Below are 55,844 nucleotides of genomic sequence, written 5' to 3'. Positions count from 1 at the left end.
CGACCTGCCGGGGCCGTTGGCTCCGCCGGGTCGGCGCATGCGGCATCCACGCCGTTCGCCGGGTCCTGTCCGGCATGCCCCGTCTGCGGGGCTGGCCTATCGCTTCCAATCTCTCCGGACCCAGCGCAGCATGGGCCCTTTTTGCCGCAGCGGCGGCTCCCGGTTCCCAGAACAAGCATCATGGAAATTGCCATTCTTTTTGCGCTGATCCTGCTCAATGGCGTCTTCGCCATGTCCGAGATCGCGCTGGTGACGGCGCGCAAGGCTCGCCTGCAAAAACTCATAGACGAGGGGGACGCCGGCGCCGCCGCAGCCGCCCAGCTGGGGGCCGACCCCACGCGTTTCCTGTCCACCATCCAGATCGGCATCACCTCCATCGGCGTGCTCAACGGTATCGTCGGCGAGGCCGCGCTGGCCGCTCCCCTGGCCGAGTGGCTGCAGCGCCTGGGCGTGCCCTCGCCCTATGGCGGCTACACGGCCACGGCGCTGGTGGTGGTGCTGATCACCTACTTCTCCATCGTCGTCGGCGAGCTGGTGCCCAAGCGCATCGGCCAGACCTACCCAGAGACCTTTGCGCGCCTGATCGCACGCCCAGTCAACTGGCTGGCCCATCTGACCAAGCCCTTCGTGGTGCTGCTGTCCGTGTCCACCCATGCGCTGCTGCGCCTGCTGGGCGTCAAGGAAAACAGCGGCAGCGCCGTCACGGAGGAAGAGATCCACGCCATGCTGGCCGAAGGCACGACGGCCGGCGTCATCGAATCGCACGAGCACACCATGGTGCGCAACGTGTTCCGCCTTGACGACCGCCAGATCGGCTCGCTGATGGTGCCGCGCAGCGACGTGGTCTGCCTGGATGCCGATGCGCCATTCGAGGACAACCTGCGCGTGATCGAGCAGTCCGACCATGCGCGCTTTCCCGTGGTGCGCGGCGGCATGGACTCCATCATCGGCGTGCTCAACGCGCGCCAGTGGCTGTCGCGCGCGCTGCAGGGCAAGGATCAGGGCCTGACCGACCAGCCCATGCAGACCGCGCTCTATGTGCCCGAGACCATCACCGGCATGGAGCTGCTGGAGAGCTTTCGGCTGTCCGACGTGCACATGGCCTTCGTGATCGACGAGTACGGCGAGGTCCAGGGCATCGTCACCCTGCAGGACCTGGTGGAGGCCATCACGGGCGAATTCCAGCCCCGCGATCCGCGCAACTCCTGGGCGCTGCAGCGCGAGGACGGCAGCTGGCTGCTGGACGGCCACATCCCCGTGCCCGAGCTCAAGGACCGGCTGGAGCTGGCCACCGTGCCCGAGGAGGAGCGCGGCCGCTACCACACGCTGGCCGGCATGGTCATGCTGCTCACGGGCCGGCTGCCGCGTGTCACCGACACCGTGCAATGGGAAGGCTGGCGCTTCGAGGTGGTGGACATGGACGGCAAGGCCATCGACAAGGTGCTGGCCATGCGCGTGGACGTGTCGCTGCAGGTGCCCGGCGACGAAGACGCAGGAGCAGCCCATGCACCGCGTTGAACGACGGGCCCCGCGCTGCGCCTGGAAACTGCTGGCATGCGCGGCGGCCGTGGTCTTCATGGCCGCCTGCCTGGACGGCGTGCAGGGCTATCCGCAGCAGCAGGCGCCCATCATCAGCCCCTACGACATGACGCAGGAGCAGCGGCTTGCCGAAATGAACGCCATGGGCGCGGCCGGCCATGCCGACCACCGCTGGACCTACGAACTGCGCCCCGGCTGCGTGCTGCGCGTGGACCTGGACGGCCCGCAAGGCCCGCGCCCTTCCCTCGATATCGCCCTGCTGGGCAGCGTGGTGGCCGTCACGGCCCAGCGTGAACGCGGCAGTTTCCGCGTGGAGCTGCAGCCCGGCGACGGCCTGCAGTCGGCACGGTCCCTGGTGCTGGAAAGCACCAAATGGGCCGACGCCAGCTGGACCCAGCTGCTGCTGCGCCTGATGCAAAAGGGTTGCATGGAAATGCAGGGCCGCCCGCACGGCAGGACCGCCAGCCGGCACTGAGAGGCAGCGCACAACGGCACGGATCGGCATGCATCGGCAGGGACCGGCAGGGACCGGCAGGCCAGGCAAGCGTGGCTTGCCCGGTCCCGCAAATGTGAGGGGCGGAAACGACAAGCGGCACCGAAGTGCCGCCGGGTAGGGCGCAGGGTCCCGGGCCAGGGCAGATCGCCGGCTTACTTGGCCAGCGTCAGCGTGCCCTTCATCAGCGCGGAATGGCCGGGGAAGGAGCAAAAGTAGCTGTAGGCCTCGCCCGCCTTCAGGGCGGCGGTGGAGAAGGTCACGGAGTCGGTCTCGCCGCCGCCGATCACCTTGGTGTGGGCGATCACGCGGGCGTCCTTGTCCTTCACGAAGTCCTTGGCGGCGCCGGCGGCGATGCCGTCATTGGCCACGGGCTGCAGGTCGGCCGTCTTGCTCAGTACCCAGTTGTGGCCCATGGCCGTCTTGGGCAGCTTGCCCACGTGCTTGAGCTTGACCGTGAACTGCTTGCAGCTGGCGGGCACGCTGATGGTGGGCTTGTTGAACTGCATGGCGTCATTGCCTTCGATCTCGACGGCGCAGTCGGCGGCCAGCACAGGTGCGGCGACGGCAGTCATTGCGAGGGCCAAGAGGACGGGTTTCCATTGCATTGCCATTGTTTTCTCCTTGAAAAGCGGGTGAGGTGGCTGGCATCCGGTGGCCATGGACCGGCAGGCGGTCTGTCGCCATGGATGCTTTGTATGGCTGCCTCCAGCATAGACAGGATGGGGGAGGACGGGTTGATTTGAATCAAGTCAAAACAGTTCGAAGACCTGCGCTCCAAGCATGCGGTATGGCGTCACGCCGGCACGGTATGCGCGGTGGCTGTCGCCCGGAATCACTTGCCGTCCGTCGTCTTTTGGCGACGGGCAACCCCACAGCTCGCATGCCTCTACTCACCTCAGTCACATTTGGGTACGATTGCGGAACATAGAGGGGGTTTATGAGAGTGATGGTTTTCATAGGCGCTGTCATTGGCGCCATCTTTCTGCTGACGGCGTTCTTCGTCGACAGCTCCCAGCAACAGACGGCGCTGGCGGGCATGGCCTGTGCCAGCGTCCTCATTCCGTACGTGCTGTTCAGGCTGCACTCGATCGCCGTCGAGCAGGACAAGCTCGATCAGATCCTGCAGCTGATGCGAAAGTCCGGCAGCCAGCCCGAAGGGGTGGCTCCGGGCGGCGAGGGGTCCCGTGAGCCGGGTGGCCCCTCGGCGCCCAGGTCCTGGATGTCCTGAGGCGCGGGGCGGCAGCCAAGGCAGGTCTGGCAGGCCAGGCAGGTCCTGCAGGCCTCAGGCGAACTGCACGACCACGCGCCGGTTGGTGCGGCTTTTCTTCTCGATCTTGGTGACGGCCACCGTGCCGATCTCGGCCGTGCTGCGCACATGCGTGCCGCCGCAGGGCTGGCGGTCCAGGCCGGCGATGTCGATGATGCGGATCGTCGCCGTGCCGCCCGGGGGCGCCGCGCCTGCGGTGCGTACCAGGTCGGGCTGGGCGGCCAATTGCTCGGGCGTGATGCGGTCCACGTTCACGGCATGGCTGGCGGCGATCAGGGCGTTCAGGCGCTCCGTCAGATCGGCCTTGTCCAGCGTGGATTCAGGCAGGTCGAAATCCAGGCGTGCCGAGTCCGGCGAGATGCTGCAGCCCGTCACGGGCACGGGCACCAGCACGCCCAGCAGGTGCAGGCAGGTGTGCAGGCGCATCAGACGGTGGCGCCTGTCCCAGTCGATGGCTACCTGCACGCGCTCGCCGACCTGGGGCGGCGCATCGGTCTGCAGCACATGCAGGATGCGCTGGCGGTCATCGGCATAGACGGTGTCGATGACCGCCAGGCTGCGTCCGTCGGCCAGGATCAGCGTGCCGGTGTCTCCGGCCTGGCCGCCGCTGCGGGCATAGCAGACCGTGGCATCCAACTCGATGCCTTCGGGGCTGACCGCGATCACGGTGGCTTCGCAGCGGTCCAGGTAGGCGTCGTCGTCAAAGAGCTTGTGCGTCTGGGACAGGGGCATGGGCATGGGGTGTCTCCGGGGTCATGTCGCGGTCCATGGTATCGGCGGCATGGCGGGGCCGGGCAGTACGCCTGGGCGAAAAGTCCCCAGTACAGTCCATTGCCCGCAGCGGTGGCAGTCGGCTGCTTGACAGCCTGTCAAGTGCCCGGGTCCGCGACCTGACAAGATCGGCGCCCGCGCCGCGCGCGTGCCGCTGAACAATGGCGCATTCCTTGCCGACGGCGCTACAGATTTTTCCGAAGCTGACGACATACGCAGGGCATGAATCTGTGAGTTTTCCGAGGAACTGTCCGAATGGATCAAGAACCTTTGCGTCCATCCCGTGCAGGCTCCACCCCCGTCTCCATCCCGGCAGGCCCCGGTTTGCGGCTGCCCACATTGTTCATCTCCTCATCTTTATGAGCACTACCGATCTTCACGCAGCTTCCCTGAGCGATCTCTATGACCGGCTGGACGAAGGCCTCAGCGAAGAGGCCTTTGCCGCCGAACTTGATGCCCGGCTTCATGACGGGCGGGCCGATGAGGTGCAGGTTTTCCTGCGTGATTGCGAGGAGCGCTGCCTTTACATGCTGGGGCGCCTGAACAGCAGCGAATCGCCCTGGACACATGACGGTGAGCGCTGGCTGGCCCTGGCACGGCTCACGGTGCCGCGCGGCCATGCGCCGGCAGGGCTCAGCGAGAAGCTGACCAATGCCAAGGTGGCCGCCGAAGTGCGCGTGATGGCCGAGCAATGGCTGGCCCATGCCCGCAGCGCGGATCTGCCGGTCTTCAAAGGCATAGGCATGGTGCTGGGCAACCTGGTGCCCTGGCTCTGCTATCCAGGCATGCCCTACGAGGAAGTGACGGCCACGCTGGACTGGACGCTGGCCCTGCGCAAGGAAGGTGAGTACAAGCCCGACACCGAGTACCACGCGCCCTGGAAGCGGCTGATCGCCCAGCTGAACGATGCCGACCTGCAGCGCTACGCCGCCGTGGGCGGCAAGCTGTTCGCCGATGTGATAGTGCACTACCGCGAAGAGCGCCAACCCAAGCAGCCCAAGGGGCAGGGCTGGAAGTCCTGGATGGGCTTCTTTGCCGCGCATCCCGAGCTGTATGACCAGACCTACATAGGCGATCCGGACCTGATAGAGCAGCGCTGGGCCAGCGCAGATGCCCCACGGCGTGAGGAACTGGCGGGCACCCTGATGGGCCAATTGGGCCATGCCCAGGGCGGGGAGCGTACCCGTGCGCTGCAGCTGCTGGACCGCCTGGTGGCCGAGGATCCCGCGCCCTTTGCCAGGCAGCTGCGTGAGAACGGCGGCTATCGGATCAGCCTGGCGCTGGCCATGCATGTCATGAAGCAGGACGATGCCGCCTTGCTGCCCCTGCTGCTGCCGGCCATGGCCCAGCGCTGCGACCGCGAGGACGAGCTGCGCCGCTACCGCAGCGCGATCCGCGAACTGGTGACCCGCCGCCCGGCCGATCTGGCCGAGGTGCCTGTCAAGGACCTGGTCAATGTGCTGCCCGCGTTCGACACCGCCAGCCTGAAGGCCACGCTGCCCACCCTGACCCCGCTCATCGCAGGCAGCAGCGCCAAGGGCCTGCGCGCCGCCATGGCCGGCCTGGCCGCCCATATTCCGCTGGCCAGCTTGGTGGATGCCGGCTGGCTGAACAAGCCGCCCAAGAACCTGCTGCTGACCTGCCGCGACGTGCTGCTGGCCCACCCCGACCCCGCCGTCGGTCCCTTGCTGGCGCAGTTGCTGGCCGGCGGCAAGCTGGATGCGGCCTCGGCCAGCAGCGTGCAGCAGCGGCTGAACCAATTGGGCCTGACCGGGCAGGGCGCCTCGGCATCGGAAGAAAGCCAGGCGGATGCCGCATCGCCAGCGTCTGCCGCTGGCGGCGTGGACCTGGAAGCCCAGATCGCCTCCATCAAGCGCCTGAGCGCGGCCATCAAGCCCTTCGACACGCCCGAGCTGCTGGCGCTGTGCGCGCCGCTGTCCGAGCACGCGGCCCGCGTGCTGCTGCACGTATCCGCCATTGCCGAAGGCGGCCTGCCGCCGCTGGCCGGCGAGCTGCTGGCGCGCATTCCGGCCGACAACCGTGCCCGCCTAGCGCTGGCCCTGGTGCAGCAATGGATTGCTTGCGAGGGCGAACCCAAGCAGCGCTGGGCGCTCAGGCTGCTGCCCGGCCATGCCGATGACCGCGTGGTCGATGCGCTGGTGGCCGCCGTCCAGGCCTGGAACCGCCCGCGCCTGCAGCGCGCGGCCGCCGCTGTCGAGCATCTGGGCGAGGTGGACAGCCTCTACGCTCTGCTGCGCGTGCAGGAGATCTCCGAATCGCGCTCGCTCAAGGACCAGGTGCAGCGCACGGCGCGCAGCGCCCTGCGTGCCGCCGCTGCCCGCCGCAAGATGAGCGTGCCCGAGCTCTTCGACGAGCTGACCCCCGACTTCGGCCTGGGCCAGGGCCTGACGGTCACGGTCGGGCCGCACAGCTACCGCGTGGAGCTGCAGGGCGATCTGAGCCTGCGCGTCATCAACGACAGGAACAAGGCCAGCAAGACCATTCCTGCGGTCAAGGACGAGGCGCTCAAGCCCGAATGGGAGGCCGCCACCGCGCAGCTCAAGACCCTGTCCACCAGCCTCAAGACCGTGGTCAAGCAACAGGCGCCGCGCATGCTGGCGGCCCTGGTCAGCGGCAAGCGCTGGCCGCTGGATCGCTGGCAGCGGCTGTTCGTGGCCCACCCGCTGCTGCGCATCGTTGGGCGCAGCCTGATCTGGCGCGCAGAGGATGCGCCGGGCCTGGCGCGCACCAGCTTCCGCCTGGCCGAGGACTTCTCGCTGGTCGATGTGGAGGATGAAACCGTGACCCTGCCCGCTGGCTGCAGCATCAGCCTCTGGCACCCGGCCACGGCCCAGCCCGGCGAGCGCGAGGCCTGGCAGGCCTACATGGCCGACTATGAGCTGGAGCCCCTGGTCGACCAGCTGGGCGCCTGCGCCGAGCAGCCCGCGCCAAGCCAGTTCAGGAACGGCATGCTGCTGCCGCCCGCGCCGATCACGCTGGCGCAGGAGCAGCTCGGCGCCATGCTCAAGAAGTTCGGCTACCGGCCCGGCCCCGTGGGCGATGGCCCCAGCATCAACGAGCATGTGTGGCGCCTGCCCGCGCTGGAGCTGAGCCTGGAGCTGTCGCACGGCTATTTCCCGCCCTACCTGGACCTGGGCCTGCCCGTGGCCGTGGAAGGCCTGCGCGTGCACGACCTGAGCAAGGGTTACGGGGCCAGCGCCGACCCGGCGCGGCTGCCCAAGCCGCTGCTGGCCACGCTGCAAGGCCAGTGGCTGGCCCTGGCGGCCAAGGCGGCTGCCTGAGCCCTTGTCTTTGTGAACCTTTGCTCCCTTGAAACGTTGGCCGGCCGACCGCCCATCACCGAAGACTCCACAGACCATGAGCAACAACGAGACAGCAGCGCTTCCCCTGCAGGCTTTGTACGAACTGCACACGGCCGCGCCGGCCGGGCGCGAGGGCATGCCGGCCTTTGCCGCCGAACTGGCAAAGCGCCTGGCCCAGGGGCGCGATGCCGAGGTGGCGGACTTCCTGCGCGACAGCAGCAGCCTGTGCCAGGAGCGGCTGCACCAGTTGCCCGGCGAGCATGCGCCCTGGCAGCGCGACCACGCGCTGTGGCTGGCGCTGGCACGCATCAGCCTTCCGCTGGGACAGTTCTATGGAGGCAACCCGGGCGTGCCCCGGCGCAGTGCCGAGCTGACCGCAGAGCTGACGGCACTGGCCCGCGCCTGGCTGGATGACTGGGGCAGCCGCAGCCACCAGCCCTGGAGACTGCGCGATGGCTACGACCTCGTGCTCAGGCAGGTGTTTGGCGTGCTGGGCCATGAAGGCATGTCCAGTGCCGAGATCACCGCCCTGCTGCGCTGGGCGCGGGAACTGAGCGCAAAGGCCGGCATTGCGCCCGGCGCGCAGTACTACTGCCAGTGGCAGCACCTGCTGCACCAGCTGCCCGAGCCCGAACTGCTGGCCATGGCCATCGAGGACGGCGGCGGCCAGCTCAGCCGCGACATCGTCCAACGCCAGCTGCCGCTGCAGCGCACGCGGCCTGCAGCGCAGCGCTGGGCGCTGTGGCGGGATTTTTTTGCGCAATTCCCCGCCGTGCTTGACCAGCTGCGCCTGCCCGAGCCCGTGCTGATCGCATCGCGCTGGGAGACGGCCGATGCCGCGCGCCGCGACCTGCTGGCCCAGGACCTGTTCAAGGCCTTGTGCTTTGCCTCGGACGATGACTGGCCGCATGACCGTGCCCTGGTGGAGCGCATGCTGCAGACCGACGCTGCGCCCCTGGCCGCCTGGTTCAAGCAACTGGGCCACCTGGCGATCAATCCCGCCGTGGCGCAGCGGCTGTGGGAAGCCCGGTGGCCGGCCCTGCTGCCGCTGCTATTGCCGGCCTGCGCAGACGGCTGCAAGCACGAATCCGACCGCGCCGGCTACGCCCCGGTGGCCGAAACCTTGCTTGCCGATCGCCCTGGCGACCTGGCCCGGCTGGCCGCCGGCCCGCTCACGCACCTGCTGCCCGCGCTGCGCGTGGACACGCTGCAGCGGCTGCTGCCGCAACTGGGCAAGGCCGCCTCCGGCAGTGCCTCCAAGGGTTTGCGTGCGGCGCTGGCACAGGCGCTGTCTGCCTTGCCCGTGGATGCGCCCCAGGCCGCCGGCTGGCTGGCCAAGCCCAACAAGAATCTGGTGCTGGCCTACCGCGATGTGCTGGTGGCCCATCCTGATCCGGCGTCTGGCAGCCTGCTGTCGGCACTGCTGTCGGGTGGATTGCTGGACGTGGCCGAGCAAGGCCCGGTGCAGGCGCGACTGAAGGATCTGGGTGCCGCAGCCCCGGTTGCGGACGCAGCCGGGTCACCTGGCGGCGAGGCCATGCCAGCGGGCAGCGATGCCGGCTCCCTGGCAGAGCTTGAAGCCCAGGCCGCCAGCCTGCAGCGCCTGTCGCCCGCCATTGCCGCGCTGGACCAGCCGGCGCTGCTGGACCTGCTCGCGCCCCTGTCGGCCCAGGCCGCGCGCGCGCTGCTGCACCTGGCGGCCACCAGCCCGCAGGAGCTGCCTGCGCTGGCCCACCAGCTGCTGGCCCAGGCCGGCGCGGAGAACCGTGCGCGGTTGGCCCTGGCTCTGGTCCAGCACTGGGTGGCTGCCGATGGCGCGCCCGAATCGCGCTGGGTGCTCAAGCTGCTGCCCGGCGCGGCGGACGACCGCATCGTCGATGTGCTGTCCTCGGCCGCCCTGGCCTGGCACAAGACGCGCAAGGAGCGCGCCGTGGTCGCGCTGCAGCAGCTGGGCCGGCTCGACACGGTCTATGCCCTGTCCTGCGTGCAGGCCCTGGCCACCGGCAAGACCCTCAAGCCCAGCGTGCTGGCCGCCGCGCAGGCCGTGCTGGCCGAGGCCGCCACGCGGCGCGGCATGGCGCTGGCCGACCTCGGCGACGAGCTGACCCCGGACTTCGACCTGGGCCGGGGCGTGCAATTGCAGGTGGGCGCGCAGACCTATGACGTGCTGCTGCAGGGCGACCTGTCGCTGCGCCTGCGCACACCGGCCGGCAAGCTGGCGCGCAGCCTGCCGGCCCTGGCCGACGAGGGCCTGCGCACGGAGTGGGAGGCGGCCGCCGCGCGGCTCAAGACGCTGTCCAAGGGCATCAAGGCCGTGCTGCAGCAGCAGGCGCCGCGCCTGCAGTCCTGCCTGATGCTGGGCCGGCACTGGCCGCTGGCCACCTGGCGCAGCCTCTTCCTGGAACACCCGCTGCTGCGCGTGGTGGCACAGGGCCTGGTCTGGCGGGTGGAGCCCGCGGCCGGCCAGCCGTTCAGCCTGCGCATTGCCGAGGACCTGTCCCTGGTCGATGCCGACAGCGACGCGGTGCAACTGCCGGCCGAGGGCCGCATCGCCCTGTGGCACCCCGCGCAGGCCACCGAGCAGGAGCGTGCGCAGTGGCGCGAATGCCTGGCCGACTACGGCCTCAAGGCCCTGGTCGAGCAGGTCGATGCGCCCGCCGACCTGCCGCTGGCCAGCCAGTGGCAGCCGGAACTGCTGCAGCCCCTGGCACCGATACGGCTCACGCAGCAGGCGCTGGACGGCCTGGCAGGGCCATGGCGCTTTCATGCCGGCCCCGTGTGCGATGGCCCCGGCATCTACCTGCACCTGCGGGACTTTGCCGTGCAGCGCTGGCGCGTGGAACTGCTGCACAGCGCGGCCATGCCGTACTACGAGCCCGGCCATGAGATCGACATCGAAGGCTTTGCCCTGCGCGACATGGCCGCCGACCGCCTGCTGCCCCCGGCCGAATGGCCGCTGCCGCTGCAGGCATCGCTGTGCGCCATGCTCCAGGCCCTGGCCTCGCGCGCTGCGGGCGCGGTAGCCGCAGCAGGTGCAGCCCAGGTTTGACTCCCTCCAGAACCCCTGAATCCATGAACTCTTCGACCCTAGAACACACCGACCAGGCCACGCTGGAGGAACTGAGCGCCTCGCTGCCACCGGTCGAACTGGTCCAGGTGCTGGCCAGCCGCATGCGCGCGGGCCGGCATGACGAAGTGGGCGCCTTCACGCGCAAGGCTTTCGACGACTATTCCAGCCCCATCCGCGCCCTGGGCAACTTCGATCTGCCCTGGACCCATGACCATGACCTGTGGCTGGCCTTCGCGCGGCAGACCATCCCCTTCGGGCGCAGGATCGACGGCAGCCTGGACGGCGACATTCCACGCCACAGCCCCGAGCTTGCGGCCGAGTTCGAGCAGATGGCGCGCGCCAGCCTGGCCCGTCCACCTGCGCCGGACGGCGACAACGACTACCGTGAAATCCGCATCCTGGACATGTTCGGCTGGCTCTGGTACCCGGGCATCAGCCGCGAACGGGTGATGCAGCTGCTGGACTGGGCCGTAGAGCTGAACGTCCAGTCCGGCGGCAGGTATGACAGAGCCGACTGGAAGCTGCTGCTGGGCAGCCTGGACGACCAGGACCTGATGGAGCTGGCCGAGCGCGGCGGCGCGCTCTATGCCGACATCCGCGATGTCTACATGAAGCGGCACAGCGACGTTCCGCACCCGCAGCGCTGCGCGCCCTGGTACGACTTCTACCGCCGCCATCCCGACTGGTTCGACGACAAGCCCATCAACGAAGACCCGGGCCTGATCGCGCTGCGCTGGGACCTGGGCGCCGATGCCCAGCGGCGGCTGGAACTGGTCAACCTGCTGCTGGGCAGGGCGGACCGCGAGCCGGCTGATTACTTCATCCCCATTTTCGACCGCCTGGTGCGGGAGGATGCCGCGCCCTTCATCGCCTGGATCGAAGGATGGCAGCCCAAATACCACTTCGATGCGGTGGTCGCCCGGCAGATCTGGACGGCACGCTACCCGGAGCTTTTGCCCCATCTGCTGCGCTGCATATTGCAGGTATCGCGGATCGAGCCCTTCATCGGACTGCTCAACCAGATGCTGACCGAGCAGCCCGACTACCTGCGCGAGATTCCCACCGTGCGCCTGGCCCCGCTGCTGGCGCAACTGGACCCGGCCATGCTGCATGCCCGGCTGCCTCTGCTGGGCGAACTGCTGGCTGCCAGCAGCTCGCGGGCGCTGCGCGAAGCGGTGGCGCGCTTCATGCAGGGACTGGATGCGCAGGCCGTAGGCGCTGTCTTCGAGTCCAACGCCTGGCTGCAGCGGCGCGAGAAGGCGATGCAGCTGGCCTGCCGCGACATCCTGCTGGTCCACCCCGATCCCGGGGTCGCGCCGCTGCTGCAGGCGCTGCTGCGCACGGGCCTGGACCTGGGCTCCGAAAGCATGGTCGAGGGCCGGCTGCTGGCCCTGGGTGTGCCAGTGCCGGGTGCTTTGACCGTGGCGCAGGGGGAGGGGGGCAGGGTGCCGCTTGACGCACTGGAGGCCCGCGTGGCGCGCTTCAAGCGCTTTTCCAGCAGCATCAAGGCCTATGACCAGCCAGAGACCCTGGCCCTGTTCGCGCCGCTGTCCGGGCATGCGGCCCGCATCGTGCTGCATCTGGTGGCCACGGCCGAGGAAGAGCTGCCGCCGCTGGTGGAGCAGGTGCTGGCCCATGTGCCGGCCGAAAGCCGCGCCCAGCTGTCCCTGCACCTGGTCAATGCCTGGGTGGCCCTGGAGGGCGAGCCCAAGGCGCGCTGGGCGCTGCGACTGGCCAACGGCCATGTCGACGACCGCCTGGTGCAGACCCTGGTGGCCGCCGTGAAGGCCTGGGGCTGGAGCAAGAAGCTGCGCGCCATCATCGCCGTGGAGCAGCTCGGTGCGCTGGACACGCTGTACGCGCTGTCCCAGGTCCAGACCCTGTCCACCTCGCGCAAGCTCAAGGACCTGGTGATTGCGGCAGCGCATGACGCGCTGGAGGCAGCCGCCCAGCGGCGCGGCCTGAGCCTGATCGAGCTGTATGACGAGCTGACGCCCGATTTCGGCCTGGGCGGCGAAGGCCTGGTGCTGGAGGTGGGCCCGCAGCGCTACCGCCTGCAGCTGCAGGGCGACCTGAGCCTGCGCGTGGTGAGCGACAAGGGCAAGGCCTCCAAGACCCTGCCTGCGCTCAAGGACGAATCGCTGCGCCTTCAGTGGAATGCGGCACAGGCCGAATTCAAGACCGTTGCCGCTGGCGTCAAGGCCATCGCCAGGCAGCAGGCGCCGCGCATGGGTACCGCCTTCATGACGGGACAGCGCTGGTCCGTCCCGCGCTGGCGCCGCCTGTTCCTGCAGCATCCCCTGCTGCGCATCATGGGCCGCACCCTGATCTGGCGGCTGGAGCAGGGCGCCAGCTTTCGCATTGCCGAGGACTTTTCCCTGCTCGATGCCGCAGACGATGCCGTGGAGCTGCCCGACGATGCGCAGGTGCTGCTCTGGCATCCGGTCGATGCCGCAGCGGGCGAGGTTGAGGCCTGGCGCACCTGCCTGGCCGACTACGAGCTGCAGCCGCTGATCGACCAGCTGGGCGCAGGCGCACAACTGCCCGACGCCAGCCAGTGGAAGAACCATGCCCTGCACCCTGCCGGCCCGCTGCAGATACGCCAGGGCGCGCTGTCCGGCCTGTTGGCCAAGTGGAACTACCGCCCTGGCCCCGTGGAAGACGGCCCCGGCATCTACGAGCACAGGCTGGACCTGGCGGGCCCGCAGCTGTACATCGAGCTTCACCACGGGCGCTACATGCCGTTCATGGAACTGGACCACCGCGTGGACATCGCCCATGCCGTGGTCTATGACAGCAGCCACCGCGGCGAGGATGGCCGCTGGCCCCGGCTTCAGCCGCAGCAGTGGCCGCGCGCGCTGCAGGCCACGCTGATGGCGCAGTTCGCGGCCATCGCCGCCAAATCGGCCAGCACCAAAGAGAGCGACTGATGGCCACCAAACGCATGGCAGCGCCCGCCCCGGAACCTGCCGCCCAGCGGCTGCCGGCCGAGATGGCCCACGCCCAGGAACTTGCGGCCCTGCAGGCCGCCGACCAGGGCCCGCGCCCCGACGGCTGGCGCCTGAGCCCGCGCTCCGTTCGGCGCTTCATCCTGGGCGGCCCGGCCCCGGATGGCGGCGGCCCCGAGATCGCCCGCAAGATCCACGGCAACGATGCCCTGGTCGAGCGCGCCATCGTCACCCTGGCCGGCCAGCGCGGCCTGATGCTGGTGGGCGAGCCGGGCACGGCCAAGTCCCTGCTGTCCGAGCTGCTGGCCGCCGCCATCAGCGGCGACAGCAAGCTCACCGTGCAGGGCGGTGCCGGCGTGGTGGAGGAGCAGATCCGCTATGGCTGGAACTACGCCCTGCTGCTGCGCGACGGCCCCGGCCCCGAGGCCCTGGTGCCCGGCCCGCTGCACCGCGCCATGGGCGAAGGGCGGCTGCTGCGCTTCGAGGAGATCACGCGCTGCTCCACCGAAGTGCAGGACTGCATGGTGCCCGTGCTCTCCGACCGGCTGCTGCAGATTCCCGAACTCAAGCACGAGCAGCCCTGGCTGCTGGCACGGCCGGGCTTCAATGTGATTGCCACGGCCAACCTGCGCGATCGCGGCGTCAACGAGATGTCGGCCGCGCTCAAGCGCCGCTTCAACTTCGAGACCATGCGCCCGCTCGAAGGCGTGGCCGCGCAGGCCGCATTGATAGGGCAGGAGGTGGGCCGCGCACTGGCGCAGCAGCGCATCGGCACCACCGTCGCGCCCGATGTGCTGGCCCTGCTGGCCACGGCCTTCCAGGAGCTGCGCAGCGGCAGCGTGGAGGGCACGGCCGTGGAGCGGCCGGGCACCGTGCTGTCCACGGCCGAGGCCATCGACGTGGCCTTCAACGCCGCCTGCCAGTGCTGGTACTTCGGGCAGGAGCGCGTGGGTCCGGCCCACCTGGCGCGCCACCTGCTGGGCACGGTGATCAAGGACGACGACGAGGACCGCCGCCGCTTCGCCGAATACCTGCGCGTGGTGGCACGCCAGCGTGCAGGGCAGCCGGCTTGGCAGGACTTTGTCGCAGGCGGCCGTGAGCACTGACGCTGCCGCGTGGCTGGCGCCGCTGCCGCAGCTGCGCCTGGTGCCCGTGCGCCACCACAGCCCGCGCTGCGCCCATCACCTGCGCGCGCTGATGCGCGAGTTCAAGCCCACCCACGTGCTGATCGAAGGCCCGGGCGAACTCGATGCCCTGCTGCCTGCGCTGCAGCACGCCCAGGCGCGTCCGCCGCTGGCGGCCTACCTGCATGCGACCGTGGCAGGCGGCGATGGCGCACATGAAACGAATGGCTCGAATGGCGCGAATGGCGCTTTGGAGGACGACTGGCGCTGCCGCTGCTATGTGCCCTTTGCGGCCTTCTCTCCTGAATGGGTGGCCCTGCGCGAGGCGGTGCGGCTGCGCAGCCATGTGCGCTTCATCGACCTGCCCTATGCGGCGCGGCTTGCTCAGGCCGCGCAGCTGGACTACTTCGCCTGCGCGCCCGAACCCCTGCTGGCCGACGAACCCTCGCGGCGCGCGCCCGACGTGCTGGCCGGCCTCATCCAGGCCGGCGGCTGCCGAGACTTCGACGAATGGTGGGACCGGCATTACGAATCGGGCAATGAGGACGCCTCGCCCCAGGCGTACTTTGCCGGCGTGCTGGCCTTCAGCCAGCTGCTGCGCGAGCGGGACGAGGCAGCGGGCGGCGCGGGCCCTGATGCCGAAGACAGGGCTCGCGAGGCCCACATGGCCGCCCAGGTCCGCAAGGCCCTGGCCGAAGGCGGGCGCTGCCTGGTGGTCTGCGGCGGCTTTCATGTGGCGGGCATCGTGGCTGGGATCACCGCTGGCCTGTCGGCGCCCGAGCGTCCGGCTGCGGCCGGTCAGCCCATCGATGTGGGCGTGCATCTCATCCCCTACACGCTGCAGCGGCTGGAGCGTGCCAGCGGCTACGCGGCCGGCATGCCCATGCCCGGCTACTACCAGGGCGTTTGGCAGGCGCTGGAGCAGGGCGCCTCGCAACCCGATGCCCAGGCCTGGCCCGAGATGGCGGCACGCACCGTGAACGGCCTGCGTGCCCGGGGCCTGCCCGCCAGCCTGCCCGACGCGGCAGAGGCCGTGCGCCTGGCCCATGGCCTGGCTGCACTGCGCGCCTGCCACGGCGGCCGGGCCGAGCTGCTGGAAGCGCTGGACAGCGCCGTGTTCAAGGAGCATGCCCAGGCCCTGCGTCCGCAGCCTATGGTGCAGCAGACCGGGCAGCAGACCGGGCAGCAGACTGGTCGATGGCTGCTGGACGCCGACGACTACGGCCAGCTGCCACCCAACGCGCCGGCCGCCCCGCTGCTGGTCGATGTACAGGCCTTCTGCCTGCGCCACCGCCTGCCCGTGCGGCCTGCCGCACCCGTGCGCAAGGAGCTGGACATCTACCGCAGCGCCCGTCACCGCCGCCTGTCGCAGGGACTGCACCGGCTGCGCTACCTGGGCGTGCCCTATGCGCAATGCCTGGCGGGACCGGACTTTGTGGCGGGCACCGGCCTGGCGCGCGTGCGCGAGGTCTGGACGCTGGGCTGGCAGGTCGAGACCACGGTGGCACTCACCGAGGCCATGCGCCACGGCTCCAGCCTGCAAGAGGCCGCTGTCCACCGCGTGCTGGAGCGGCTGTCGCAGACCGCCGATACCGAGCCGGCGCAGCGCGTGCTGGAAGTGCTGGTCATGGGCCTGGACGGCATTGCCCAGCAGGTGCTGGACACCGTGCAGGCCTGGATGGAGCGCAGCCACGACGCCCTGGCCCTGGCCCGCGCCACCGGCTGCCTGGCCCTTGCCTACGAGGCCCGCCATGCGCTGGGCGGCGTGGGCCTGGCGCGCCTGCTGCCGCTGCTGCGGCGCTGCTTTGCCCAGGCTTGCCTGCGCCTGCCCTGGCTGGGCGAGGGCGATGCCGTCCAGCAGGTGCAGGCCCTGGATGCCCTGGCCGATCTGCACGGCATGGTCTGCCGCGCCGTGCCCTGGGCCGACGCCGGCCTGTTCCACGATGCCTGTGCCGCCTTGCATGAGGCAGGCGCCGACAGCACGCCCGCGCGCGTGCGCGGCGCCACCGCCGGCATCCTGAGCATGGCCGGCCGCTGGCAGATTGCGCAGACCGATGCCGCCCTGCGCGCCATGCTGGGCCTGGCGCAGGTCGATGCTGCCGCCATGGGCGAGTACCTGCAGGGCTTTGTGCGCGTGGCCAAGGGCTGGCTGCTCAGTCATCCGCCGCTGCTGCGCCTGCTCAGCGACGGCATTGCGCACTGGCCGCAAGACGCCTTCCTGGCCGGCCTGCCCGCCTTGCGGCTGGCCTTTGCCCAGCTGACCCGCGCCGAACTGCGGCAGCTGGCCGGGCGGCTGGCCGGTTTGTCGGGCGCGGCAACGCCACCTGGCGCAACCACGCTGGGCCCGGTGCACCTGCCATCGGACCAGGCCCTGGCGCACAGCCGCGCCTTGGCGGCCCAGGTGGGCCGGCTGCTGCAACCCTGGGGACTGTCATGAGCCGGGAAGATCCGCCAATGCACGAACTGCCAATGCACGAGCCGCCAATGCAGGAACAGGCAATCGATGCCGCCACCCTGCGGCGCTGGCGCCTCATCCTCGGGCCCGAGGCGGCCCAGCCCCTGGCTGCGGCGCAGCCGCTCGATGACGCCGATGCGCGCCGCGACGCGGCACTGGACTATCTCTACCAGCGCGAGCACCGCCTGCGCGAGCAGCCCGACGGTGCAGGCACCGACGCCTGGCAGGGCACGGGCGGGCTGTCCGCGCGCCAGGGCGGCAGCGGCGTGCCCGAGCCCCAGGCCGTGCACTGGCTGGGCGAGGTGCGCGACCTGTTCCCGCGCAGCGCCGTGGAAACGCTGCAGCGCGATGCGCTGTCGCGCTACGGGCTGCACGGCCTGCTCGGCGACCCCCAGGTACTGGCCCAGGCCACGCCCAGCATTGAATTGGTGGCCGCGCTGATGGCCGTGCGCGCCAGCCTGCCCGTGCAGGTGCTGGACGAGGCCCGGCGGCTGGTGGCACGCGTGGTGGCGGATCTGCAGGCACGGCTTTCCTCGCGCGTGCGCTCGGCCTTCGGGCGGCGGCGCAGGCGCCGCAGTAGCCGGGGCCAGGGGCAGATGGCCGACCTGGACTGGCCGCGCACCCTGCGCCACAACCTGCGCCACTACCAGCGCGAGGAGCAGGTGCTGGTGCTGGAGCGCCTGTTCTTCAGGGAGAACGAGGCGCAGCGCCTGACCTGGGACCTGTGGCTGCTGGTGGACCAGAGCGGCTCCATGTACGAATCCGTCATCCACAGCGCCGTGATGGGCAGCATCTTCGCGCGCGTGCGCGCCCTGCGCACCCATGTGCTGCTGTTCGCCGACGAGGTGGCCGATGTCACCGGCCAGTTGCATGCGCCCGAAGAACTGCTGCTGGGCGCGCAACTGGGCGGAGGCACGAATATCGGTGCCGCCCTGGCGCATGCGGCCGGGCAGCTGGCCGCGCCGCGCCGCAGCGTGGTCGTGCTGATCACCGATCTCTACGAAGGCCATGACGAGGCCCGCGTCATCGCCGAGACCGAGCGGCTGATCGCCAGCGGCGCGCGCGTGCTGGTGCTGGCCGCCCTGGATCGCCGCGCCCATCCCGACTACGACCGGGACCTGGCTGCGCAACTGGTGGAACGCGGTGCGCAGATCGGCGCCATGACGCCCGACCATCTGGTGGACTGGCTGGCCTGTGCCATGCAGGGAGGGCGATCCTCATGATGCAGGAATGGCTGCGCACCCTGGACGATGACGCCATTGCCGACTGGGCCAACAAGGGCCTGCTCAAGCGCGGCGCAAAGGCCCTGGCGACATTGGATGAGGCGGCCTGGGAGCTGGATGCCAGCCATGCCCGGGCCGATATCGAAGGCCATGTCCAGACCCTGGCCGGCGCGGGCTTTGCCACGCTGCAATGCAGCTGCCCGGCGTATGGACCCTGCCACCATCTGTGCGCCTTGCTGCTGGGCCTGCGCGCGCGCCTGGCCAGCGGAGGGGCGGCCGATGAGGCAGCACAGGCCCCTATCGCGCCATGGCTGGAGGGCGATGCCGAGGCCGTGGCGCGGGCCTTCGGCAGCGCTGCCCAGCGCAAGGCCCTGCGCTGGATGGCACAGGGTTTCGAGGCCGTGCTGGAAGAGACGCCGGCCGCGCTGGTCGGTGAACTCTCCAATCCCGACGAAGTGACCGTGCGCCTGCCGCGTGCTGGCGGCCTGGCGGCGGCCAGTTGCAGCTGCAAGGCCGCCACCTGCGCGCACCGCGCCCTGGTGGCATTGCAGGCCCGGCGCGCAGCGGGCGCACCCATGCCCGAGCTGCCTGCGCATGCGCTGGAAGCCGGCGCACTGCAGCGTCTGGCGCAGGTGAGGCTCTGGCTGACCGGCTGGGTGCTGCAGGGCCGTGCCGGCATGAGCCCGGCCTTCCTCGACCAGGGCGAGGCACTGTCCACCGAACTGCGCCAGGCCGACCTGGCGCGCCCCGCCAGCGTGCTCAACCTGCTGGTGCGCGCCTTGCGCGACGAGCGCGCGGGCCGTGCCGGCGCGGCCGAGCGCGTGGCTCCCCTGCTGGCCGCGCTGTGGATGCTGCTGCGCGGCCTGGCCCAGCAACCCCTGCCTCGGCCTCTGCAGGAGCTGGCTGGCGTGCATAGGCGCAGCTACCGGCGCGTGCAAGGCCTGTGTCTGCATGCCGTGGCGGCCGAGCTGTGGCTGGCGCGCGGAGGGCAGCGCGGTTTTTCGGTGCACTTGCAGGATGCGGCCAGCGGCCGGTTCCTGACCTGGTCGGCATCGCGCGCTGAGGGCTTTGATCCGCAATGGGAGCCTGCCCAGGCGCTGGAATCGGAAACCCTGGGCGGCCTCACGGCAAGGCAGCTGCTGCAAGGTCCTCATGTGCTGGTGGACGGCTGGGTCAGCGACGACGGCCGCCTTTCGGCGCGGGATGCCACCCGGCTGGTGGCGGCCCAGGCGGCCGGCCCCTTGCCGGGGGCCGACGACCCCCAGGTCCTGCTGCGCCGCCATCTGCAGGAGCTGCATGCCGACCCCTGGCGCCAGCAGCCGCCCCTTTGGGCGCGATGGAAGGTGAGCGGCAGCGGCCTGCCGCAGACTGACCTGCTGCTGCAGCGCTGGACGATGGAGCTGCAACCGCAGCTGCCAACCTCCGGCCCCGTCATATGCCTGGCCGGTGATCTGCACGGCATGCAGGGCAGGGCGGGCGAGGCCCTGCGCCGGGAGCTGGCGTGCGGCCGGGTGCTGCAGGAGGTCTTTGGCCGCGTGGAATTCGTGGCCGGGCGATTGCAGATGGCCGTGGCATCGGTGCGCTGGCGGGACAGTACGGACTGGCACCATCCCAGCACGGCCTGGAAGCCGCCGCCAGCGCAGGGCAGCAGGGAGAAACAGCCATGAGCACGGCACCGAACGAAAACGCCGAGGCGCCGCTGCGCCATTGGCTGGCACAGGGCCAGGTCTGGCTGGCCGATATGCAGGCCGCAGGCCTGGTGGGTGCCGGCGCACCGCTGCTGGCCGCAGGCCGGGCCTGGGCCGATCAGGCCGCACTGCTGGGCTGGTCCGCCCTGGCACGGCAGATGGACGGCGTGCTGGACCCACAGCTCGCGCCGGTGGAGCGCGCGGCCGCCCTGCTCGATATCGCGGTCTGGGTCATGACCGCGCAGCGGCTGCAGGCCGGTGCGGATCAGTCCTTGCCCTGAAAAAAGCCATTGAGCTCGGCGCCCGGCGTGGCCTGGGCGAACGCGTCGAAGCGCCCCGTCTCGGCAATGGAGCGCGCCGCATGCAGAAAGCCGCCCCAGGCTGCGCGCGCCAGTGCGCCGCCCACGCTGATGCGGCGCACGCCCATGGCCTCGGCATCCTGCAGGCTCCATTCGCTGGCCCCTCCGATCAGCAGATTCACCGGCTTGGGTGCCACGGCCGCCACCACGGAACGGATCTGCTCGGCGCTGCGGATGCCGGGTGCGTACAGGCAGTCCGCGCCGGCCTCGGCATAGGCCTTGAGCCGGGCAATGGTGTCGTCGAGATCGGGCCGGCCCACGAAGAAATTCTCCGCACGCCCGACCAGCAAGGTGCTGCCGCCTGCCTCGTCGATGGCAGCGCGGGCGGCGCGCAGCCGGGCCACGGCGTCCTCGATGCTGCGCAAGGGGTTGGCCGCATCGCCTGTCGAATCCTCGATGGACAGCCCTGCCACGCCGGTGTCCAAGGCCATGCGAACGCTCTCTGCCACCTCCTGCGGACCCAGGCCGAAGCCGCTTTCAAAGTCCGCGTTCACGGGCAGGTCGGTGGCCGCGACCAGGGTGCGCAGATGCGCCAGGGTCATGTCGCGCGAGATGGCGCCATCGGGCCGGCCCAGCGACCATGCATGGCCCGAGCTGGTGCTGGCCAGCGCCTTGAAGCCCAGGCCCTGCAGCATGCGGGCGCTGCCGGCGTCCCATGGATTGGGCAGTACAAAGCAGCCCTGGCGGTGCAGGGCCCGGAAGCTGGCACGTTTTTGTTCGGTGGTAGGGGTCATGGAACACTCCGTTTTGACTCTTGAGAAACTCAAGCATCGATTCTCCAAGGCCTGTGAACGCTATCCACCGCCACAGGCTGAATGGCTGCTGGACCTGCCGAGGCACCAACTTCTGCGCATCTTCCTGCATCACTGCCTGGGTTGCATCTTGACGGGCTACCGTTCGTCAGTTTGATTCGCCCCAGCACACATTGCGTTACGATGCCGCGGCTCTCAAATGAAAGCCGTCCTGGATGAGTGTGTCGCAACGCCTTGGCTGCTATCGGAGGGACGGCTTCACCACGGCATTCTTTTGCCCAGATCATTCGACATGCAGACTCCGACCTCAGCCCTGCCGAGCACCACCTTCACCACCGAGCAGTGCCTGGAGGCGGACAGGTTCGACGCTTGGCGCAGCGGCATCTCTGTACTGTTCGATGTGACCCCGCTGGAACGCGGTACGGTGCGCGGTGGCTTCCACGCTTCGGTAGATGCAGTCCACTTGGGTCAATTGCTTTTGGGAGACCTGCGCTTCGGTGCACAGCGCTTCTCGCGCGGACATGCACGCGCGGCCCATGACGGGCTGGACCACTATCTGGTGCAGTGGTACCGGGGAGGCGGCTTCACAGGGCGCTGTGACGATGGTCACGAGCTGACGGTGCAAGCAGGTGATGTGGTCTTCTTCGACATGGCTCGCTGCCAGCATACCGTTGCGGACGACTCCCATGTGCTCTCGTTGATCGTGCCCCGCAGCCTTGGCGACCAGGCAATGGGTGCATCGAGTTCAGGCTTGCACGGAACCGTGTTGACCGGCAGCAGCATCTTCGCCGGGCTATTGGCAGATCATCTTTGCGCTCTGCAGCGACGCCTGCCTTCCATCGGCCTGGAGCAGGCTGACGACATAGTGCATGCCACTACCCAGATGCTGGCAGCCTGCCTGCGCCCCAGTCTACGGACGGTGGCCGAGGCTCGGACTGAATTGCAGGCAGCAATGCTGGACCGTATCAAGCGCCATATCGCACGAAACCTGGCCGCTCCCCTCTCGCCCGAGCTGCTTTGCCGGTGCTTCGGCATCTCACGTCACCGGCTCTACCACCTTTTCGAACCTTTGGGGGGTGTGATGCGCTATGTGCAGCAGCGACGGTTGCAAGAGGCCTTCCATGCCCTGTCAAACCCTGCCTACCGACGCCTGCGTGTCGCCGAGGTGGCCGCACGCCTGGGCTTTGCCAGTGAGGCCCACTTCAGCCGCGCATTCCGGGCCAAATTCGGCCACACACCCAGCGACATACGCGCCATGGCGAATTCCACACGCGCGGCATGCATCAAACCTCCTTCCGGGACCACTCCCGCCACCGTGGAGTATGCGGACTGGCTGCTTGGGCTCATGGCCTGAGTGCCGGATGGATGGTCTTGCCCCAGGCTGACGCTCAGTCGAAAACGTCAGGGGCTTCTGCATGCAGGATGCTCTAATAGGGCGGCCGCAAGCCACGGCCTGGCTTGTTTCCGAAGACCCACTCCCTTTTCGCATATGCATCTTCTGCAGCGTTGTAGCTTTGTCTTTGCCTGTCTTGCCCTGCCGGCATTCGTTCACGCCGCAGACTTCGACAAGAAAAACTGCACCTACAAAGGCATCCGCCTCTACGGCAAGGTCCAGCTCGTGCAGTCCTTCCCCGACATCAAGGTCCAGGCAACCAGTTCTTTCCCGGACCTCAAGGTCAAGGTGGTGAACTCCTCCGCAGACCGTTGCGGAGAGTGGCAGATCGTCACCTCTTTCCCTGACTTCAAGGTCCAGATGGTCAACTCCTTCCCGGACCTGAAAGTCGAGATGGGCAGTTCATCGCCTGGCGTGCGATAGCGCCCCGGCGCCGCTGCGGCGGCGCCTGCTCCTCAGTCCAGAGATTGGCCCGCGCGCGCAAATGAAGAGTGCGCGAGGAAAGCTGGAGCGGGCGATGGGAATCGAACCCACGTCATGAGCTTGGGAAGCTCAGGTCCTGCCATTGAACGACGCCCGCCTTGGTTGAGCCATTGTCGAATCATGCATTTCTTCGCTAGATGCTTGTTTTCTTGAGAGTTTCACGGCGCGTTTGCCGCAAAACCTCAACTTGGCACCCAGCGAAATCTATCTGCACCTGCAACCTTGGCGTAGGTTCGGGCGTAGGTTTTTGCCTCCTACGTCGCTGGCAATAGAACCTGCGCCATGACTCTGGGTGAGATTCTAGTGCTATTCGATTCGCGGTCTGCAAAGCAGCTTCAGCCAGGCTCGCACCTGCTCGTGAAGGGGTGCGATGAATTGCGATAGGTCACCTCCCAATCGCACAAAACACGGGCCTACTGCTACAAACAGCTCTGCTGGCCTGATGAAGTAGGTGAGGCTCGGGCACTGGCCCGAGATAGCGCTTTGCAGAGGCTGTCTCAGTTCAGGGAGACAAGCGCGGGGGTAGCGCAGGAGTTGATCCGGTCACTGCCCGTCGCAAGGCAGCACTGGCCAAACATGGTCCTGCCGTATCGTCTAAGGTGCGTGCGCTGCTGGAGGGTTTCCGCGATCACCTTGCGCGGAGCGCTCTGGCGCGAATGCTGGGCGAGGTACCAGAGCTTGCCTGGACAGTGCCGCGTGACGTGACCTGTGGCCAAGCTTACGACGTACTCGATAAGCGACGAGACCCTCCCACGGCGGCCAAGCAGCTGCGGGCACAGCTGGGGCAGGCGTGGGACTGGGGCTCGATGCAGGAAAGATCGGTAGGGAGGCGCCGAACTGTTGGCGTAGCCTTCTCAAACGCCAGCTGTGTTCCAAGGGGAAAACCGCCGGGGGGAAGCATGTGGGGTTTCGGCGCCGGGTGCTGTCCCAGGCGGAACCGCGCAAGCTCCTGTCGTGTCCCCGGACGGATATGTCGCAGAGCGCGCTGGATGGCCAGCCCACTGACGTGCATGGTGGCCCGATAGGTTCCGCCCGGCTGTTTGTCATAGACGTTAGTGGCGATGGGTTAGGGTTTCGTGGTCACGATGCCGGTCCTTTCTGCTGCCGCAAGGGCTTGTGGCCGGTCATTTCGAGGTTTCCTTTCTGAGAGGGGCAGTCGCCGAAGGGCAGGGCATCGTCGCGGTGGTGGTCTTTGGGCAACTACCAATGCACAAGCTCATGCTAGAAGGCCTGAGTCCGGTGCAGTACCGAAATCAGGCCTTGAGCCGCTAACTTCCAACCGTCCAACTTCATGGGGTCAGTTCAAAGCGGGCTTCGTCGTTTCAATGGTGCACTTGACAAAGCTGTAGGGTGCAAGCGCGCTGCTAGGCTTCCGACGGATTCCTGGGCTGGCTACACTTTTCTTTCCACAGAGAAGGGAAGTCATGGGCACAGATATCTACGTTTCGACGCTGACCGCCGATTTGGAGCAGCAGTTCATCGACGCGGTCGGACAGAGCCGCAAACTGCACGCTCCATGGGTTTCGCCGCCCAGCACGGCACAGGAGTTCCAGGGCTACCTGGCTCGCGTGCAGGAGCCGTCGGGTGCGGCATTTGTGATCTGGGAGTGGCGCAGCGATGGTTTTGCCGGGGTCGTGCAGATCACGAACATCCTGATGGACCCGTTCCGCTCTGCCCATATCGACTTCTTTGCATTCTCGGGCTTCGAAGGGAAGGGCCTGATGAAGGAGGGCCTCGCGCATGTCGTGAAGCAGGTCTTCAGGACTTCGAAGCTGCATCGGCTGGAAGCCAACATTCAGCCTGAGAACAAGGCAGCCATAGCACTGGTGAAGTCCTGTGGTTTCAAGTTGGAGGGGTTGTCGCCCGCATTCATGAAGGTCGGTGGTCGCTGGCGAGATCACGAACGCTGGGCGCTGTTGTCCGCGTAGTCGCTGCCGGATCCGTCAGCGCCTGGGGGTTCTCCATGAACTGGTCTCGCAAAGGACGCAGCACCTTGTCATCCTGGGAAGTGACGAGACGTCGAAGAAGGTGAAGCACACCGAGGTGCAGACAAGCCCTACCAGCGGGCTTGTTCTTGCCTGACGTCTCCCCCGAAAACAGCTGGACAGCGTCCGGAACTACAGGGGCGAGATCTGCGGCGCGACAAACGCAAAAAAGCCGCATAGGTGCTGAGATGACAGGCGAAGGCGCTCGTTACAATGGAACTCCATGGTTTACTGCACTCTCACCACTACCACCTCCACGACCGCTTCCTGCGGACCGTGTGAAGTGCCGTGAGTCCCAGTTGAACCACTTCCCAGGCCCGCCAGCGATGGACCGGGCCCTTTTTTTTTGCCCTTGCGTCGCCGGCACCACGCAAGGAGTTGTATTCATGTTTGCTCTGCTAGTCCTCGATGTTCAGGTCGGCCTGGTCCGAGGCCCTGAACCCATGTGGCGCTGCACCGAGGTGCTGGACACCATCAACACCTTGATGGCACAGGCCCGCCGTGCGGGAGCGCCAATTTTTCTGGCTCGTCACATCGGTCCCGTGGGAACGCCCATTGGCCCAGGCAGCCCACTGACCCAACTCGCACCCGAACTGCAACTGGACGGCAGTGAGGTTGTGTTCGAAAAACACCGCCCAAGCGCCTTTGCAGGCACCGATCTGTTGCAGCAGCTTCAAGCACGCAACGTGACCGGCCTGGTCATCACCGGCATGAAGACTCAGTACTGCGTGGACACCAATTGCCGGGTCGCTCGCGATCTGGGCCTTGATGCCGTCCTTATTGCGGATGGGCATACTTGTGCCGACACCCCCCAGCTTGCAGCGCAGAAAATTGTGGAACACCACAACGCGACGCTGGCAGGGGCATTTTGCGCGGTCATGCCCGCAAACGCCTGGGATTTCTCGGCACCGGTTCACACCTGATCTGCGGAGTCCGCCCATATTGAGGCACACGCGAGCGATTGCAGCGCCATTTGTCTTTCAGACCACCGGGCCATGGGCCAATGCCGACGGCCTGGTCCTGCCTTGCGCTGATTCCCTGACCTGTGCTTGTCCGACAAGGGCGTGCCTGGGCGGCACCCATGCTTGAGGCCATGAACACACCTCCTCCCAACACCCCTGGCCAAGTGCCCACGTCGTCGTCCCGCAACCGGTTCGCCACCAGGCGGACCATGTACATCGCCGCAGCCGTCGTGGCCGTGGCGCTGATGATGGTGTTTGCGCCCTGGTAGGCGCGATCCACTGTCATGGTCCCGCCCATGCCCGAAAGGGCATGAGAAAGCCCGCCATTTGGCGGGCTGTCGTTTTGGGGAATCGCTTGCCTCAGTGCGCAGGGTGCGCCGTCGGTGCTTGCGCCGTGGGGAGTCGGGCCAGCTTCTGCGAGCAATCGCTGCACACGTGCCACGCATGGAATTGGCGGGCGCCTGTGGCGGGCTTTTCCTGTTCGCACTGCATGCAGAAGACGGCGGGGGCCAGGTCCAGGAGCCGGATCGGCTCTCTGCCTTTCTTGGGACTACGCATAGCTCTCCTTCAAAGTGTTGCTCCTCGGTATCCATTGGGCGCCGGGTTGGAAAAGGAGGTCGTCAGCGGGCGCGCCAAGGCGCGGCAGAAGCCGGCGCCATCGAGGGTGCGGGTTCAACTTACAGCCAGGCCGTCTCACGGTTGTGACTTTTGCATGACCGTGTGGGGAAGGCGCCGCAGCTGTTTGACAGCGTGCTTCGGGCAGCCCTAGAATTTTTGCTTCCATTCCTGCGACCATTGCGAGCCTGACATGAACCTGTGACGCCTTCGGACCTTCGTCCGACCAATCCCCCGAAGCCCTTTGCCGGCCGACGGCGGACGCCTGCGTCACCTCCTGCCTGTTCGTTGATTGCTCTGCGTTTCCTGAACGCAACCCGGCGTCGCCGTGCGGCCTCCTTTCGGAATTTTTGAAAGAGTGCCCATGACGGAATCCATCGATATCCTTGCCCACAACACGGCCGCCTGGAACCAGCAGGCTGCCAAGTCCTGCGACTGGTCGCGCCCGGTCGACAGCGCCGAAATAGCACGGGCCCGCGCCGGAAGCTGGCAGGCGCGGCTCACGCCAGGCCCCTTGCCTGCCGGCTGGCTGGATGATGTACGCGGCCTGCGCATCCTCTGCCTTGCCAGCGGCGGCGGCCAGCAGGCGCCCATTCTTGCTGCGGCGGGCGCCCAGGTCACCGTCTTCGACGCCTCAGCCGGCCAGCTTGCGCAGGACCGGCATGTGGCCGAGCGCGAAGGCCTTGCGCTGTCCTGCGTGCAGGGCGATATGCGCGATCTGGGGGTCTTTGCAGACGCCAGCTTTGATGTGATCTTTCACCCCATCTCCAACCTCTACGTGCCCGATGTGCGGCCCGTGTGGCGTGAATGCGCGCGGGTGCTGACGACGGGCGGGCGTCTTCTGTCCAGCTTCTGGAATCCGGTGGTCTTCGTGGAGGACCGTGATCCTGCATTGCGCGAGCAAGGACTCGTGCGGCCCGCCTGGCGCCTGCCGTATTCCGATGTGGCGGATTTGCCGCCCGAGGCGATTGCGGCCAAGCGCGAGCGCAACGAGGCCCTGGTGTTCGGCCATACGCTGGCCGATCAGATCGGGGGGCAGTTGGATGCGGGGCTTGTGCTGACGGGCTTCCACGAGGACTGGCAGCCCCACGCCCGTTTTGTGATCGAGAAGTTCGTGCCGACCTTCATTGCGACACGTTCGATGAAGGTCTGAACGCGCTACCTACGGCCTCGACCGGCCTTGCCGCGCTCAGGTGCGCAAGGCCGGTATCCAGGTCTGTTGCTGGGCGGGTTCTGCCACGGGCTGCGCCGGTTGCGGTCGGGGAGCAGGGCCTTTGGCCTGGGGCGATGGCTGGGCCTGCCGCACCTGCTCGGCGCCGGACTTGGCCAGCAGCAGCATCACGGCCATGCAGATCAACGTTAGCAAGAGCACCACGCAGATGGGGCCCAGATCCACGGAGGCGATGTCCAGCCCCTTCAGCGACTGCCAGCGTTCTGAGCGTATTTCCAGCGGTTCTTCGGGATCGGCCATGACACCTCCACTGCGTTGAGTGTGCCTACATGCTAGGCGCAAGTGAGCATGCAAACAATATGGGGACTTTGCCAGGATGCGAGGGTATACCGCAGGCAGCTACTTGACCCACATCAATTGCGCCGCCACGGCCAGGGCGATGGCCAGCAGCACCAGCAGCACCAGCCTTGCCACGATGGTGACCGCCTTGCGGCGCGCTGCTTTGCGGGTGTTGCGCGGACGAGGTGGGGTAGGCGGCGGCTCCGTGGCATCCAGGGCTGCAATTCTTTCCAGCCAGTCCTGGGTTGTTGGCAGGGCAGTGGCGGGCGGTGACGAGGACGGGGACGAACCGGGCTTGCCGCGGTTCATGGCTCCAGCTCCTGCCGCATCTCTTCCAGCACCTCCAAGGCGCCCTGGATCATGGCCTGCCTGTGCTCCAGCGCAGCCTTCTGGGTCTGCAGCCGTTCCAGCTGCTCGGCTACCTGCGCCTCGTCGGCCCGCAGCTTCTTCAGCCGCTCCTGTATGGCCTCCATTTCCGGGGCGCTCATCTGCCAATCCTCCAGCATGCGAAGGGCGGGGCACGTGGCCCGGTCCCTTCTCACAATTCACACGAATGCCGGCAATTATCTGTGCGTCTTAGCGACTGGCTATGAATGAATTGATATAGATTGTCATCGGCTGGCGCAGAAGGGGGCCGAAAGCTTGCCGCTGCATGCGCACGGTGCTGCGCAGATCAGAGCAGCGCAGTTCAATGCGCGAGGAATTTGAGAAAGATCCGCCCCTGCCGGGTTCTGACCTCGGTCCCTTCTATAAAGCCCATCAGTCTGGCCGAGCCGTCCATGGAGTACAGCGCCGGCCCATCGATGCGGTAGATGAGCCTGGTCCCGCACCGGACGAATTCATCGCCTTCGACACGCCCGATTTCGTGTCCGCGCCCATCAAGCACAGTCCACGAGCGTCCTGCAATCATGGCCTCACCCGGCGGTTGCCGGTCCCCAAGTGAAAGCGTCAATCTAAGGAACGCTGGGCGTCTGAGTCTGAGCGAATCTGAGCAGTTGTGTAAAGCCGGGCCACCGATGCCTCGGGTGGCTCCCTGCGCAAATTCGTGTGCGCCCGGCCCAAGCCGCATCACGCCGGCCAAAAGAAGCTGGCTGCGGTCTAGGGGCACTGCGCGCTTGGGCGCTTGAGTGGTGCGCAGGCAAGTAGAATTGTTTCATATCAAAGACATGCTGCTCTGAAAGTTGCAGCGACCGGGCCCGCTTGGCGGGCCTTGTGCATGGGGCGCCGTCCCGCAGCCTGTATCTGGGTGCATGTCCTGATTCTCTGTGGGCCCGGCCTGCGATCCAATCTCGCGCATGGGGCTGAGCCTTCTCGTCAAATTGCTCTCATTTATGAAGTTCTGCTGTCGCCAACCGGATGCGCCTGTGGCATTGCCTTGCGGCTTGCCTGGGGTCAGTTCCGTCCGGTGGACGCTGCGCTGTGGAGGGCGGAGGTGAACGAGCAGGCGCTGTACGATCTGGCCCCCGTTCTGGAGCTGATGCTGCTGGGCCTGTTGCTGGCGCTGGGACCCTTGGCCTGGGTGTGGCTGCGCAACCGCAACGGTGGCTCGCTCAAGCGGCTGCAGGCACTGTCGGTGCTGACGCTGTTCCTGACTTTCGACCTGGTGCTGTTCGGCGCCTTTACGCGTTTGACCGATTCCGGCCTGGGCTGCCCTGACTGGCCGGGCTGCTATGGCAGCGCCAGCCCCATGGGCGCCCGCGCGCAGATTGCCGAGGCGCAGGCCGCCATGCCCACCGGGCCGGTGACGCATGGCAAGGCATGGATAGAGATGGTCCACCGCTATCTGGCCACCACCGTGGGCGTGCTCATCATCGCCATGACCATCATGGCCTGGCGGCGTGCGCGCCGCCAGGGCAGGGCGGGTGGCGCCCAAGGCGTGGAAGGCGCACGGCGGGGGGCCATGAGCCCCTGGTGGCCCACGCTGGCGCTGTTCTGGGTCTGCCTGCAGGGTGCCTTTGGCGCCTGGACCGTGACCATGAAGCTGTTTCCGGCCATCGTGACCCTGCACCTGCTGGGCGGCACGGGCCTGCTGGCCTTGCTGTGCGTGCCCGCCGTGGGGCTGAGCCGGGCGGCTCGCCAGCAGCAGGCAACGGTGATTTCCCCGGGCCTGCGTGCTCTGCTGTGGCTGGGCCTGGGCTTGCTGGTGCTGCAGGTGGCACTGGGTGGCTGGGTCAGCACCAACTATGCGGTGCTGGCTTGCAGCAGTTTTCCGACCTGCCAGGGCAGTTGGTGGCCGGCTATGGATTTTTCGCAGGCGCTGCAGATCTGGCGTCCGCTGGGCCGGCTGCAGGACGGCAGCAACATCAGCCTTGCGGGCCTCACGGCCATCCACTATCTGCACCGCCTTGCGGCCTATGTGGTGGTGGCCGCGCTTGCCGGGCTGTGGTGGCGGTTGGGCGAGGCGCCTGCCCTGGCGCCGCAGCGCCGCGTGCTGGCTGCGTTTTTGGTGTTGCAGGTGCTGACAGGCCTGTCGAACGTGGTGCTGGACTGGCCGCTGGTGGCTGCAGTGCTGCATACGGGTGGCGCAGCCGCGCTGGTGACCGTGATTGTTTGGTGCCTGGCGGCCAGTCGCCCGGGCACGCTGCGGGCCGGGTTGCCGGTTGCCCGTGGAGAGATTGCATGAGTAAACAAGCTTCCCTGAGTGTCGAGTCCTCACGCTGGACGCAGTTCTATGCCCTGACCAAGCCGCGCGTGGTGCAGCTGATCGTGTTCTGCGCGCTGATCGGCATGGTGCTGGCCGTGCCGGGCTGGCCCAACGCCGACCAGTGGCTGCACATGGCGCTGGCCTGCCTGGGCATCTGGCTGGTGGCGGGCGCCGCAGCGGCCTTCAACTGCCTGGTGGAGCGCCATATCGATGCGCGCATGAAGCGCACCTCCTGGCGGCCCACGGCGCGCGGGGAGCTGACCAGCCAGCAGGCCCTGGCCTTCTCGGCCATCCTGTGCACGCTGGGTGCGCTGGTGCTGCTGCTGTGCACCAATCCGCTGACCATGTGGCTGACGCTGGCCACCTTCGTGGGCTATGCCGTGATCTATACGGTGATCCTCAAGCCCGCCACGCCGCAGAACATCGTGATCGGTGGCGCCTCCGGCGCCATGCCGCCCGTGCTGGGCTGGGCCGCGATGACGGGCCAGGTCGGACCCGAGGCGCTGATCCTGTTTCTCATCATCTTCCTGTGGACGCCTCCGCATTTCTGGGCGCTGGCGCTGTACCGCGTGGAGGACTACCGCCAGTCGGGCCTGCCGATGCTGCCCGTCACGCATGGCAGCGAGTACACGCGGCTGCAGATCCTGCTGTACACGGTGATCCTGTTCGCAGCCTGCATGCTGCCCTTCATGTACGGCATGAGCTCCTGGCTGTACCTGGTGGTGGCCGTGGTGTTGAGCGTGGGCTTTTGCGGCTATGCCTTCGCGCTGTGGCGCAATTACTCGGACGAGCTGTCGCGCAGGACTTTCCGCTTCTCGCTGGTGCATCTGAGCGTGCTGTTCCTGGCACTGCTGATCGATCACTACCTCTGGCTGGGCTGATGGCCTGAGGGCCATGGCCGCGCAATGACAAACCGGGCCCTTGAGGCCCGGTTTGTCTTGGTGCCTGCCGTCTTACTTGATCTGCCGCTTTTCCAGCTTGCGCGCCAGCGTGCGCCGGTGCATGCCCAGGCGGCGTGCGGCCTCGGAGATGTTGAAGTCGCTCTCGGCCAGGGTTTCGTGGATGTGTTCCCACTCCAGTGTCTTGATGGAAGTGGGGTTGCGCGACAGCTCCACGTCGGTGCGGCCTTCGAGGCGGCCGAAGGCGGCCTCGATGTCGTCGGTGTTGGACGGCTTGGCCAGGTAGTGGCAGGCGCCGAGCTTGACGGCCTCCACGGCCGTGGCAATGCTGGCATAGCCGGTGAGCACGACGATCAGCGCCTCGGGGTTGTGCTGGTGCAGCATCTGCACGCAGCTCAGGCCCGAGGCATTGCCGGCCAGCTTGAGGTCCATGACGGCGTATTGCGGCGAATGCGTCTGCAGCAGCTCGCGCACTTCCTCGGCGCTGGCGGCCTGCAGCACGCGGTAGCCGCGCCGCTCGAACGATCGCGTCAGCGTGCGTGCAAACGTTGCATCGTCTTCAACCAGCAGCAGGAGGCGGGAGCTGTCCATGGGCGATTCGGGTTCCTGTGGGCGCCGCTTCAGGCGCCGGGTTCAATGGCAATCGATGACAGGGGCAGGCGGATCTCCACCTCGCTGCCCCTGGGCGGTGTGTTCCTCACCTGAACGCGTCCGCCCAGCGAGCGCGCCACGTTGAGCACCAGGAACAGGCCCAGTCCGCGGCCCGGGCGCTCCGTCTTGGTGGAGATATGGCGCTGGCCCAGCTGCTCCAGCACGGCAGGTGCAAAGCCGGGACCCTTGTCGCGCACGGTGATGCACAGCATGCCGGTGCGCACGGACAGGTGCAGCGCCACATGGCCGGGAGATGCCTCGGCGGCATTGTCGAGCACATTGCAAACCATTTGCTGCAACGCGGTATCCGAAAGAATGGGGAAGTCCTCTTCGGCCTGGACATAGTCGAAACGCTCCACCGCATGGCGTGACTGCCATTGGGCGACCACTCCATCCATGAAGGCATGCAAGGTCGTGGCCTGGGGCGCGTCGGCGCGGGTTTCGCCGGCGGACATGAGCACGCTGGAGACGATGGATTTGCAGCGCAGCAGCTGCTGCTGCATCTCCTGCAGGTCGGCGAGCAGATCGGGATCTTGCGTGATGACGGGCATCCGCTGCCAGTCGCCCAGGATGACGGACATGGTCGACAGCGGCGTGCCCAGCTCGTGCGCCGCGCCCGTGGCCAGTAGGCCCATGCGCACGATGTGCTCTTCCTCGCTGGCGCGCTGGCGCATGTTGGCCAGCCGCGCGTCGCGCCGTCGCAGGTTGGAGACGATGCGGCGCAGGAAGACCACCAGCAGCACCGTGGTCAGCCCGAAGCTGATCAGGATGCCGCTCACGTACAGGCCGGGCAGCCCGTCCGGTCCCGCCGCGCCAATGGGCAGGGGCCAGTGCACGATGGCCAGCACCAGGGTGCACAGCGATGTGCTGGCGACGATGATCCAGGCGTGCACGGGCCTGAGCAGCACGGCGCCCAGAATGCCCTGCAGCAGGAACAGGTAGATGAAGGGATTGCTGGCGCCGCCGCTCAGATACAGCTGTATGGCAAGGGCGAGCACGTCGGCCAGCAGGGCCAGGAATAGGTTGCGCGCCGAGATCTGGCGGCGGTGGCTGCGGTACCAGTAGATGTAGCCGAGGTTGGTGAACACGCTGGCCATCAGCACCAGGGCCATGGCCGGCAGCGGCAGGTTGATGCCGAAGCCGTAGTGCACCAAGGAGATGGTGATCACCTGCCCGACCACGGCAAACCAGCGCAGCTGTATCAGCAGCTGCATGTTCTGGCGTTCGGTGGTGCGCTCGACGCGGAACAGGGACTCTGAAGGCGAATTCACGCGGGCGATTGTGCGCTACCGCAGGCAGCCGTGGTGCGGCAGGGTCTTGTAGAGGACTGAAGAAAAAGGGCCACCGATGTCATCGATGGCCCCATTGCCTGCGCAAGGCGGTTCTATGGCTTGCCGGCTGGCTGCCGGTCATTGCGCCTGACCAGCCAGGCGGCACCGACCACCATCAGCGCCAATCCGTACCAGGTCAGTGCGTAGACCAGGTGGCTGTTGGGAAAGCGGATCACGGTCATGCCCGGGCGCGGCCAGGTGCCGTCCGCCACGGGCTGGCCCGGCAGGCCGGCGTCGATGAAGTAGGGGGCTGCATGGTCCAGGCCCTGGGCCTGTGCAATGGCCGCCACATCGCGCGAGAACCAGCGCTGCTGAGCAGGATCGTTCTCGCGCAGAAAACCGCCGCGCGGCTCGCTGATGCGCAGCAGGCCGGACACCGTCACCTGGTCCTGGGATGCCTGCCCGGGCTGCGCCTGCCAGCGTGCGCGCTGCTCCGTGGGGATGAAGCCCCGGTTGACCAGCACCTGGCTGCCATCGTCCAGCTGCAGCGGCGTCAGCACCCAGAAGCCTGCTCCCAGCTCGGTCACGGCCTGGGTCAGCACGGTCTTGCCTGTCAGCCATTGGCCGCTGGCCTGCACGGCGCGGTATTCATGGTCGGCGGCCGTGATCTGCGGCCATTCGGCGGGCGGGGGCAGGGCAGCGGGTGCGGCGTGCACGCGCTGCTCCACGCGCTCTATGAGATCCAGCTTCCAGGCGCGGCGCTGCACCTGCCAGCTGCCCAGGAAGATGAAGCCCAAAAACAAGGCGATGCCCACCGAGATGAGCATCGCCTGAGCGAGTGGGCCGCGCCGGCGCGATGCGCATGCGCGGCTGGAGGGCCCGGAGTTTCCGGATGCGGTCAAGGCGTGACCACGGCCGGTGCCGTCTGCGCCGCAGGATCGGCCGGCATGGTGTGCTGGGGCATCATGTTGGTGTTCATGTGGAACATGACCCACAGCGTGCCTGCGATGCCGATGGCCACGAAGACCACGGTGAAGATGGTGGACAGCAGGGTCCAGCCGCCTTCGATCTTGCCGTTCATGTGCAGGAAGAAGACCATGTGGACCAGGATCTGCACCACGGCGAAGCCGCCGAGCACCATCACGGCCGTCGAGCGGTCCGAGATGATGTTGCCCATCACCAGCCAGAACGGAATGGCCGTCAGGATGATCGAGAGCACGAAGCCCCACATGTAGCCCGAGAACGTGCTGTGCGGGCCGGCATCGTGGTGGTGGTCGTCATGGCCGTGATGGTCGTGGTGACCGTGGCCGGCGTGGATGTCGTGTGCAGCCATTTACAGCACCCCCATCAGATAAACAAAAGTGAAGACGCCGATCCAGACCACGTCCAAGAAGTGCCAGAACATCGACAGGCACATCAGGCGGCGGTTGTTCTCGTGCGTCAGGCCGTGCTTGTTGATCTGGATCATCAGCGTGACCAGCCAGATCAGGCCGAAGGTCACGTGCAGGCCGTGGGTGCCCACCAGCGTGAAGAACGAGGACAGGAAGGCGCTGCGCTGAGGGCCAGCGCCCTCGTGCAGCAGGTGGGAGAACTCATAGAGTTCCAGGCCCAGGAAGCACAGGCCGAAGAGGCCGGTGATGGCCAGCCACATCTGCGTGCCGCCCAGCTTGCCCTGCTGCTTTTGCAGCATGGCGAAGCCGAAGGTGATGGACGACAGCAGCAGGAAGGCCGTGTTCATCGCCACCAGGGGCAGGTCGAACAGCTGGGCGCCCGTGGGGCCTGCAGCGTAGTTGCGGCCCAGCACGCCATAGGTGGCGAACAGCGCTGCAAAGATCAGGCAGTCGCTCATCAGGTAGAGCCAGAAGCCCAGAGCGGTGCCGTTTTCGGGGTGGGGCTCCTCGGCGAGGTGGTACTCACGCGGGGCCAGGGCGGCAGCGCCGCCTGCGGTGTAACGGATATCAGACATGACGTGCCAGCTGTTGTGTGCGCAGTTCTTCCGTGGCCGCGACTTCCGCGGCGGGGATGTAGTAGTCGCGCTTGTAGTTGAACGTGTGGATGATCGACGCCAGCACGGTGGCGGCGAAGGACACGATGGCCAGGGGCCACATGTGCCAGATCATCGCGAAGCCGAAGACCGTGGACAGCGCAGCGATCACGACACCGGCGCCGGTGTTGGCGGGCATGTGCACGGGCTTGAAGCCGGTCAGCGGACGCTGGTAGCCGTGCTTCTTCATATCCCACCAGGCATCGATCTCATGCACCACGGGCGTGAAGGCGAAGTTGTACTGGGGCGGGGGCGAGGATGTGGCCCACTCCAGCGTGCGGCCTTCCCATGGATCGCCGGTTTCGTCACGCAGCTGGTCGCGCTTGAAGTAGCTGACCACGAGCTGCATCAGGAAGCTGCCGATGCCCAGGGCCACCAGGCCTGCGCCGCAGGCGGCGATGATGAACCAGATCTGCAGCGAGGGGTCCTCGAAGTGGTTGGCGCGGCGCGTCACACCCATCAGGCCCAGCACGTACAGCGGCGTGAAGGCCACCCAGAAGCCGACCAGCCAGAACCAGAAGGAGCACTTGCCCCAGAACTCATCGAGCTTGTAGCCGAAGGCCTTGGGGAACCAGAAGTTGATGCCGGCGAACACGCCGAACACCACGCCGCCGATGATCACGTTGTGGAAGTGGGCGATCAGGAACAGGCTGTTGTGCAGCACGAAGTCGGCCGGGGGAACGGCCAGCAGCACGCCGGTCATGCCGCCGATGGCGAAGGTGCACATGAAGCCCACGGTCCACAGCATCGGCACGGTGAAGCGGATGCGGCCGCGGTACATGGTGAACAGCCAGTTGAAGATCTTGGCGCCCGTCGGGATCGAAATGATCATCGTCGTGATGCCGAAGAACGTGTTCACGCTGGCGCCCGAGCCCATGGTGAAGAAGTGGTGCAGCCACACCAGGTAGGACAGGATGGTGATACACACCGTCGCGTACACCATGGAGGTGTAGCCGAACAGGCGCTTGCGGCTGAAGGTCGAGACGATCTCGGAGAAGATGCCGAAGCACGGCAGGATCAGGATGTAGACCTCGGGGTGGCCCCAGATCCAGATCAGGTTCACGTACAGCATGGGGTTGCCGCCCAGGTCGTTCGTGAAGAAGTTCGTGCCGACGTAGCGGTCCAGCGACATCAGCACCAGGGCTGCGGTCAGGATGGGGAACGAGGCCACGATCAGCGCGTTGGTGCACAGGGCAGTCCAGGTGAAGACGGGCATCTTCATCAGGTTCATGCCGGGTGCGCGCATCTTGATGATGGTCACGATCAGGTTGATGCCCGACAGCGTGGTGCCGACACCGGCCACCTGCAATCCCCAGATGTAGTAGTCAAGCCCCACCCCCGGGTTCTGCGCCCCCAGGTTGGACAGGGCCAGCCAGCCGGAGGTGGAGAACTCGCCCAGGAACAGCGAGATCATCACCAGCACGGCGCCGCCCGTGGTCATCCAGAAGCTGAAGTTGTTCAGGAACGGGAAGGACACGTCGCGGGCGCCGATCTGCAGCGGCACCAGGTAGTTCATCAGGCCGGTCACGAAGGGCATGGCCACGAAGAAGATCATGATCACGCCGTGGGCCGTGAAGATCTGGTCGTAGTGGTGCGGAGGCAGGTAGCCCAGGTTGTCGCCGAAGGCCATGGCCTGCTGCAGGCGCATCATCAGCGCATCTGCGAAGCCGCGCAGCAGCATGACCAGACCGAGGATCATGTACATGATGCCGATCTTCTTGTGGTCGATGCTGCACAGCCAGTCGCGCCACAGCGGGCCCCACAGGCGGAACTTGGTGAGAAGGCCCAGCACGCCGAGGCCGCCGAGCACCACGGCGATGAAGGTCACCAGCACGATGGGCTCATGCGCCATCGGGATGGAGTCCCAGGTGATGCGTCCCAGCAGCCAGTGGGCCTGTGCCGGGGAGGTATGTTCAGACATATCGAGTCTCTTAGGTCGTTTTGGAACGGGCGGCGGGCTGGCCGTCGTCCGCTTCCGCTATCTGCTTATTGCTGTGCGCTGGCGGCCGAGCCGTCGCGCTGGTCCAGGAAGGCCACGACGCGGTCGGCGTTTTGCACCGTGCACACATCCTGGGGCAGGTTCATGCCCACGGCCTTGAGATAGGCTTCACCGCCTGCGGCATCGATGGCCATCATGTGGTGCATGCACATCTTGCCTTCCTCGACGCAGCGGTTGAGCACCTTGTCGTACAGGCCTTCGTCCACGGTGGCGAAGCGCTCGACCGGGTTGCGCTCGCTGGGCTTGACCAGATTCAGGTAGGTGTCGCGGTTCAGGGCCTTGCCTTCGGACTTGGCCTTGGCAACCCACTGCTCGAATTCCTCGTCGCTGAGGCCGTGGAACTTGAACGTCATGCCCGAGAAGCCGGCGCCGCTGTAGTGCGATGCCAGGCCGTGGAACACACCGGTCTTGTTGATCACTGCGTTCAGCTCGGTCTGCATGCCGGGCATGGCATAGATCATGCCGGCCAGGTCAGGCACGTAGAAGGCGTTCATCGTCGAGGTGGCGGTCAGCTTGAAGTGGATGGGACGATCCACGGGAGCGGCCAGCTCGTTGACGGTGGCGATGCCCTTTTCAGGGATGAAGAACAGCCACTTCCAGTCCATGGCCACGACCTGCACTTCCAGCGGCTTGACATCGGTGCTCAAGGGCTTGGAGGCCGAGACGCGGTCCAGCGGGCGGTAGGGGTCGAGCTTGTGGGTGCTGATCCAGGTGATGGCGCCCAGCGCGATGATGATCATCAGCGGCACGGACCAGATCACCAGCTCCAGCGTGGTGGAGTGGTGCCATTCGGGGTCGTAGTGGGCCTCGGTGTTCGACTGGCGGTATTTCCAGGCGAACAGCAGCGTGAGGATGATCACCGGGATGATGATGATCAGCATCAGCAAGGTGGCCGTGACCACCAGGTTGCCTTGCTGCGCGGCGATATCGCCGGCCGGGTTGAGCACGACGGCTTTGCTGCAGCCAGTGAGACTGGCTGTCAAAGCGGCCGCGGTGAGCCACGCAGGCCCACGGAGTTCCTTGATTTTTAGCATGCTAGGGGCGCAACAAGAGCGCGTTTACATAGAAACGCGGATTACAAGATCCGGGCAAATGTATTACGAAGTATAAATTTGTCCATTGGACATTTTGTCCAACGTCAAGGAGAAGCCGGGAACTTTCTGCTACCTGGCGGGGCAGGCAGCGAGGTCCCGGCGATCCGGAGGCCGCATTTTTCGGCCGCGCGCAGCAGGAAAAACACCAAGTCCGGTCGAGGTGAAACCGCCTTGCGCCAGATCAAGCGAGGGCGTAGAACGGAGCTGTCAGTGAGACGAGACAAGGAGCATCCATCTATGAGCGGCCTCGACACAACTGCAAGCTTCCCCAACGGAAGCTACGAAAGCAAGGAATCTCTGTCCCGCGCCGACACCCACGAAGATGTCACGCCCAACGAGATCGCCGTCGGCGTGATCCTGGGGCGATCCTCGGAGTACTTCGACTTCTTCGTGTTCGGCATCGCCTGCGTGCTGGTCTTCCCGGCACTGCTGTTCCCCTATCTTTCCAAGCTTGACGGCACGTTGATGTCGTTCGGCATCTTCGCGCTGGCCTTCGTGGCGCGGCCGTTGGGCACGGCGCTGTCCATGGCCGTGCAGCGGCGCTGGGGCCGGGCGACCAAGCTGACGCTGGCGCTCTTCCTGCTGGGCGTGTGTACGGTGGGCATGGCCTTCCTGCCCAGCTACCAGCAGGCGGGCGTGAACGCCATCATCGTGCTGGCGCTGCTGCGCGTCGGCCAGGGCATTGCACTGGGCGGCTCCTGGGACGGCCTGCCGTCGCTGCTGGCCATGTCGGCGCCCCAGAACCGGCGCGGCTGGTATTCGATGATCGGGCAGCTGGGTGCGCCGCTGGGCTTTGTGCTGGCGGCAGGCCTGTTTGCCTTCATCTATGCCCATGTGGATGCCGACGAGTTCCTCAGCTGGGGCTGGCGCTATCCCTTCTGCGTGGCCTTTGCCATCAACGTGGTGGCACTGTTTGCCCGGTTGCGCCTGGTGGTGGGCCAGTCCTACACCGAGCTGCTGGCGCAGCGCGAGCTGGAGCCCATGGGCGTGGTGCCGCTGATGCGCGACGAGGGCCGCAACGTGGTCATCGGCGCCTTTGCAGCCCTTGCCAGCTTTGCGCTCTTCCACCTGGTGACCATCTTCCCGCTGTCCTGGATCTCGCTGTATTCGGACCAGTCGGTGAACCATGTGCTGGGCGTGCAGATCGTTGGCGCCTTCTGTGCGGCCGGCGCCATCATGGTTTCGGGCTGGCTGGCCGACCGGGTGGGGCGGCGCAACACGCTGGGCACCATGGCCTGCCTGATCGGCATCTTCAGCTTTGTGGCTCCCTGGCTGCTGGGCAGCGGCACCACGGGCAACAACGTGTTCATCATCGTCGGCTTCATCCTGCTGGGCCTGTCCTACGGGCAGGCGGCAGGCACGGTGACGGCCAACTTCCCCTCGCGCTATCGCTATACGGGCGCGGCCCTGTCCTCGGACATGGCCTGGCTGGTCGGCGCGGCCTTTGCCCCGCTGGTGGCGCTGGGCGTGTCCTCGCGCTTCGGACTGGTGGCGCTGGGCATCTATCTGCTGTCGGGCGCGCTGTGCACGCTGGCGGCGCTGGGCATCAACCGGGCCATCGAGACGCGCGACTGAACGGGCCCTCGCAAGCCAAAGGCCGGCTCTGCCGGCCTTTTTTGTCGCCGGGCCGCCCCAAGGCAAAAAGCTGGCCCCCTGGGGGCAGCGGACCTTGCGAAGCAGGGGAGCGTGGGGGCATTTTCCGTTGCGGCTCCGCCTCAGGGGTTTTCACCGTAGCGCTGCTTGAAGTCGAATTCGAGCCTGTCGCAGTCCTGCACCGATTCAAACTGCTGCGTCTTGCGCTCGGCCTCTGGCCGCGCGGTTTCCTTGCGGCAGATCTTGATGGTTTCGCGCTCCACCCAGCGCGCCTCGCCTTCGGGCGTGGACAGCAACTGGCCAGCCAGCATGAGCACAGCGAAGAAGGCCACGGGCAGGCCGATGAGCCAGGGCACGATGCGGCTTTTGCCTGGTTGGGCCGGTTTGGCGGAATGAGGCTCGGGTGTCGGTGGTTGCGCCATGGTGTGCTTGCTGTGGTTCCGGCTGGCGATTATCCAGGGCGCCCATCGCGCGCAGTCTGAGCGGGATCAGGGAACGGCGAGATCGCCTGTGCTAGCCATCTCCCCCATCTCCTGCACCAGCCATTTCTCCAGCGCAAGAATGTCGGCCCTGCGGCCCGGATGGGGCGCCACCCACAGCTGCAGGCGCCGAGGTCCGGCCAGTCGCGCTCCGCTGTTGCGCGCGCATGTCAGCGATCCGGCCAGTGACGGGCTGGAGATCGTGCTTAAGGGCGGGCAGATGGGAGGAGAGGCCTTCTTCGGCCAGGTGCGCGATGGAGGGACGGGCAGGGCTCGCTGCCGCGACGATGGGGCAAACCTATAATGCGCGTTGGTCCCGACGGGACACCCTCCCGCCAGGGACAGCGCCCCGCGTGCGCGCTCCGAACTCCTAGACACCATGAGCACACCCACTTTCACCGTTGCCGACATTCGCAAGAGCTTTCTGGACTTTTTCGCATCCAAGGGCCACACCATCGTGGAGTCGAGCCCCCTGGTGCCCGGCAACGACCCGACGCTGATGTTCACCAACTCGGGCATGGTCCAGTTCAAGGACGTGTTCCTGGGTACCGACAAGCGCCCCTACACGCGTGCCACCTCGGTGCAGACCTGCCTGCGCGCAGGCGGCAAGCACAACGACCTGGAAAACGTGGGCTACACCGCCCGCCACCACACCTTCTTCGAGATGCTGGGCAACTGGTCCTTTGGCGACTACTTCAAGCGCGAGTCGCTCAAGTGGGCCTGGGAACTGCTGACCGAGGTCTACAAGCTGCCCAAGGAGCGCCTGCTGGCCACGGTCTACGCCGAGGACGACGAGGCCTACGACATCTGGACCAAGGAAATCGGCCTGCCGCCCGAGCGCGTGATCCGCATCGGCGACAACAAGGGCGGCCGCTACAAGAGCGACAACTTCTGGATGATGGCCGACACCGGCCCCTGCGGCCCCTGCTCGGAAATCTTCTACGACCACGGCGCGCACGTGGCCGGCGGCCCTCCGGGCAGCCCTGACGAAGACGGCGACCGCTTCATCGAGATCTGGAACAACGTGTTCATGCAGTTCGACATGGACGAACAGGGCAACGTCAAGCCGCTGCCCGCCCCCTGCGTGGATACCGGCATGGGCCTGGAGCGCCTGGCCGCCATCCTGCAGCATGTGCACAGCAACTACGAGATCGACCTGTTCCAGGCACTGATCAAGGCGGCTGCGCGCGAGACGCACATTGCCGACCTCGAGACCCCGTCGCTCAAGGTCATTGCCGACCACATCCGCGCCACCTCCTTCCTGGTGGCCGACGGCGTGATCCCGTCCAACGAAGGCCGCGGCTACGTGCAGCGCCGCATCGTGCGCCGCGCCATCCGCCACGGCTACAAGCTGGGCCAGAAGACGCCGTTCTTCCACAAGCTGGTCAAGGACCTCGTGGCCGTGATGGGCGACGCCTATCCCAAGATCCGCGAGCAGGAAGCGCGCATCACCGAAGTGCTCAAGGTCGAGGAAGAACGCTTCTTCGAGACCCTGGCCAACGGCATGGAAATCCTGGATGCGGCGCTGGCCGGTGGCGCCAAGGTGCTGCCCGGCGACGTGGCCTTCAAGCTGCACGACACCTACGGCTTCCCGCTGGACCTGACCAACGACGTCTGCCGCGAGCGCGGCCTGGGCGTGGACGAGGCAGGCTTTCAGGCCGCCATGGAAGAACAGAAGAACAAGGCCCGCGCGGCTGGCAAGTTCAAGATGGACCGCGCCCTCGAGTACACGGGCCAGGCCAATGCCTTCACCGGCTACCAGAAGCTGGCCGAGGCCGCCAAGGTGGTGGCACTGTATGCCGAAGGCAGCGCCGTGCAGGAACTCAAGGCCGGCCAGAGCGGCGTGGTCGTGCTCGACACCACACCCTTCTACGCCGAGTCCGGCGGCCAGGTGGGCGACCAGGGCGTGATCAGCACCGCAGGCGCGCGCTTCGCGGTCGAGGACACGCTCAAGATCAAGGCCGATGTGTTCGGCCACCATGGCGTGCTGGAGTCCGGCAGCCTGAAGGTGGGCGATGCCGTGCAGGCCGAGGTGGACACGCAGCTGCGTGCCGCCACCATGCGCAACCACTCGGTCACGCACATCATGCACAAGGCCCTGCGCGAAGTGCTGGGCGACCACGTGCAGCAAAAGGGCTCGCTGGTCAACGACGAGCGCACGCGCTTCGACTTTGCCCACAACCAGGCCGTGACCGCTGCCGAGATCCGCGAGATCGAGCGCCGCGTGAACGCCGAGATCCTGGCCAACACGCCCACCGACGCGCGGGTGATGGACATCGAATCGGCCAAGGCCACGGGCGCCATGATGCTGTTCGGCGAGAAGTACGGCGACTCCGTGCGCGTGCTGGACATCGGCACCAGCCGCGAGCTGTGCGGCGGCACCCACGTGCAGCGCACGGGCGACATCGGCCTGTTCAAGGTGGTGGGCGAAGGCGGCGTGGCCGCTGGCGTGCGCCGCATCGAGGCGGTGACCGGCGAGAACGCGCTGGCCTACCTGCAATCGCTGGAATCCACGGTGGACCAGGCGGCCGCTGCGCTGAAGGCGCCGACGGCCGAGCTGAACACCCGCATCGGCGGCGCGCTGGAGCAGATCCGTGCGCTGGAGAAGGAAGTGGCTGCGCTCAAGGGCAAGCTCGCTTCCAGCCAGGGCGACGAACTGGCCGGTCAGGCCGTCGACGTCAAGGGCATCAAGGTGCTGGCCGCCAGGCTGGAAGGCGCCGATGCCAAGACCCTGCGCGAGACCATGGACAAGCTCAAGGACAAGCTGGGCGCCGCCGCCATCGTGCTGGCGGCGGTCGATGGCGACAAGGTGCAGCTGGCTGCCGGCGTGACCAAGGCCGAGACCTCGCGCATCAAGGCTGGCGAGCTGGTGAACTTCGTGGCCAGCCAGGTCGGCGGCAAGGGCGGCGGCAAGCCCGACATGGCCATGGCCGGTGGCACGGATGCAGCGGGCCTGCCGGCCGCGCTGGCCGCCGTGCAGGCCTGGGTGGCAGAGCGCGCCTGATCCAGCTGCGCGGCAGATGATTGCTGCTGCTCCCGCTTCGGGACGCCCCGGTGGATTCCTCCACCGGGGCGTCTTGCCGTGGGCGCTGCGCATGGCGTGCGTGATGGGCGTGGTGGCGCAATCGGCCGCTGCCGCCGCGCAAAGCGTGGTCTTCATCAACCCCGGCCGGTCCGACGAGCGCTACTGGACCACGGTCAGCGAGGCCATGCAGGACGCGGCCAGCAGCCTGGGCATGCAGCTGCAGGTGCGCTATGCGCAGCGCGACCACCTGCGCCCCATCGAGATCGCGCGGCAGATCGCGGCCCTGCCCAAGGCGCAGCGGCCCCGCTACGTGATGTTCACCAACGACTACAGCGTGGCGCCCGAAATCCTGCGCACGCTGGAGGCGGCAGGCATAGACAGCTTCATGGCCTTCAGTGGCGTGCCCGAGACATTGCGCGGCCAGACCGGCGTGGCGCGGGAGCGCTATCGCCACTGGCTGGGCAGCCTGGAGCCGGGCGCCGAAGAGGCCGGCTACCTCACGGCCAAGGCCTTGTTCGCCGCCGCGCGGGCGTCGGGCCACGCGCGTGCGGCCGATGGCCGGCTGCACATGGTGGCCATTGCCGGCGACCGCTCCACGCCCTCGTCGGTGGAGCGCAATGCCGGCATGCGCCGCGCAGCGGCCGAGGCCGGCGACGTGGTGCTGCAGCAGGAAGTCTTTGGCGAATGGCGCCGCGAACGCGCCGAGCAGCAGGCGGCCGTGCTGTTCCAGCGCTATCCCGAAGTGCGCCTGGTGTGGGCCGGCAACGACGAGATGGCCTTTGGCGCCATGCAGGCCTGGCGCGCGCGCGGGGGAGCGCCCGGGCACGATGCCTTCTTCAGTGCCATCAATTCATCGGCCGCCGCCATGACGGCGCTGCGCACGGGCGAGCTGAGCGCATTGGCGGGCGGCCATTTCCTCACGGGCGCCTGGGCCCTGGTCATGCTGTACGACCATGCGCACGGCAGCGATTTCGCCACCGAAGGGCTGGAGCAGGTGCGGCCCATGTTCGCCTTGCTGGACAAGTCCCAGATCGACCGCTACGAGCACAGGATCAGCGCGCCCCTGGCTCCGCTGGACTTTCGCAGCTACAGCAAGCACCTCAATCCCCGGCTGCGGCGCTACGGATTCGAGTTGAAGCACCTGCTGCGCTGAGCGCCTTCCATGCCCCGCTTCCGTTCGATCGCCTCCTTGCTGATTGTGCGCATCATGCTGCTGGCCGTGGCCTGCATGCTGGTGTTCGGCGGTGCCCACGCCTGGTGGGAGTACCGCAAGGGGCAGCAGGAGTTTCGCCGTTCCATGGAGACGGTGGTGACCAACAGCATGATCTCGCTGTCGGCCGCGCTGTGGGATATAGAGCCTGCCCTGGTGCACGAGCAGGTGCAGTGGCTGGGCCGGTTGCCCCTGGTCGGCCATGTGCAGCTGCGCGTCACCTCCACGGGCGAGATGTACGAGGCCGGCGAGCCCAGGGATGGCCAGGCTCCCGCCGTGTCCATGGCCATTGCGGCGCCCAGGCACAGCCAGTCCAGCCTGCCGCTGGGTGAGTTGCAGGTCTGGGAAAACCGGGGCCACTACCTGGAGGTGCTGCGCGACTCCACGCTGCGTGTGCTGCTGGGCTATGCGCTGTTCACGGCCCTGGTCTGCCTGATGGTGGCCTGGGTGATGCGCCGCGAACTTCGCCAGCCGCTGCAGCAGATTGCAGGCTTTGCGGCCAGCCTCAAGCCCAACGAGCTGTCGCGGCCACTGGTGCTGGAGCGGACCTGGCGCGGCCAGCACGACGAGATCGATCTGGTGGTGCAGGGCTTTGCCCAGCTGCAGCATGACCTGCGCGGCCACATCGAGCATCTGGACCTGCTGGTGGCCCAGCGCACCGGGCAACTGCAGGAGCTGGTGGAAGAGGTCAAGCGCATGTCGCTGACCGACGCGCTGACCGGCTGCCTCAACCGGCGCGCCATGGACGAGCGCCTGGCGACCGAGGTCGTCCAGAGCCGGGACCGGGGCGCGGCGCTGAGCGTGATGTTCGTGGACGTGGACCACTTCAAGCGGGTGAACGACAGGCACGGCCATGCCGCTGGCGACGCCGCGCTGCGCGAGGTGGCGCTGCGCTGCCAGCGTGCGCTGGAGCTGGATTCGTCGGCGCACTGGATGGCGCGCTACGGCGGGGAGGAGTTCCTGATCGTGATCCCAGGTGTCGCTGCGGCCCGGGCCGGGGCACTGGCCGGTCAACTGCGCGAGACCGTGCGCACCACGCCCGTGCATGTCCACGGGCTGGATCTGATGCTGACGGCCAGCTTTGGCGTGGCCCAATTGCGTGGCGGCGAGGGCGTGCAGCAACTGCTGCAGCGTGCCGATGCCATGCTCTACGAGGCTAAGCACGCCGGGCGCGACTGCGTGCGCGTGGCCTACCCGGCCTGACCGGCTTGGCCTCAGGTCGGGCTCAGAACAGTTCGATGTCGTTGCTGTTCACCTGGGGTGCCAGCAATCCCTGGGTGATCAGGTCGCCGTAGTACCAGGTCTGGTTGCGGCCATGTTCCTTGGCGTGGTAAAGCGCCTGGTCGGCATGCCCCAGAACCTCCACGGGCGCGCCGGTGCCCATGGCGGCAAATCCCGCGCTCACGGTGATGCGGCCGACCTGGGGAAACTCGTAGCTCTCCACATCGTGGCGCAGGCGCTCCAGCGCCTTGCGCGCATTGGCCAGGCTGACCGAGCGCAGCAGCACCACGAACTCCTCTCCGCCGAAGCGGAATACGCGGTCCTTGGCATCGAAGCAGCTGCGCAGGATGTTGGCCACCAGGATCAGCACCTCGTCGCCATACAGATGGCCGAAGCGGTCGTTGATGCGCTTGAAATGGTCGATGTCGATGGCGGCCAGCCACTGGCCCGGAACATCTTGCGTGGCCACGCCAGGCATGGCTGCCGGCGGCTCCTGCAGAGACAGGCGCAGGAACTGCTCGTCGAAGGTCTTGCGGTTGAGCAGGCCGGTCAGCGCATCGCGCTCGCTGTAGTCCAGCAGGCTCTGGTAGTTGTGATAGACGCCGAAGATGCCCTGGATCACATCCAGCCGGCTGGGCGAGAAGGCCGTGGACTGGGCAATCTCCAGGCAGTGGTAGGCCGTCTCCTGGCGCCACAGCGGCAGCCACAGCACATGGCGGCCATCGGGCTGCACGGCCGAGGCGACCAGGGCGCGCTGCTGCAGGGCCTGCTGCAGCGAGGGCATGGAGGACAGCTCCACGCTCTGCGGGTCGTACAGGGCCTCGGCATCGGTGGACATGACCTCATCGCCCTGGCTCCAGGTGCGCGCACGCACGCAGTGCCTGCCGTCAGGCATGGCGAACAGCTCCAGCGCCCGCACCTGCACCACGCCGTTGAGCTTGAACAAGGTGGACAGCACCGAGATTTCCAATCGCAGATGGTCCCGGTGGGCCGTCATCTCGACCAGATTCTGTAGCAATGGCTGCATGCGAGGCCTTGTCTTGGAGGAGGGCGCGACCGGCTCAGCGGCGCTCAAACACCAGATCCCATACGCCGTGGCCCAGGCGGATGCCGCGGTTCTCGAACTTGGTCAGCGGCCGGTAGTCGGGCTTGGCGGCATAGCCTTGTGCCGTGTTGGCCAGCAGGGGCTCGGCGCCCAGCACTTCCAGCATCTGCACTGCGTAGGGTTCCCAGTCGGTGGCGCAGTGGATGTAGCCACCGGGGCGCAGCCGGCGTGCCAGCTTGGCCACCAGCGGCTCCTGGATCAGGCGGCGCTTGTTGTGCTTCTTCTTGTGCCAGGGATCGGGAAAGAAGATGTGCACGCCGTCGAGGCTGGCCTCGGGCAGCATGTTGTCTATGACTTCGACGGCGTCGTGCTGCAGGATGCGGATGTTGGTGATGTCCTGCTCTCCAATGCGCTTGAGCAGGGCGCCCACGCCAGGCTCGTGCACCTCGCAGCAAAGGAAGTTGTCGTCGGGGCGCACGCGCGCAATGTGTGCCGTGGCCTCGCCCATGCCGAAGCCGATCTCCAGGATCAGCCGGCCCTGGCGGCCATAGGTGGCTGCTGCGTCCAGCGGCGCGGCCTGGTAGTTGAGCACGAAGCGCGGGCCCAGTTCCTCGAAGGCCTTGGCCTGGCCGGTCGTGGTGCGGCCGGCGCGGCGCACATAGCTCTTGATGGTCTTAGGATGGGCCACGCCCTCGGGCGGCTGGCCGGTACGCGCGGCCGCAGGCGTGGAGGGTGAAGGGCAATCATGCGGCGTGCCGGAGGCAGCGGGCATGGTGTTCGGGATGTCGCCGTCCATGGACTGCTCGGCGTGGGAGGAAGGAATTGGGTTCACGGGCTCAATTGTATGTATGGCGCCAGCTCCGTACCCAGAACTGCAGCGCTTCGCCCAATGCGGTCTGTGGAGAAGGCTGGGGCAGGCCCAGGTGGGTGGCGGCGGTGCGAAGCGTGGCCAGGGGGACGCTCAGGTCCAGGGCGGGGGCGCCGTGCTGCTTGGAAAGTTTCTCGCCGTCAGGCATGAGCACCAGCGGCGTATGCAGGTACTGCGGGGCGGGCAGGCCCAGGGCGCGCTGCAGCAGCATCTGGCGGGGCGTATTGTCGGCGAGGTCGGCGCCGCGCACCACATGGGTGACGCCCTGCAGGCCGTCATCGACGACCACGGCCAGCTGATAGGCCCACAGGCCATCGGCCCGGCGCAGCACGAAGTCGCCGACGCTGTGGATCACGTCCTGTTGCTGGGCGCCCATGCGGCGGTCCTGCCAGCGCAGCACGGGGTGGTGGCCGGCAAAGTGGTCCAGCGCAAAGCGCCAGGCGCGGGGGCTCTTGCCATGCAGGCCGTCGCGGCAGATGCCGGGGTAGGGGCGCTCCACATGGCGTTCATGGATCCAGCCCAGGCGGTCCCAGGCGGCCTCGATGTCCTTGCGCGTGCAGCCGCAGGGATAGGCCAGGCCGCTGGCCTTGAGCTGCTCCACAGCGGCCTCGTAGAGGGCGCCGCGGCGGGATTGCCAGACCGGCTCCTCGTCGGGCAGCAGGCCGCAGGCGGCGAGCTGGCCCAGGATGGCCATGTCGGCACCGGGCTGGCAGCGCGGGGGATCTATGTCCTCGATGCGCACCAGCCAGCGCCCGCCGTGGGCCCGGGCATCCAGCCAGCTGGCCAGCGCTGCCACCAGGGAGCCTGCGTGCAGCAGGCCCGTGGGCGAGGGCGCAAAGCGGCCCACATAGGGGGAGGCCGCGGTGGCAATGCCGGGATCGGGGGACTGAGGGACGGCGCAAATCATCGGGGCCGGATGTTAAAGCCTCGCGCCGCCCCTTGCCATGACCTGGGAGCCGGACACTGCCTCGGCTCAGTCCGCAACCATGGCCAGCGCCAGCTCCAGCCCCGAGACAAAGGCATCCTCGACACGGCGGCCAATGCACCAGTCGCCGCACAGGCCCAGGCCGGCGTCCTTGTTGCGCAAATGGCTGCTGCCCAGCGGCGACAGGGTCTGGGCATGGGGCCAGAGATAGACGCTGGCATGGCGGGGGGGGATGCGGATGCGCGTGATCTCGCCAAAGGCCTTCTGCATCTTGGCCAGCACGCGGGGCGCGTCGTCGGAGCGGTGCTCCTGGGACCATTGGGGGCTGGCCAGCACGGTCCATCGCTCGCTCTGGGAGCGTCCCGGCTTGGACGATTCGCGCGCCACCCAGACTGCACGCTCATGGGTGGTACGGGCTGCATTCCACTGTGGGCCCAGGGTGGACAGGCCGGCCTCGGTGGCCATGGGATAGGACAGCGTCAGCGCCCAGCAGGGTGCCATCTCCACGGCCGCCATGCCCTGCACCAGCGACAGGGCCAGGGGCGTGGTCTGCAGCAGCTGGCGCGCCTGGGGCGCGGGCAGGGCGAGTATCACTTCATCGAATCCCGTGCGGATCTGCGTGGTCGGCTCGGTCGTCTCCACATGCAGGCTCCAGCCGCGCGAGCCGGGCTGGCGTTCGAGCTTGGTCACGCGCTGGCCCAGATGCAGGCGGTCGGCGTCCCACAGCGGCGCGGCCCAGGCCATGGGCAGGGCCTGCATGTCGGGCGTGGCCACCCAATGGGCCTCGGTGGGTGCGGGTGCGGCGCTGGACTGGCGACCCTGCGCATCCAGCACGCGCAGCGTGCTCACGCTCCAGGGGCGGCACAGGCCGGGCACGGTCTGCAGGGCCAGCTCGAAGCGCTTGTCGCGCACGGTGAAATACTGCGCGCCGATGTCGAAGGCGCCATGCGCGGCGTTGACCGAGCGCATGCGCCCGCCCACCTGGGGCAGCCGTTCGTAGACATGGACATCGTGGCCGGCCTGCATCAGCGTGCGGGCGCAGGCCAGGCCCGCCATGCCGGCACCGATCACGGCGATGCGGCGCGCGCCGGCCTTGGGGCGCGCCTTGGAGGCTTCGGGGGGCTTGGTGGCCTTTTTCTTGACCGTGGACTTGGAGGCGGCGCGGGAAGCGTTCATGGAGCAGACCTTTGCGGGCAGTGGCAGATTCCGGGAAGCATGTCCTTGCCGGCCTGCTTCGCCGCAGCGGCGGAGCAGGCCGGGACCTGTAACCACTCTACACCCGCACAGACCGCCCGGCGGCGTGCGCCAGCTCAATGTCGGTGATGATTTTCCATGAGAGCGCGGCGCGTGGCGGGGCTTTCCAGCTGCTGCAGCCACCACTGCAGCGCGCGCGGCGGGTCCTGCTGCGGCGGGCAGGACCATGCGTAGTGCATGCGCACATTGCGCGAGGGCCGGGCGACCTGGCGCGTTACCAGCAGGCCGGCCTGCACATAGACGTCGGCCATGAAATGGGGCAGGAAGCCGCAGCCTATGCCGCGCACCTGGGCCTCGATCTTGGCCTGCATGGAGTCCACGGTGAAGATGTCCTGGCCGCTGAGCAGGCCCATGCTGGCGCTGTCGCGCAGGCCTGAATCGGCCACGGCGATGATGCGGTGCTGCAGCAGCGTCGCGTCGGTGATGGGCTCGGGCGCCGTGGCCAGCGGATGGTGGGGCGCCACGGCAAAGACGAAGTCCAGCTCGCCCAGTTCGCAGGCCTGCAGGCCCGCCACGTTGCTGGAGTTGACGGCCACGCCGATGGCCAGGTCGGCGCGGCCCGAGGTCAGCGTCTCCAGCGTGCCGGTGAGGATGCCGTCGCGCAGCTTCAGCCGCGTGGGCGGCTGCATGGCGTAGAAGGCCTCGACCAGTTCCAGCATGGGCGTGCGCGCCACGGCGCCGTCCACCACGATGGTCAGATGCGGCTCCCAGCCCGTGGCCACACGGCGCACGCGGTGGGCCACGGTGTCGATCTCATGCAGCAGCCGGGTGCCTTCGCGCAGCAGTTCCCGGCCGGCCTCGGTGGGCTGGGCGTGGCGCGAGCGGCGGTCGAACAGCAGCACGTCCAGCGCATCCTCGATCTGGCGCACGCGGTAGGTCAGGGCACTTGGCACCAGGCCCAGCTGGCGTGCGGCGGCGGCAAAGCTGCCGGCCTCGGCAATGGCCTGGAGCATGGCCAGGCTGTCGGGAGTGAGCACGTCGCGGGGGCTGGGCATGGGGCGTTATGGATTCAAAAGCTTTGAATGATGCCATCAATCCCGCTGTGCCTGGCCTGCTACAGCGGCTTCTACAGTGGAGCCACCGACGCAAGAGTTTTGAAGATCTGACCAGTTGAAAGGGACATACACATGATCGCCCTGCGCAAATCCCGCGAACGCGGCCATGCCGACCACGGCTGGCTGCGCTCGCACCACAGCTTCTCGTTTGCGGGCTATCACGATCCGCGCCACATGGGCTTTGGCAACCTGCGCGTGATCAATGAAGACCATATCGCCCCGGGCACGGGCTTTGGCGCCCATGGCCACAAGGACATGGAGATCATCAGCTACGTGCTCGAAGGCCGGCTCTCGCACAAGGACAGCATGGGCAATGAGCAGACCATCTCGCCGGGAGAGGTGCAGCGCATGAGCGCCGGCTTGGGCGTGGTGCACAGCGAGCACAACCACGCACCGGGCCAGACCACGCATTTCCTGCAGATCTGGCTGCTGCCCAGCGAGACGGGCATTGCGCCCGGCTATGCGCAGAAAGCCTTTGCCGACGAGGAAAAGCGCGGCCGCCTGCGCCTGGTGGCCTCGCCCGATGGCGCGGATGGCTCGGTCACCGTCCATGCCGATGCCCGGCTCTATGCCGGCCTGTTCGACGGCGATGAGCACGCCGAAATGGAGCTGCCCCCCGGCCGCAAAACCTATGTGCACCTGGTGCGCGGCGCGCTGAGCGTCAATGGGCAACGGCTGACAACGGGCGATGCGGCCCTTGTGGAGAATGAACCGCGACTGCGCCTGCACGACGGGGAACAGTCCGAGGTCCTGGTGTTCGATCTGCAAGCCTGAGCATTCACGAGGAGTAACCATCATGCTGAACCGTCTGAGCAACCCGCTGGCGCTGGCCGGCCGCATCCTGATCGCGCTGATGTTCGTGCCTGCGGGCTTTCAGAAAATCGGAGGCTTCGCCGGCACGGTGGGCTATGCGGCCTCGGTGGGCATGCCCATGCCGCAGATCGGCGTGGCCGTGGCCCTGGTGGTGGAGATCGTCGGCGGGCTGGCCCTGCTGCTGGGCTGGTGCACGCGCTGGGCGGCCCTGGCGCTGGCCTTCTTCACGCTGGTGGCCAGCTTCTTCTTCCATGCCTACTGGAGCGTGCCGGCTGACGCGGCCATGATGCAGCAGCTGCTGTTCTGGAAGAACATCGCCGTCACGGGCGGTCTGCTGGGCTTTGCCGCCCATGGCGCCGGTGGCTGGAGTGTGGATGCACGGCGCCATTGAGTGGCCCGCGCACTGCCGCCAGCTCCTTTATTTTTGTTAGGCTACCGGCCTGAGTGGGCCCCGCAGCAGCGCTGTGGGGCCTTTTGGCGTGGATGATCGATGAATGTGGCGCCTGCCGGCCTGGAGCCGTGGCCGGCGCCCGAGGATTTCTTGTATGGCAGATATCGTGGTGGTCTACCACTCGGGTTACGGGCACACCCAGCGCATGGCCCAGGCCGTGGCCGATGGCGCGGGTGCGCGCATGCTGGCCATAGACAGCGACGGCCAGCTGCCTGCCGGCGGCTGGGAGCTGCTGGCGGCGGCAGATGCCATCATCTTCGGCTCGCCCACCTACATGGGCGGGCCCAGCTGGCAGTTCAAGCGCTTTGCCGATGCCTCGTCCAAGCCGTGGTTCGTGCAGGCCTGGAAGGACAAGCTGTTCGCCGGCTTCACCAACAGTGCCAGCGTCAACGGCAACAAGCAGACCACGCTGGACTATCTGTTCCAGCTGGCCATGCAGCACGGCGGGCTGTGGGTGGGCAGCGGCATGCTGCCGTCCAACGCGCGCGCCGCGCAGCGCAACGACCTCAACTGGATAGGCGCCTTCAGCGGCGCCATGGCGCAATCGGCCTCGGATGCCTCGGCCGCCGAGATGCTGCCGGGCGACCTGGAGACCGCGCGCCTGTTCGGCGAGCGCGTGGCGCAGCAGGCGCTGCGGCTGGTGCGCCAGGCCGGCGCGGCTTGATCGGCCGGCTCCACTGAACCTCACGCACCCAGCCGGTCCAGCAGGCTGTACCAAGCTACCCCTGCCGCTATGTACAACCGTTGCAACCCATGCAGCGGTATCGGCTGAACCGGCGTTACCGGAAAGGGGCATGCCGGCGCATTTCCGCCGGCCATCAGCACGGCCGCCTCCCGCCCCAGCAGGGTAGCCATGGCAATGCCGCGGCCGTTGTAGCCCAGGGCCATGGTGATGCCGGGGGCAGGCTGGTGCAGGTGGGGCATGAAGTCGCGTGTGACGGCGATGCGCCCTGCCCAGCGGTACTCGTATTGGAGGGGGCCCAGTCCGGGGAACATCAGCGCCACGGCGCGTTCCAGGTGGGCATAGTCGCCTGCACCCTGCGGGTCCGCAAAATGGCCGCGCCCGCCCATGAGCAGACGGCCTTGTGCGTCCTTGCGAAAGTACAGCAGCAGGCGCTGCGAGGTCGAGCCTGTCTCGCCCCCGGGCAGGATGTGCGCGCCCGCCTTGCCCAGGGGCTGCGTGGCCACGATGAAGCTGTTGGCTGCCAGTACCGTGCGCGCCAGGCCAGGCCACAGGCCATCGGTATAGCCGTTGGTGGCCAGCAGCACCTGCCTGGCCTGTACGCGTTGACCCTGGGCCGTGGTGGCGGCCCAATGGTCCGTGCCCTGTCGCTCCAGTGCCAGCACGGGCGATCCGCTGTGGACCTGCGCGCCCAGGGTCTGTGCGGAGCGCACCAGTCCGCGCACGTAGGCCAGGGGTTGTATGGCGCCGGCGCGGCCATCCAGCCAGCCGCCGGCAAACGCGGGCGTGCCGGTGCGTGCTGCCGTGGCAGTGCGGTCCAGCAGTTCCACGCGCACGCCGCGCCGCTCCCACTGCCGGGCGCGCGCATGCATGCCGTCCACCGCCTGCTGGGTGTATCCGACCTGCAGCCAGCCGGCGCGCACGGGCGCACAGTCGATGCCGTGGCGTTCGATCAACCCGTACACAAGGTCGGCCGAGCGGGAGACGGCGTCGATCAGCCGCTCGCCACGAGCGGCGCCGTGGATGCGCTGCAGTTCGTCGGGGTCGTACTTGAGGGTGGGGTTCACCTGGCCGCCGTTGCGGCCCGACGCGCCCCAGCCGGGAGCATGGGCGTCAACCACGCACACGCTGGCGCCGCTTTCGGCCAGGTGCAGTGCTGCCGACAGGCCGGTATATCCCGCGCCGATCACCAGCACGTCGGTGGTGGTCAGCGCTGCTGCCAGCGGTGGCGTGGGCGGTGCGGCGGGTGCAGTGGCCGCCCACAGCGATGGCGCTGACGGGTGCGACAGCACGGGGCGTACCGACGAAGACGATGCGATGGAGGCGGTAGCTGCCATCGTCATGCCGCACCTTCTGATGGCGCACAGTGCTGGTGCAGCACGCGCCGCAGGAAGTCCTGCGTGCGTGCATGGCGCGGTGCGCCCAGCACCTGGGCCGAAGGGCCTTCCTCCACGATGGTGCCGCCGTGCAGAAAGCACACGCGGTCGGCCACCTCGCGAGCAAAGGCTATCTCGTGCGTGACCACGATCATCGTCATGCCTTCTTCGGCCAGCTGGCGCATCACGCCCAGCACGTCGCCTACCAGCTCGGGGTCCAGGGCCGAAGTGGGTTCGTCGAACAGCATGGCCTCTGGCTTCATGGCCAGGGCGCGGGCAATGGCCACCCGCTGCTGCTGCCCGCCCGAAAGCTGTGCGGGCCAAGCCTGTGCCTTGTCTGCCAGACCTACCTTGCGCAGCAGCTCCAATGCCTCGGCATGGGCCTGGCCGGGCGCCTGGCCCTTCACATGGATGGGGCCTTCCATCACGTTCTGCACCACGGTGCGGTGCGGGAAGAGGTTGAAGCGCTGGAAGACCATGCCCATGCGGCTGCGCAGCGCGTGGATGGACGGCGCGCGTGTGTCCACGCGCTCACCGAAGGCGCGCACCTCGCCGCCCTGGTACGACTCCAGGCCGTTGATGCAGCGCAGCACCGTGGACTTGCCTGATCCCGAAGGGCCGATCAGACACACCACTTCTCCACGTGCCACGCGCAGGTTGACGCCCCGCAGCACGCGATGCTCGCCGTAGGCCTTTTCCAGGTGATCGATCTCGATCATGGCGACTTCCTTCCCGCTCCAAAGCGCTTCTCCAGACGCCTGAGCCCCCATACCAGCGGCAGGCTCATGGCCAGGTAGAGCAGGGCGACCAGGGTGTAGACCGTCATGTTCTGGAAGGTGGACGCTGCGATCAGCTGGCCCTGGCGCGTCATCTCGGCCACGGTGATGGTGGAGACCAGGGACGAGTCCTTGAGCATCATCACCAGGGTGTTGCCGTAGGGCGGCAGCGCTATGCGGAATGCCTGCGGCAGCACCACGCGGCGCATGAGCAGGGCCGGTCGCATGCCCATGGCCAATGCGGCTTCCCGCTGGCCTGGGTCCACCGCCTCGATGCCGGCGCGGAAGTTTTCTGCCTGATAGGCCGAATAGGCAATGCCCAGGCCGATCACCCCGGCCTGGAAGGCGGTGAGCTGGATGCCGACCTCGGGCAGCACGAAGTAGATGTAGAACAGCTGCACGATGATGGGCAGGCCCCGTATCACATTGACCACGGTCGACGCGGCCCACGAGACGGCGCGCACGGGTGAGAGCTTGCCCAGCGCCAGCACCAGTCCGATCGCGCT

The 55,844-nt window shown here is 67.4% G+C and carries 48 protein-coding genes and 1 tRNA gene (1 of these 49 only partly in view); 26 read left to right on the top strand and 23 right to left on the bottom strand.

The window, feature by feature from the left end:
* The first annotated feature begins 180 nt into the window (after positions 1-180).
* Both ACF8ME_RS06755 and ACF8ME_RS06750 read left to right on the top strand, forming a co-directional pair.
* Positions 181-1,518: a hemolysin family protein gene (locus ACF8ME_RS06755; RefSeq protein ID WP_043790510.1), complete on the top strand. Its 1,338-nt coding sequence runs from the start codon at positions 181-183 to the stop codon at positions 1,516-1,518.
* Complete coding sequence (locus ACF8ME_RS06750; protein WP_047327407.1) at positions 1,505-2,014, top strand: hypothetical protein; 510 nt, start codon at positions 1,505-1,507, stop codon at positions 2,012-2,014. The genes ACF8ME_RS06755 and ACF8ME_RS06750 overlap by 14 nt, the downstream gene beginning before the upstream one ends.
* Before the next feature lie 173 nt (positions 2,015-2,187).
* Here the strand turns inward: ACF8ME_RS06750 and azu are convergent, their stop codons facing one another.
* Positions 2,188-2,646 (bottom strand): azurin, encoded by a 459-nt coding sequence (gene azu / locus ACF8ME_RS06745; protein ID WP_016446217.1) that lies wholly within the window; start codon positions 2,644-2,646, stop codon positions 2,188-2,190.
* Positions 2,647-2,981: 335 nt separating this feature from the next.
* On the opposite strand from azu, the gene ACF8ME_RS06740 reads away from it, so the two are divergent.
* Positions 2,982-3,263, top strand: coding sequence for a hypothetical protein (locus ACF8ME_RS06740; protein ID WP_227468558.1), 282 nt, complete (start codon positions 2,982-2,984; stop codon positions 3,261-3,263).
* A gap of 54 nt (positions 3,264-3,317) precedes the next feature.
* On the opposite strand, the gene ACF8ME_RS06735 is transcribed toward ACF8ME_RS06740, so the two are convergent.
* Entirely contained in the window at positions 3,318-4,040 is a 723-nt protein-coding gene (locus tag ACF8ME_RS06735) for an alanyl-tRNA editing protein (RefSeq protein ID WP_392415780.1), read from the bottom strand.
* A gap of 392 nt (positions 4,041-4,432) precedes the next feature.
* Here ACF8ME_RS06735 and ACF8ME_RS06730 point away from each other — a divergent pair, with 392 nt between their 5' ends.
* The 8 genes from ACF8ME_RS06730 to ACF8ME_RS06695 all read left to right on the top strand — a co-directional run bounded on the left by ACF8ME_RS06730 (position 4,433) and on the right by ACF8ME_RS06695 (position 20,185).
* A complete protein-coding gene (locus tag ACF8ME_RS06730; RefSeq protein ID WP_392415778.1) occupies positions 4,433-7,375 on the top strand; it encodes a DUF4132 domain-containing protein in 2,943 nt (980 codons plus the stop codon).
* Between the two features lie 76 nt (positions 7,376-7,451).
* Positions 7,452-10,445: a DUF4132 domain-containing protein gene (locus ACF8ME_RS06725; protein ID WP_392415777.1), complete on the top strand. Its 2,994-nt coding sequence runs from the start codon at positions 7,452-7,454 to the stop codon at positions 10,443-10,445.
* A 23-nt stretch (positions 10,446-10,468) separates the two neighbouring features.
* Complete coding sequence (locus ACF8ME_RS06720; RefSeq protein WP_392415775.1) at positions 10,469-13,396, top strand: DUF4132 domain-containing protein; 2,928 nt, start codon at positions 10,469-10,471, stop codon at positions 13,394-13,396.
* Positions 13,396-14,520, top strand: coding sequence for an AAA family ATPase (locus ACF8ME_RS06715; protein ID WP_392415774.1), 1,125 nt, complete (start codon positions 13,396-13,398; stop codon positions 14,518-14,520). Before ACF8ME_RS06720 ends, ACF8ME_RS06715 begins: the two co-directional genes overlap by 1 nt.
* The gene (locus tag ACF8ME_RS06710; protein WP_392415772.1) at positions 14,510-16,975 is read left to right on the top strand and encodes a DUF5682 family protein; all 2,466 of its coding nucleotides are present in this window, start codon (positions 14,510-14,512) and stop codon (positions 16,973-16,975) included. The genes ACF8ME_RS06715 and ACF8ME_RS06710 overlap by 11 nt, the downstream gene beginning before the upstream one ends.
* Positions 16,976-17,022: 47 nt before the next feature.
* Positions 17,023-18,216: a VWA domain-containing protein gene (locus tag ACF8ME_RS06705; protein WP_392415771.1), complete on the top strand. Its 1,194-nt coding sequence runs from the start codon at positions 17,023-17,025 to the stop codon at positions 18,214-18,216.
* Complete coding sequence (locus ACF8ME_RS06700) at positions 18,213-19,883, top strand: SWIM zinc finger family protein (protein WP_392415770.1); 1,671 nt, start codon at positions 18,213-18,215, stop codon at positions 19,881-19,883. The genes ACF8ME_RS06705 and ACF8ME_RS06700 overlap by 4 nt, the downstream gene beginning before the upstream one ends.
* Entirely contained in the window at positions 19,880-20,185 is a 306-nt protein-coding gene (locus tag ACF8ME_RS06695) for a hypothetical protein (protein WP_017403878.1), read from the top strand. Before ACF8ME_RS06700 ends, ACF8ME_RS06695 begins: the two co-directional genes overlap by 4 nt.
* On the opposite strand, the gene ACF8ME_RS06690 is transcribed toward ACF8ME_RS06695, so the two are convergent.
* Complete coding sequence (locus ACF8ME_RS06690; RefSeq protein ID WP_047327400.1) at positions 20,170-20,997, bottom strand: oxaloacetate decarboxylase; 828 nt, start codon at positions 20,995-20,997, stop codon at positions 20,170-20,172. The genes ACF8ME_RS06695 and ACF8ME_RS06690 overlap by 16 nt on opposite strands.
* A gap of 310 nt (positions 20,998-21,307) precedes the next feature.
* Here ACF8ME_RS06690 and ACF8ME_RS06685 point away from each other — a divergent pair, with 310 nt between their 5' ends.
* Positions 21,308-22,369 (top strand): helix-turn-helix domain-containing protein, encoded by a 1,062-nt coding sequence (locus ACF8ME_RS06685; RefSeq protein ID WP_016451626.1) that lies wholly within the window; start codon positions 21,308-21,310, stop codon positions 22,367-22,369.
* A gap of 135 nt (positions 22,370-22,504) precedes the next feature.
* Complete coding sequence (locus ACF8ME_RS06680; protein WP_016446204.1) at positions 22,505-22,831, top strand: hypothetical protein; 327 nt, start codon at positions 22,505-22,507, stop codon at positions 22,829-22,831.
* Between the two features lie 83 nt (positions 22,832-22,914).
* On the opposite strand, the gene ACF8ME_RS06675 is transcribed toward ACF8ME_RS06680, so the two are convergent.
* A tRNA-Gly gene (locus tag ACF8ME_RS06675) sits at positions 22,915-22,988 on the bottom strand.
* A 1,327-nt stretch (positions 22,989-24,315) separates the two neighbouring features.
* Here ACF8ME_RS06675 and ACF8ME_RS06670 point away from each other — a divergent pair.
* The 4 genes from ACF8ME_RS06670 to ACF8ME_RS06655 all read left to right on the top strand — a co-directional run bounded on the left by ACF8ME_RS06670 (position 24,316) and on the right by ACF8ME_RS06655 (position 27,606).
* Complete coding sequence (locus ACF8ME_RS06670) at positions 24,316-24,819, top strand: GNAT family N-acetyltransferase (RefSeq protein WP_016447197.1); 504 nt, start codon at positions 24,316-24,318, stop codon at positions 24,817-24,819.
* A 443-nt stretch (positions 24,820-25,262) separates the two neighbouring features.
* Positions 25,263-25,799: a cysteine hydrolase family protein gene (locus tag ACF8ME_RS06665; protein WP_043790130.1), complete on the top strand. Its 537-nt coding sequence runs from the start codon at positions 25,263-25,265 to the stop codon at positions 25,797-25,799.
* A 170-nt stretch (positions 25,800-25,969) separates the two neighbouring features.
* Positions 25,970-26,107 carry a hypothetical protein gene (locus ACF8ME_RS06660; protein WP_193726258.1) on the top strand — a complete coding sequence of 46 codons (138 nt, stop codon included), beginning with the start codon at positions 25,970-25,972 and terminating at the stop codon, positions 26,105-26,107.
* A 710-nt stretch (positions 26,108-26,817) separates the two neighbouring features.
* Complete coding sequence (locus tag ACF8ME_RS06655; protein WP_252652472.1) at positions 26,818-27,606, top strand: class I SAM-dependent methyltransferase; 789 nt, start codon at positions 26,818-26,820, stop codon at positions 27,604-27,606.
* Between the two features lie 36 nt (positions 27,607-27,642).
* Here the strand turns inward: ACF8ME_RS06655 and ACF8ME_RS06650 are convergent, their stop codons facing one another.
* From ACF8ME_RS06650 to ACF8ME_RS06640, 3 genes are all read right to left on the bottom strand, one after another.
* On the bottom strand, positions 27,643-27,924 hold the full coding sequence (locus tag ACF8ME_RS06650; RefSeq protein ID WP_016447192.1) for a hypothetical protein: 282 nt from the start codon (positions 27,922-27,924) through the stop codon (positions 27,643-27,645).
* A 99-nt stretch (positions 27,925-28,023) separates the two neighbouring features.
* Positions 28,024-28,272, bottom strand: a complete 249-nt coding sequence (locus tag ACF8ME_RS06645; protein WP_016447191.1) for a hypothetical protein — start codon at positions 28,270-28,272, stop codon at positions 28,024-28,026.
* On the bottom strand, positions 28,269-28,451 hold the full coding sequence (locus tag ACF8ME_RS06640) for a hypothetical protein (protein ID WP_016447190.1): 183 nt from the start codon (positions 28,449-28,451) through the stop codon (positions 28,269-28,271). Before ACF8ME_RS06640 ends, ACF8ME_RS06645 begins: the two co-directional genes overlap by 4 nt.
* Before the next feature lie 944 nt (positions 28,452-29,395).
* On the opposite strand from ACF8ME_RS06640, the gene ACF8ME_RS06635 reads away from it, so the two are divergent.
* Together ACF8ME_RS06635 and cyoE are read left to right on the top strand one after the other, a co-directional pair.
* Entirely contained in the window at positions 29,396-30,586 is a 1,191-nt protein-coding gene (locus ACF8ME_RS06635; RefSeq protein WP_392415767.1) for a heme A synthase, read from the top strand.
* Positions 30,583-31,488, top strand: coding sequence for a heme o synthase (cyoE, locus tag ACF8ME_RS06630; protein ID WP_016447188.1), 906 nt, complete (start codon positions 30,583-30,585; stop codon positions 31,486-31,488). The genes ACF8ME_RS06635 and cyoE overlap by 4 nt, the downstream gene beginning before the upstream one ends.
* A gap of 72 nt (positions 31,489-31,560) precedes the next feature.
* Here the strand turns inward: cyoE and ACF8ME_RS06625 are convergent, their stop codons facing one another.
* From ACF8ME_RS06625 to cyoA, 7 genes are all read right to left on the bottom strand, one after another.
* Positions 31,561-32,097 carry a response regulator transcription factor gene (locus ACF8ME_RS06625; RefSeq protein ID WP_012205888.1) on the bottom strand — a complete coding sequence of 179 codons (537 nt, stop codon included), beginning with the start codon at positions 32,095-32,097 and terminating at the stop codon, positions 31,561-31,563.
* Between the two features lie 29 nt (positions 32,098-32,126).
* Positions 32,127-33,428, bottom strand: coding sequence for an ATP-binding protein (locus tag ACF8ME_RS06620; RefSeq protein ID WP_016447187.1), 1,302 nt, complete (start codon positions 33,426-33,428; stop codon positions 32,127-32,129).
* A gap of 113 nt (positions 33,429-33,541) precedes the next feature.
* Positions 33,542-34,255 (bottom strand): SURF1 family protein, encoded by a 714-nt coding sequence (locus tag ACF8ME_RS06615; protein WP_016447186.1) that lies wholly within the window; start codon positions 34,253-34,255, stop codon positions 33,542-33,544.
* 71 nt (positions 34,256-34,326) lie between these two features.
* The gene (gene cyoD / locus ACF8ME_RS06610) at positions 34,327-34,761 is read right to left on the bottom strand and encodes a cytochrome o ubiquinol oxidase subunit IV (RefSeq protein WP_016447185.1); all 435 of its coding nucleotides are present in this window, start codon (positions 34,759-34,761) and stop codon (positions 34,327-34,329) included.
* Positions 34,762-35,394: a cytochrome o ubiquinol oxidase subunit III gene (gene cyoC, locus ACF8ME_RS06605; protein WP_016447184.1), complete on the bottom strand. Its 633-nt coding sequence runs from the start codon at positions 35,392-35,394 to the stop codon at positions 34,762-34,764.
* Positions 35,387-37,393, bottom strand: coding sequence for a cytochrome o ubiquinol oxidase subunit I (gene cyoB, locus ACF8ME_RS06600; RefSeq protein WP_016447183.1), 2,007 nt, complete (start codon positions 37,391-37,393; stop codon positions 35,387-35,389). Before cyoB ends, cyoC begins: the two co-directional genes overlap by 8 nt.
* 65 nt (positions 37,394-37,458) lie before the next feature.
* Positions 37,459-38,505, bottom strand: a complete 1,047-nt coding sequence (gene cyoA / locus ACF8ME_RS06595) for a ubiquinol oxidase subunit II (protein WP_016447182.1) — start codon at positions 38,503-38,505, stop codon at positions 37,459-37,461.
* Between the two features lie 297 nt (positions 38,506-38,802).
* On the opposite strand from cyoA, the gene ACF8ME_RS06590 reads away from it, so the two are divergent.
* Positions 38,803-40,140 (top strand): MFS transporter, encoded by a 1,338-nt coding sequence (locus ACF8ME_RS06590; protein WP_392415765.1) that lies wholly within the window; start codon positions 38,803-38,805, stop codon positions 40,138-40,140.
* Between the two features lie 140 nt (positions 40,141-40,280).
* Here ACF8ME_RS06590 and ACF8ME_RS06585 read toward each other — a convergent pair whose 3' ends face one another.
* Complete coding sequence (locus tag ACF8ME_RS06585; protein WP_017403895.1) at positions 40,281-40,514, bottom strand: hypothetical protein; 234 nt, start codon at positions 40,512-40,514, stop codon at positions 40,281-40,283.
* A 502-nt stretch (positions 40,515-41,016) separates the two neighbouring features.
* Between ACF8ME_RS06585 and alaS the strand changes: the two genes are divergently transcribed.
* The 3 genes from alaS to ACF8ME_RS06570 all read left to right on the top strand — a co-directional run bounded on the left by alaS (position 41,017) and on the right by ACF8ME_RS06570 (position 46,075).
* Positions 41,017-43,641 (top strand): alanine--tRNA ligase, encoded by a 2,625-nt coding sequence (gene alaS, locus ACF8ME_RS06580; protein ID WP_392415763.1) that lies wholly within the window; start codon positions 41,017-41,019, stop codon positions 43,639-43,641.
* Positions 43,642-43,732: 91 nt separating this feature from the next.
* Positions 43,733-44,815, top strand: a complete 1,083-nt coding sequence (locus ACF8ME_RS06575) for an ABC transporter substrate-binding protein (RefSeq protein ID WP_016447178.1) — start codon at positions 43,733-43,735, stop codon at positions 44,813-44,815.
* Positions 44,816-44,824: 9 nt separating this feature from the next.
* A complete protein-coding gene (locus ACF8ME_RS06570) occupies positions 44,825-46,075 on the top strand; it encodes a GGDEF domain-containing protein (protein ID WP_392415762.1) in 1,251 nt (416 codons plus the stop codon).
* Positions 46,076-46,097: 22 nt separating this feature from the next.
* On the opposite strand, the gene ACF8ME_RS06565 is transcribed toward ACF8ME_RS06570, so the two are convergent.
* The 5 genes from ACF8ME_RS06565 to ACF8ME_RS06545 form a co-directional block, all read right to left on the bottom strand.
* Positions 46,098-47,120, bottom strand: a complete 1,023-nt coding sequence (locus tag ACF8ME_RS06565) for a GGDEF domain-containing protein (RefSeq protein WP_016447176.1) — start codon at positions 47,118-47,120, stop codon at positions 46,098-46,100.
* A 34-nt stretch (positions 47,121-47,154) separates the two neighbouring features.
* The gene (gene trmB, locus ACF8ME_RS06560) at positions 47,155-47,910 is read right to left on the bottom strand and encodes a tRNA (guanosine(46)-N7)-methyltransferase TrmB (protein WP_197065211.1); all 756 of its coding nucleotides are present in this window, start codon (positions 47,908-47,910) and stop codon (positions 47,155-47,157) included.
* Positions 47,911-47,974: 64 nt separating this feature from the next.
* On the bottom strand, positions 47,975-48,913 hold the full coding sequence (gene gluQRS / locus ACF8ME_RS06555; protein ID WP_392415760.1) for a tRNA glutamyl-Q(34) synthetase GluQRS: 939 nt from the start codon (positions 48,911-48,913) through the stop codon (positions 47,975-47,977).
* Positions 48,914-48,979: 66 nt separating this feature from the next.
* A complete protein-coding gene (locus ACF8ME_RS06550) occupies positions 48,980-50,107 on the bottom strand; it encodes an NAD(P)/FAD-dependent oxidoreductase (RefSeq protein ID WP_154834187.1) in 1,128 nt (375 codons plus the stop codon).
* Positions 50,108-50,241: 134 nt separating this feature from the next.
* On the bottom strand, positions 50,242-51,180 hold the full coding sequence (locus tag ACF8ME_RS06545) for a LysR family transcriptional regulator (protein WP_016447172.1): 939 nt from the start codon (positions 51,178-51,180) through the stop codon (positions 50,242-50,244).
* Between the two features lie 132 nt (positions 51,181-51,312).
* On the opposite strand from ACF8ME_RS06545, the gene ACF8ME_RS06540 reads away from it, so the two are divergent.
* The 3 genes from ACF8ME_RS06540 (at position 51,313) to ACF8ME_RS06530 (ending at position 53,168) form a co-directional block, all read left to right on the top strand.
* Positions 51,313-52,014 (top strand): pirin family protein, encoded by a 702-nt coding sequence (locus ACF8ME_RS06540; RefSeq protein ID WP_392415758.1) that lies wholly within the window; start codon positions 51,313-51,315, stop codon positions 52,012-52,014.
* Between the two features lie 22 nt (positions 52,015-52,036).
* Complete coding sequence (locus ACF8ME_RS06535) at positions 52,037-52,444, top strand: DoxX family protein (protein ID WP_016447170.1); 408 nt, start codon at positions 52,037-52,039, stop codon at positions 52,442-52,444.
* Between the two features lie 154 nt (positions 52,445-52,598).
* On the top strand, positions 52,599-53,168 hold the full coding sequence (locus ACF8ME_RS06530) for a flavodoxin family protein (RefSeq protein ID WP_046239827.1): 570 nt from the start codon (positions 52,599-52,601) through the stop codon (positions 53,166-53,168).
* A 20-nt stretch (positions 53,169-53,188) separates the two neighbouring features.
* Here the strand turns inward: ACF8ME_RS06530 and ACF8ME_RS06525 are convergent, their stop codons facing one another.
* The 3 genes in view from ACF8ME_RS06525 to ehuD are tightly spaced (at most 2 nt apart) and all read right to left on the bottom strand, a layout consistent with a single transcriptional unit that may run on beyond the window.
* Entirely contained in the window at positions 53,189-54,523 is a 1,335-nt protein-coding gene (locus ACF8ME_RS06525; protein WP_392415871.1) for an NAD(P)/FAD-dependent oxidoreductase, read from the bottom strand.
* 2 nt (positions 54,524-54,525) lie between these two features.
* Entirely contained in the window at positions 54,526-55,281 is a 756-nt protein-coding gene (locus ACF8ME_RS06520) for an amino acid ABC transporter ATP-binding protein (protein ID WP_392415757.1), read from the bottom strand.
* On the bottom strand, positions 55,278-55,844 hold the 3' portion of the coding sequence (ehuD, locus tag ACF8ME_RS06515) for an ectoine/hydroxyectoine ABC transporter permease subunit EhuD (RefSeq protein WP_016451664.1). It continues 99 nt past the right edge of the window; the window shows 567 of its 666 coding nt (coding positions 100-666); its start codon lies beyond the right edge, outside the window — the gene reads right to left on this strand; it ends in the stop codon at positions 55,278-55,280. The genes ACF8ME_RS06520 and ehuD overlap by 4 nt, the downstream gene beginning before the upstream one ends.

It is taken from the genome of Delftia sp. WSY_7 (assembly GCF_043104845.1).
Lineage (GTDB): Bacteria > Pseudomonadota > Gammaproteobacteria > Burkholderiales > Burkholderiaceae_C > Comamonas > Comamonas tsuruhatensis.
This window is presented reverse-complemented; position numbering and strand designations above follow the sequence as displayed.

Excerpts from the sequence above, each read along its gene's own strand:
- ACF8ME_RS06755 (WP_043790510.1), top strand. The coding sequence starts at position 181 with ATGGAAATTGCCATTCTTTTTGCGCTGATCCTGCTCAATGGCGTCTTC.
- ACF8ME_RS06750 (WP_047327407.1), top strand. The coding sequence starts at position 1,505 with ATGCACCGCGTTGAACGACGGGCCCCGCGCTGCGCCTGGAAACTGCTG.
- azu (WP_016446217.1), bottom strand. The coding sequence starts at position 2,646 with ATGGCAATGCAATGGAAACCCGTCCTCTTGGCCCTCGCAATGACTGCC.
- ACF8ME_RS06740 (WP_227468558.1), top strand. The coding sequence starts at position 2,982 with ATGGTTTTCATAGGCGCTGTCATTGGCGCCATCTTTCTGCTGACGGCG.
- ACF8ME_RS06735 (WP_392415780.1), bottom strand. The coding sequence starts at position 4,040 with ATGCCCATGCCCCTGTCCCAGACGCACAAGCTCTTTGACGACGACGCC.
- ACF8ME_RS06730 (WP_392415778.1), top strand. The coding sequence starts at position 4,433 with ATGAGCACTACCGATCTTCACGCAGCTTCCCTGAGCGATCTCTATGAC.
- ACF8ME_RS06725 (WP_392415777.1), top strand. The coding sequence starts at position 7,452 with ATGAGCAACAACGAGACAGCAGCGCTTCCCCTGCAGGCTTTGTACGAA.
- ACF8ME_RS06720 (WP_392415775.1), top strand. The coding sequence starts at position 10,469 with ATGAACTCTTCGACCCTAGAACACACCGACCAGGCCACGCTGGAGGAA.
- ACF8ME_RS06715 (WP_392415774.1), top strand. The coding sequence starts at position 13,396 with ATGGCCACCAAACGCATGGCAGCGCCCGCCCCGGAACCTGCCGCCCAG.
- ACF8ME_RS06705 (WP_392415771.1), top strand. The coding sequence starts at position 17,023 with ATGCAGGAACAGGCAATCGATGCCGCCACCCTGCGGCGCTGGCGCCTC.
- ACF8ME_RS06700 (WP_392415770.1), top strand. The coding sequence starts at position 18,213 with ATGATGCAGGAATGGCTGCGCACCCTGGACGATGACGCCATTGCCGAC.
- ACF8ME_RS06695 (WP_017403878.1), top strand. The coding sequence starts at position 19,880 with ATGAGCACGGCACCGAACGAAAACGCCGAGGCGCCGCTGCGCCATTGG.
- ACF8ME_RS06690 (WP_047327400.1), bottom strand. The coding sequence starts at position 20,997 with ATGACCCCTACCACCGAACAAAAACGTGCCAGCTTCCGGGCCCTGCAC.
- ACF8ME_RS06685 (WP_016451626.1), top strand. The coding sequence starts at position 21,308 with ATGCAGACTCCGACCTCAGCCCTGCCGAGCACCACCTTCACCACCGAG.
- ACF8ME_RS06680 (WP_016446204.1), top strand. The coding sequence starts at position 22,505 with ATGCATCTTCTGCAGCGTTGTAGCTTTGTCTTTGCCTGTCTTGCCCTG.
- ACF8ME_RS06670 (WP_016447197.1), top strand. The coding sequence starts at position 24,316 with ATGGGCACAGATATCTACGTTTCGACGCTGACCGCCGATTTGGAGCAG.
- ACF8ME_RS06665 (WP_043790130.1), top strand. The coding sequence starts at position 25,263 with ATGTTTGCTCTGCTAGTCCTCGATGTTCAGGTCGGCCTGGTCCGAGGC.
- ACF8ME_RS06660 (WP_193726258.1), top strand. The coding sequence starts at position 25,970 with ATGAACACACCTCCTCCCAACACCCCTGGCCAAGTGCCCACGTCGTCG.
- ACF8ME_RS06655 (WP_252652472.1), top strand. The coding sequence starts at position 26,818 with ATGACGGAATCCATCGATATCCTTGCCCACAACACGGCCGCCTGGAAC.
- ACF8ME_RS06650 (WP_016447192.1), bottom strand. The coding sequence starts at position 27,924 with ATGGCCGATCCCGAAGAACCGCTGGAAATACGCTCAGAACGCTGGCAG.
- ACF8ME_RS06645 (WP_016447191.1), bottom strand. The coding sequence starts at position 28,272 with ATGAACCGCGGCAAGCCCGGTTCGTCCCCGTCCTCGTCACCGCCCGCC.
- ACF8ME_RS06640 (WP_016447190.1), bottom strand. The coding sequence starts at position 28,451 with ATGAGCGCCCCGGAAATGGAGGCCATACAGGAGCGGCTGAAGAAGCTG.
- cyoE (WP_016447188.1), top strand. The coding sequence starts at position 30,583 with ATGAGTAAACAAGCTTCCCTGAGTGTCGAGTCCTCACGCTGGACGCAG.
- ACF8ME_RS06625 (WP_012205888.1), bottom strand. The coding sequence starts at position 32,097 with ATGGACAGCTCCCGCCTCCTGCTGCTGGTTGAAGACGATGCAACGTTT.
- ACF8ME_RS06615 (WP_016447186.1), bottom strand. The coding sequence starts at position 34,255 with ATGCTCATCTCGGTGGGCATCGCCTTGTTTTTGGGCTTCATCTTCCTG.
- cyoD (WP_016447185.1), bottom strand. The coding sequence starts at position 34,761 with ATGGCTGCACACGACATCCACGCCGGCCACGGTCACCACGACCATCAC.
- cyoC (WP_016447184.1), bottom strand. The coding sequence starts at position 35,394 with ATGTCTGATATCCGTTACACCGCAGGCGGCGCTGCCGCCCTGGCCCCG.
- cyoB (WP_016447183.1), bottom strand. The coding sequence starts at position 37,393 with ATGTCTGAACATACCTCCCCGGCACAGGCCCACTGGCTGCTGGGACGC.
- cyoA (WP_016447182.1), bottom strand. The coding sequence starts at position 38,505 with ATGCTAAAAATCAAGGAACTCCGTGGGCCTGCGTGGCTCACCGCGGCC.
- ACF8ME_RS06590 (WP_392415765.1), top strand. The coding sequence starts at position 38,803 with ATGAGCGGCCTCGACACAACTGCAAGCTTCCCCAACGGAAGCTACGAA.
- alaS (WP_392415763.1), top strand. The coding sequence starts at position 41,017 with ATGAGCACACCCACTTTCACCGTTGCCGACATTCGCAAGAGCTTTCTG.
- ACF8ME_RS06575 (WP_016447178.1), top strand. The coding sequence starts at position 43,733 with ATGGCGTGCGTGATGGGCGTGGTGGCGCAATCGGCCGCTGCCGCCGCG.
- ACF8ME_RS06570 (WP_392415762.1), top strand. The coding sequence starts at position 44,825 with ATGCCCCGCTTCCGTTCGATCGCCTCCTTGCTGATTGTGCGCATCATG.
- ACF8ME_RS06565 (WP_016447176.1), bottom strand. The coding sequence starts at position 47,120 with ATGCAGCCATTGCTACAGAATCTGGTCGAGATGACGGCCCACCGGGAC.
- trmB (WP_197065211.1), bottom strand. The coding sequence starts at position 47,910 with ATGCCCGCTGCCTCCGGCACGCCGCATGATTGCCCTTCACCCTCCACG.
- gluQRS (WP_392415760.1), bottom strand. The coding sequence starts at position 48,913 with ATGATTTGCGCCGTCCCTCAGTCCCCCGATCCCGGCATTGCCACCGCG.
- ACF8ME_RS06550 (WP_154834187.1), bottom strand. The coding sequence starts at position 50,107 with ATGAACGCTTCCCGCGCCGCCTCCAAGTCCACGGTCAAGAAAAAGGCC.
- ACF8ME_RS06545 (WP_016447172.1), bottom strand. The coding sequence starts at position 51,180 with ATGCCCAGCCCCCGCGACGTGCTCACTCCCGACAGCCTGGCCATGCTC.
- ACF8ME_RS06540 (WP_392415758.1), top strand. The coding sequence starts at position 51,313 with ATGATCGCCCTGCGCAAATCCCGCGAACGCGGCCATGCCGACCACGGC.
- ACF8ME_RS06535 (WP_016447170.1), top strand. The coding sequence starts at position 52,037 with ATGCTGAACCGTCTGAGCAACCCGCTGGCGCTGGCCGGCCGCATCCTG.
- ACF8ME_RS06530 (WP_046239827.1), top strand. The coding sequence starts at position 52,599 with ATGGCAGATATCGTGGTGGTCTACCACTCGGGTTACGGGCACACCCAG.
- ACF8ME_RS06525 (WP_392415871.1), bottom strand. The coding sequence starts at position 54,523 with ATGGCAGCTACCGCCTCCATCGCATCGTCTTCGTCGGTACGCCCCGTG.
- ACF8ME_RS06520 (WP_392415757.1), bottom strand. The coding sequence starts at position 55,281 with ATGATCGAGATCGATCACCTGGAAAAGGCCTACGGCGAGCATCGCGTG.